Source organism: Arthrobacter sp. JUb119 (assembly GCF_024807995.1).
In the GTDB taxonomy this organism is placed as follows: Bacteria; Actinomycetota; Actinomycetes; order Actinomycetales; family Micrococcaceae; genus Glutamicibacter.
This window is the reverse complement of the sequence record NZ_JANUFE010000005.1, coordinates 285,499-341,009: the sequence shown is the minus strand read 5'-3', so window position 1 is coordinate 341,009 and position 55,511 is coordinate 285,499. Positions and strand designations below refer to the sequence as shown.

Sequence of the window (55,511 nt, the reverse complement as noted above, 5' to 3'; positions counted from 1 at the left end):
TAGCCAAGCCCCGCCTGCCGGCAGATTTCCTCGGTTTGCGCCCGGGACAGTTCCAGCAGGGGGCGCCGGTAGGCTCCGCGCCGGGCAGGGATGCCGGCCAGCGAGCGGGTTCCCGATCCGCGCAGCAGCCCCAGCAGCACCTGCTCGGCCTGGTCGTCGCGGGTGTGGGCGAGCATCAATGCCTGCGCGTTGAACTGCTGCAGGGCTGCTTCAAAGGCCTGGTACCTGGCCGTGCGGGCCGAAGCCTCGTCATCCGAGGTCTCGACCTGGAGCACCGCCACCGGGTCCAATCCCAGCTCGCGGCATTGCCCGGCGGCTCGTTCGGCCGCCTGGGCGCTGCCGGGCTGCAGGCCGTGATCGATAACCACGGCGCCGAAGGAAGCGGGCAGCGTCGCCGCGGCAATGGCCAGGGCTAGCGAGTCGGCACCGCCGGAAACCCCGATCAGGTTCAGCCCGGGCGCGCTGCTGGCACTGATGGCGGCGCGGGCAAGGTGAAGGGCGCGGCTCATCGGGTGCGGGCCAGCCAGCGTTCCGGGTCATCGAGTTCCCCGGCGCTCGGGAACATCTCGCGGGCGGTGAAGATTTCGTTGAAGCCCTCGTAGCCGATCGCGTCGACGATATGCCGCACGAATTTTGCCCCGCGTTTGTACTGCAGCGCCTTGGCATCCAATCCCAGCAGCTTGCCCAGCAAGATCGCCAGGGCCGAACGGTTCTCGCCACGGGCTTCGAAGCGGCGGCGGATGGTCTTGATGCTGCGGATCGAGGTGACATCGTTCATCACGACCATGGCGTGGCCTTCGAGCACCGACATGATGCTGGTCAGTTCGCTGACCTCGGACTTCATGGACTTCAGGCGTTCACCCAGTTCGCCCATGGAGTGGGTGGTGCCGGCCAGCGGCTCGAAAGCCTCGGCCAGGGTCTGCTTCATGACCCCGGGAATCCAGGCAGCGTGCTCGAATTGCAGGCGGTGGGTCTGCTCGTGGGTGGCGATCCACAGGTAGAAGTCGCGGGCGTTCACATTCAGCTCGCCGCGGATCTGGGTGATGGTCGGGGCGTTGAGCAGCAGGCGCGGGCCGACGAACGGGTCGAACTGGCCCAGCACCCGGGTGCCCAGCACCGAGAGCACCGCGCCAAGTTCTGCGCCGGCAATCAAGGGGACCACCCCGGGGACGTCCTGGCGCGCTGCCGGGAGCAGGGCCGCGAAATTCTGGCTGACGGCCTTGGCCCAGCCGGACCGGTCCACCACCAGGGTCTGCGAGGGCGCGGAAGCAGCCAGCTTGGAAACCTTCTCGGCCTCCACCAGGCCTTCGCCGGCGGCGATGCGCAGTTCCTCGATGATCCGCGCGGCATCCTGGGCCTGGATCCCCGGCCCGGCGGGCATCAGGGTTTTCGCGGCCTTGGCCGCCAGCTTCCAATCGACGAACTGGTTCATTTGCTGCTCCTGCGGCGTTCAGCTCCGGCAGCCACAGCCACGGATGGCGGTGACAGCAGAGTCAATGGTTGGCTTGTGGGGTGCGAGTGTTCCGTTGGGCTGATCGGCATAGATCGAGAAGGCGAGCAGGCGCCCGTCTTCGGTCATGGCCATGCCCGTCAGCGTGGCCACGCCGGTCAGCGAGCCGGTCTTGGCGCGGACCAGGCCAAGTGTTCCGGCACCGCCCAGGCGGTTCATCAAGGTGCCGTTGTAGCCGGCGACCGGCAGCGAGTAGACGACCTCGCGCAATTCCGGCTTCTTGCTGGTGGCGGCCGAGCGCAGTACCGCGGTCAGCGCCGCGGGCGAAATCCGGTTCCTGGCAGCCAGGCCGCTGGTGTCCACGAGCGTGTGGCCAGCAGCCCCATGGGCCTGGGCCACAGCAGCGACGGCGGCCCCTGCCTGCTCCCCGGGCATCTGGCGGTCCAGCGCCACCAGGCGGCCCATGGATTCGGCAATGTAGTTATCCGAAACCAGCAGCATGTGCTTGATGACATCGCGCAGCGGTGCCGACTTCACCTCGGTGATCTGCTCGCCCCCCGCATAGGGGCCGCGGCCACCCTCATCCACCTTGACCTGCTCGCCCAGGGCTTGGGCGAAGACCTTGCGGACCTGCGCGGCCGGGTCGGACTGGTAGGCGGTGCTGGTGCTTTCCCCGGCACGCCCGGCGTAGTGCGCAATCGGGTAGACCTGGCCAATGTTATTGGAGGTGAACAGCGACTTGTCCCAGGCGGGGTTGCTGTGCGCATCGCCGAACAGCGAGTCGTCCAGCCACAGCTTGACCTCGCTGATGCCGCGCTTTTCAAGTTCTTCGGCGGTCTGCTTGGCCAGGGTTGCCAGTCCTGCATAGCCCTTGGGGTGCGCCGGGTCCGATTCCCCGTCGCCCAGCAGCACATCTCCCCCGCCGCGCAGGATCAATGTGCCGCCATCGAGCAGCACGCTGGTGGACAGCTGGGTGTCGCCGCCGAGGGCATCGAGGGCCGCGATGGCGGTGACTACCTTCAGGCTGGAGGCCGGGGTGCCATTTATTTCGGAGTTCCTGTCATACAGGACTGTGCCCGTGGCCACGTCGACCACCTGGGCGTTGAAGGACGTCCGGTCGGGCTTGTCCGCCAGGATGCCATCCAGCTTCGCGGCGAGGATCCCGGGGTCCGGTTGCGCGGCGTTGGGGTCCAGGTCCCGCACGGCGACTGGGGATTTATCGGCCAGCTGCGCGCTGGCCGGGGTGTAGAAAGCCTCGGGCTCTCCGGTGAAGAATCGCGGGGCCAGCAGCATCGCGGCAATCACTGCAACCATGGCAACAATCGCCACCCCCAGCGTAATAGCGCGTCGGGCGGCAGTGTTCATATGGTTACATTCCTCTCGCAGTTTTATCCATCAGGCGCAATGGGGCGATACCCTTATTAGCGGATATCCCTAAGACTAGTTTAGGAGTGTGCTTTTCATGAGCCACGACGTGACCATCGAGATCCCCACCGGATCGCGCGTCAAGTACGAGATCGACCACGAGACCCACCGCCTGCGCCTGGATCGCGTGCTGTTCACCTCGATGCAGTACCCAACCCACTACGGCTACTTCGACGATACTCTGGGCGAAGATGGCGATCCATTGGACGCCATGGTCTTCATCCCGGGTGTTGACCTGATCCCAGGTGTTGTTGTCGAAGCACGCCCAATTGGCGTATTCAACATGACCGACGATGGCGGTGGCGATGCCAAGCTGCTGTGCGTTCCTGCCGACAAGCGCTTTGACCACATCAAGGAACTTGAAGACATCGACGAATGGCTGATCAAGGAGATCGAGCACTTCTTCACCCGCTACAAGGACCTGGAACCAGGCAAGTGGGTCAAGGCCGAGGGTTGGGAAGGCCGCGAGGCTGCCGAAGCCGAGCTGGCTCGCTCCATCGAGCGTTTCAAGGCCTAGCCACTAGGCTCAAGCCGAACATGGCGGCGACCCCCGAATCGGGGGTCGCCGCCATTGCTTTTGCTGCCGGTTCACTGCCGGAGACCCGGACCTGCCCGGCGCTAGGCTTCAGGCAGCATTCCGCTGAGCACATCTTCCTGCGCGGAAACTTCCAGGGTCTGCACGTCCTTGAGTTTCCGCTCCACCGCACGGGTCCGGGTACCGGCATCGCGCACCGTGTTCTGCGCTGTGGCCAGCTGCTTACCCAGCTTGTCCCAGACATCTCCGTACTTGCGGAACTCTTCCTTGGCCGCCGAGAGCACCTGCCATACCTCGCTGCTGCGCTTCTCAATGGCCAGTGTCCGGAAACCCATTTGCAAGGAGTTCAGCAGGCTCATCAGGGTGGTCGGCCCCGTGACCAGCACCCGGTGCTCGGCCTGCAGCTTGCTGGCCAGCCCCGGGCTGCGCACAACCTCGGCGAACAGCCCCTCGGTGGGCAGGTACATGATGGCGAAGTCGGTGCTGTAAGGCGGGGCGATGTACTTGCTGGAGATCAGCTTGGCCTGCTCAAGGATCGCCCGGTCCAGCGCCTTGCCCGCAGCGGCGATGACGGCCTTGTCTCCGTGCTCCTGGGCATCGAGCAGGCGCTCGTAGTCCTCTTGCGGCAGCTTGGAGTCGATTGGCAGATAGATCGTTCCGGCATCCCGCCCGGGCAGGATCACCGCGAACTCCACGACCTCGCGGCTGCCGGGCACGACCGCCACGTTCTGCTCGTACTGCTCTGCGGTGAGGATGTCTTCCAGCTGGCGCGAAAGCTGCACTTCGCCCCATGCACCACGGCTCTTCACGTTGGTGAGCACGCGTTTCAGCCCGCCGACATCCTGGGCCAGGCTCTGCATTTCCCCCAGCCCCTTCTGCACCATTTCCAGCCGCTTGCTGACCAGTTCAAAGGATTCGCCCAGCCGCTTCTCCAAGGTCCCCTGGAGCTTCTCGTCCACCGTCTCGCGCATCTTCTCGAGTTTGGCTTCATTGCCCGAGCGCAGTTTCTCCATTTCCTGCTGGAGCAGCCCCTGGACCTGCAGATGGCGGTTCGCATTGGCTTCTGCCATCGCGGTCAGCTTGGCGTCGATCTCGGTACGCACTTCGCCCATCCCCTGGCGCAGTTCGGTGCGCTGGGTCCCCAGTTCCTGCCGGAGCTCCGCATTAGCAGCACGTACCGAGTCCTGGATCTGGGTGCCATCAGAGCCGGATGTCCTGCGCACCAGCAGCAAGGCAATACATGCCGTTGCCAGAATATTCAGGATGACGAGTACAAAAACCGCGATTACCATGAGCACCTAACCAAGAACTGTCGAGCGGACCATTGCCTCAGTCCTATCAGCGGACACCGACAGTTTGGGTCCATAATGGGTCCATGCATATTTTGGTCACCGGTTTCGAGCCGTTCGGCAACGACGAATTCAATGCCAGCCAGGAAGCCGTTTCCAGCCTTCCCAGGCAGCTGGGCGAGCATCAGGTCCTCACCGCCATGCTTCCGGTGTCCTTCGCGGCCTCCGGCAAAGCACTCGAATCGCTCTTGGCGAAGCACCAGCCCGATGCGCTGATTTGCGTCGGCGAAGCCGGCGGCCGGAATGCAATCACGCCGGAGCGATGGGCTTTTAACGAAGATGATGCCCGCATCCCCGACAATGATGGCGCCCAGCCACGGTCAGCGGCCATCAAGGCGAATGCGCCGGGACGCTTGGATGCCACACTTGATCCAGCAGCGGCCGTCCGCGCCCTGCTCGCCGCAGGCCATGAGGCAAGGGTCTCCGAGGATGCCGGGCGTTTCGTGTGCAACCACATTGCGTATTTGGCGTATTCCCAACCGGTCCCGGCATTGTTCATCCATGTTCCCGCACTGCGCCCGCCAGGGGTTCAAGCCACGGTTGGTGCTGAAACCGACGCATCGGCCAGCCAACCTCGGCCCGGGGACCTGAGCCAGCTATCGCCGGCCCTGGGCATTGCGATACTGGGAAGCCTCGCCCCCGGTGGATAGACTGCTTTCATGGAAGCGGTAATGGCACTGGACGGCCTGGAAGTTGGCATTCTGGTGCTGTGGGCGCTGGGCACGCTCTTTGTGCTGGTGCAGTTCCTCCGCGAACGCTGTGTGCGCACCGCCATACCGCTGGCCCTAGCCATGCCTATTCCCCTGTTTGGCGCCGTCTACTCGGTGGCCCGCTTGACCGGGATCATGATGAAACGAAAGCCTGGATCCGATATTGAATAGCAGTCCCACCCGCTGGATGGTTCTTTTTTCGCTTGCCATCGGCTTTCTTTTCATCGGAGCTTTCGCCCTGGTTGTCTCGGGGCTCGCTGCACCATGGCTGGACTGGGACTAGGAATGTGACCATCTGATACTTGCGGGATTACTGCCGGGGTTCAGCGCAGGGCTAGCCTTGAAGCATCATGACCCTGCATAATCTCACTCCGCTCGATCAGCTGCGTGCCGGAAAGCTCCCCCTGCGTCTTGCAAATCTGTTCATCGGCCTCATGCTTTTTGCGCTGGCCATGGCACTGCTGATCCGCGCCCAGCTCGGCGTGGATCCGTGGGATGTGCTTCACCTGGGCCTGGCCAACTACATTCCGCTGTCGCTGGGAACGATAGTGATCATCGTCGGCGTCGTGGTGCTGCTGGCGTGGATTCCGCTCAAGCAGTGGCCAGGATTGGGCACCGTCGCCAATGTGCTGCTCATCGGGCTTGGCCTGGACTTCTTTCTCTGGCTCATCCCTGATGTCCACGGGTTGGGCTGGCAGATCCTGACCCTGGTTGGCGCCATCGCCGTCAATGGCCTTGGCGGCGCCCTGTACATCGGCTGCCATTTCGGCCCCGGCCCGCGCGACGGCCTGATGACCGGGCTGCATTTGCGCACCGGCAAATCGATCCGCCTGCTGCGCACCATTATCGAGGTGTGCGTGCTGGGGATCGGCTGGTTGCTCGGCGGTCCGGTGGGCGTGGGCACGGTGGCTTATGCGCTGCTGATTGGCCCCGCTACGCAGTTCTTCTTCAAGTACACGACCGTTGCGCTGCCCGCCCAGCAGGGCGCGCCCAGCAGCACCCTGTCCTAGTTCCTCCTGATCCCGCCAGCCGGCGGACCAGCATCAGGCTGGAGCAGCACCGTTAGCCGCCAAGTGCCGCACAGTGCGCGACAAACCCGGTTGCACACGCAATACTTGAATCATGTTTGTCGTTGCGCTCAGCCCCCGGCCCCGCTCGGTCACCGATGTTGCCGCCGCCAGCGAGCAGCTCTGGCACCAGCTGGAACAAGTCGACACCCACGCGCCGTTCACCGCGCTCAGCGGGCAGCTGCTGCTCGGAGTGCCCAGTGACCCCGATGCCGCCGTCGACGCGCTGCTGCGCGTGGCACGGCTGAACTTCTGCAATATCGGGCTGGGCATCGGCAGCCTGTACGAGCCGGTGCCCGCAGAGGCCGACCTGGTCGAGGGCAGGGCGGCGCGGCGCGCGCTCGGCGCGCTGGAGGCGGCCAGCCACCGCGGCGAAAGGGTCCCGATCTGCGTTTCCTCGGGCAATGACGAGATGGACGGCGAGCTTGAGGGCCTGCTGCGCATGCTCGGACAGTGGATCCGCACCCGCACCGAGGCCGAATGGTCCGTCGTTGACCTGCTGACTCCCGGTGTGCGCGGGCAGCAAAAAGCGGTCGCCGGGATCCTGGGAATCACTCCCCAGGCAGTATCTGCAGCGATCGTGCGTTCGGGCTACAACGACGAGCTGGGCGCGCGGGCAGCGATCGCCCGGCTGCTGGAACACACCGACCAGCTCTAGACCCTGGTGCTAGCTGCCCAGCAGCCCTTCCAGGACGATGGCCAGGCCATCCTGGTCAACGCCTTCAGTCACGGCGTCGGCCGCTGTCTTGACCTCATCCGGCGCTTGGCCCATGGCCACGCCATGTCCGGCCCACTGCAGCATTTCGACGTCATTGCGGCCATCGCCTACTGCCAGCGAGTCCTTCGAATCGAACTTCAGGATCGCCCGCAGCCGCTCCAGGCCGCTGGCCTTGGTGGTACCCTCGGCGGCAATATCCAGCCAAGCGGTCCAGCCCACCGAGTAGGTCACCCCGGAGAGCCCCAGGCTCTGCACGGCATGCCCGAATTCCTCGGCGGTGTTGTCGGTGGAGAAAACCACCACGCGCACGGCCTTGCTGTTGACCAGCTCGCCGAAATCAACGACCTTGCTCTCGGCGCCAAAGCTCATGTCGCCGAAGGTTTCGCTGGAAAGGAATTCGCCGCGCTCGTTTTCCAAGGCGTACTTGGCTTTGGGAAGCTGGTCGCGCAGCGCCTTGAGCGCTGTCGACGGATCGAAGATCTCGCGGTGCAGGATCTCGACTTCATCCTGGCACACCTTTGCGAGCACGCCGCCGTTGCTGACCACGACATGGCCATGGTCGATGCCCAGTTCCGCCATGATGGGCAGGGCCGCACCCAAGGAGCGGCCGGTGGAGATGATTACCTCATGGCCCTGGGCCACTACAGCCCGCGCGGCATCGCGCACGCGCTGGCTCATTTCCCCCTGGTGGTTGACGATGGTGCCATCCACGTCAAGGCAAATCATCAATTTTTGCTTGGTCAGCCGGTCATCGTTGCCGAGCTTAGTCATAACAGTCATGGCTCAAGTTAACCACCACCGCGGGTTTTTGGCGATGACCCAAGGCACAGCGCCAAGTGAACAACCGGTTAAAAGCATTTGCCGGCTGCCCGCGAGGGGCAGCCGGCAAATGGCCGGTCATTGGCTACTTGAGTACTTCGAGTCCGCCAAGGTAAGGCTGCAGCGCCTTGGGCACGTTGACCGAACCGTCCGGGTTCTGGTGGTTTTCCAGAATCGCCACGAGCCAGCGGGTGGTCGCCAGGGTGCCGTTCAGCGTCGCCACCGAACGGGTCTTGCCGGCCTTGCCGTCGATGATCTCGCGTTCGCGGATATTCAGGCGGCGGGCCTGGAAGGTGGTGCAGTTCGAGGTCGAGGTCAGTTCGCGGAAGGTGCCCTGGGTAGGAACCCAGGCTTCGCAGTCGAACTTGCGCGCGGCGCTCATGCCCAAATCCCCGGCGGCGGTGTCGATCACGCGGTAGGGAAGTTCCATGCGCCCGAGCATGTCCTCTTCCATGGCCAGCAGCTTCTGGTGCTCTGCTTCGGCGTCCTCGACGCTGGCGTAGACGAACATCTCCAGCTTGTTGAACTGGTGCACGCGGATGATGCCGCGGGTGTCCTTGCCGGCCGAACCAGCCTCGCGGCGGTAGCAGGAGGACCAGCCGGCGTAGCGGATCGGGCCGTCGGCCAGATCCATGATCTCGTCCGCGTGGTAGCCGGCCAGGGCCACCTCCGAGGTGCCGACCAGGTACATGTTGTCGCGCTCGAGCTTGTAGATCTCGTCGTCGTGCTCGACATCGAAGCCGGTGCCCTGCATGGTTTCGGGGCGGACCAGGGTCGGGGTGATCATCGGGATGAAGTCGTGCGCCATGGCCACATCCAAGGCCATGTTCATCATCGCGATTTCCAGCCGGGCGCCGATGCCCTTGAGGAAGTAGAAGCGCGAGCCGGAAACCTTGGCGCCGCGTTCCATGTCGATGGCGTCCAGCTTCTCGGCGATCTGCAGGTGGTCCAGCGGCTCGAAGCCCTCGGCCTTGAAGTCGCGGGCGGTGCCCACGTGCTTGACGACGGTGAAGTCATCCTCGCCGCCGGCCGGGATGCCGTCGATGATCAGGTTGGGGATGGAACGCTGCAGTGCGGTGCACTTGGCGGAGGCCGCGTCGGACTCGGCCTGGGCGGACTTCACCGCGGCAGCGAGCTCCTTGACCTCGGCAAGCAGGGCGGCGCGCTCGTCGCCCTTGGCCTTGCCGACCTTCTTGGAGAACGCATTCTGCTCGGCACGCAGGCGCTCGTAGGTGGCGATGGTTTCACGACGTGCCGTGTCAGCTGCCAGCAGCTGGTCAATTAACGACTCGTCGGCACCGCGCGCGCGTTGCGAGGCACGGTACAAATCCGGATTTTCGGTGAGCATTTTCAGGTCGATCACATGTTAAGGGTAGCAATCATGAGTACGATGAGAGCATTATGCAGACAAATCGTGTGATCGTTTTCTCTGCCGTGGCTGCTGCAGCTGCCGCCGCGGCGACCAGTTGGTATTCGGTGCGCAAGCTTTCGAACTACAGCAAACCGCTGATCAAGCAGCCCGAAGCGGCTGAACAGGCAGCGGCTACCAAGGTGGCCCTGGTCATCAATCCTTCCAAGTCAGGTGCTGACGAAGCAAGGGAAGCCGTGGTCCGCGTCTGCGCTGAAGCGGGCCTGGAAGCACCGCTGGTCCTTGAAACGACCAAGGACAACGCCGGCCAGGATGCAGCCCGTGAAGCACTCGATGCGCAATGCGACACAATTATTGCCGCAGGTGGCGACGGAACCATCCGCGCCGTCGCGGAAGTGCTCGAAGGCACCGGCGCATCCCTGGGAATCCTGCCGCTGGGCACTGGCAACCTGCTGGCCCGCAATGTGGATATTCCGCTCGATGACCTGCACACCGCGGCGCTGGTGGCAGTGCGCGGGATGGTTCGCCGGATCGACGTCGGGCACATGAAGCTGCAGCTGCTGGACGGCAAGGAGGCGGATCATGCTTTCCTGGTCATCGCCGGCGTGGGCACCGACGCCGACCTGTTTGACGACACCAACGAAGAGCTGAAATCCAAGGTTGGCTGGCTGGCCTACTCGGAAGCCGGCTTGCGCCAGTTGCCGGGCCAGCGCAAGAAGGTCAGCTTCAAGCTCTCGGGCGACGAGAGCTGGCAGACCCGCAAGGTCCGTTCGGTGCTCTTCGCCAACTGCGGAAAGCTGCAGGGCCTGGATTTCGTGCCCGACGCCAAGATCGACGACGGCGTGCTCGACGCAGTGATCCTTTCTCCCCGCTCGGCCGCCGGCTGGACCTGGATCCTGCTCAAGACCGCATTCCGCGCCAAGAACAAGATTCCGGTGATGAGCTTCTACCAGACCTCTGGCGTATCGCTGCGTTGCGATGAGCCGATGAATACCCAGATCGACGGGGACCCCACCGGCCAGGTCAACGAACTGCAGGTGTCCGTGAACCCGAGCGCCCTGCGCCTGCGCACCCCGTAGCGCATGCCGAAGGCCCGGCCGATTTCCCCTTGCGGGGAGCTAGGCCGGGCCTTCGCGCTGCCTGCTTAAAGCCGGTCGCGCAGCGACTGCACCCAGGCACGGGCTTCACTGAATGCCGCATCTGAATTATGGGTATCCACGGCCGGCTCCAGGCCTTGGGCGGCTGGGTAGGAACCGAGGAAGCGCAGGTGCGGGGACAGCCGGTGCAGCCCCGACAAGGCGGCGGCAACGCGTTCCTCGGCCACGTGGCCTTCGATATCGACGGAGAAGAAGTACTCGCCCAGGCTCTTGCCTGTAGGACGCGATTCGATGCGCGAGAGGTTCACGCCGCGGGCGGTGAATTGCTCGAGAATTTCCATCAGCGCACCGGGACGGTCCTCGGGCAGCGGCAGGATCAGCGTTGACTTGTCCACGCCGGTAGGCTGCGGAATCCTTCCCGGACGAGTCACGAGGATGAAGCGGGTCACCGCGCCGATATTGTCCTCGACCCCGCTGGCCAGCACCTTCAGGCCGCGCTCCTGGGCTACCAGCGGAGAGCAGATCGCCGCATCATGCGGCGGTTCGTCCTCTTCGAGAGCCAGGGCGCCGGCTGCCGTGGAAGAAGCCGGGGTGAATGCGGCCCCGGGAATATTCGCTTCGGCCCATAAGCGGCACTGCGCCCAGGCATGCCCGTGGGTGGAGATCTGCCTTATCTGCTCCAGCGAGTCGATGCCGGGGCGTACCGCCAGCACGAAAGTGATCGGAACCAGGATTTCGGAAACAATCTGCAGGGCTTCGCCCTGCGCAATGGCGTCCAAGGTGGCCGAAACGCCGCCTTCTACCGAGTTCTCGATCGGGACCATCGCCGCGTCCGCGGTCCCCTCGCGCACCATGGTCAGCGCCACGTTGACGTTGGAGGCCGCGATCCGCTGCGCCTCGGCAGCCCCGGGAACCTGCAGCAGGGCCGACTCGGTGAAAGTGCCAGCAGGTCCCAGATAGGCATAGTTCATCGTACGGTTGGCTCCTGGCCGTTATCCGCTTCCATTGGCAAGCCCGCTTCGATCCACGCATCGGAACCGCCGGCGACGTTGAAGGCGGTGTAGCCCATCACGGTGAGCCACGATGCGGCCTGGGCCGAACGGCCACCGGTACGGCAGATGACGTAGGTGTCTACATCCGGGTCAAGCTCGGAAATCTTCTCTGGCAAGGAGCCAAGGGGAATATGGGTTGCTCCGGCAGCACGGCCGGCTTCCCATTCGAAGTCTTCGCGCACGTCAAGGATGAAGGCATCCTTCGGGACATCATTGACCGAAACAGTCTCAAAATCGCTCACGGCTAGCATTCCTCTCACATAGGGTGTTTGCTTATAAGACTAGTCATTTCCTGCGTCGAAAGCCGACATGTTTCCCTCAAGCGCCCTGAAATTGCGAGACGAGCTGGCCCGCGGCGAGCGTTCAAGCCGCGAGGTCACCGAGCACTACCTCAAGCGCATCGAAGAGCAGGCGGACCTAGGTGCTTTCGTCCACGTGGCAGAAAATGCGATGGAGGCCGCGGCAGCGGCGGACCAGGCGCATGCCCGTGGCGACATTGGCCGCCTGCATGGGCTCCCCACCGCGTTCAAGGACCTCAATGACGTGGCCGGGATGCCTACCACCTATGGCACTGCGGCGATGCCTGCGATGGTCGCTGAACGTGATCACTCCTTGGTGGCCAGGCTGCGCGCCGAGGGCGTGGTGGTCCTGGGCAAGACGCAGGTTCCGGAATTCGGGCTGAGCAGCTATTCAGAGAACCTCGTGGCGCCCCCATCACGCAATCCCTTTGATCCCACGCGCTCGTCGGGCGGTTCCTCTGGCGGGCAGGCCGCGGCGATTGCCGCCGGCATGATTCCGTTGGGTCCGGGCTCTGATGGCGGCGGTTCGGTTCGCATCCCCGCGGCCGCCTGCGGGCTGGTAGGCCTGAAGCCTTCTTTGGGCCGCGTTCCCAGCGACATCCTTGATGGCTACACCGATCCCATGGGCGCACCGAAGCTAGCGGTTAGCGGACCGTTGGCCCATGATGCCTTGGATGCGGCTTTGCTGCTTGACGCCATGCGCGGCAAGGACCACTATCTGCCGTTGCTGCAGGGAAGCTACCCCCAGCGCCTGGACGGGCTGAAGATTGGGTACAGCATCCATTCCCCGTTTGAACCGGTCTATGAAATTACCCTGGCGCAAGAAGCCCGGGCTTCATTTGCCCAGGGCCTTGAACGCCTTGGAGAACGGCATCGCGTCCAGCCGGCCAACCTGCACTACGCCACGGACTATCCGGAAACCTTCGCGGCGGTGTGGACCAATGGGCTGAAGGACGTTCCGGTCGCGGATGATTCGCTGCTCGGCGATTTGGCAAGGGATTTCCGCCGACGTGCCGCCGACCGCTCGCTGGAACAGAGCCTGCAGGCAGGTTCGAGGTTGAAGCAGATTGCGGCCGACTTCGTGCGCCAATGGTCCGCCTACGATGTCGTGGCCACCCCTGCCATGGCCTCGATCCCGCCGAAGATCGGGCACTATACACAATCCACAGCCGATGTGGATTATATGTTGCAGTGCCAGTACACCCCCTACACTTCCATGGTGAACGTCGCCTCAGTAGCGGCCATCACCGTTCCGGTAGGCCACTCCAACGAGGGGTTACCAATGAGTATTCAGCTGATTTCCCCGCGCTCGGACGAAGGACTGCTGCTCGCGCTGGCAGCCCAGATGCAGGTGTGACCTTTCCCATATAAGTAGGTACTCGGGTGGGCAAGGGCGAAAAATATTACGTATGTCTACTGCAACAACGAGCACCAAAGCTTCCGGAAAGACCTTCTTCGGTCACCCCGGTGCGCTCGCAAGCCTCTTCAGCGTGGAAATGTGGGAACGATTCTCCTTCTACGGCATGCAGGGCTTGCTGGCTTACTACATGTACTACTCGGTCACCGACGGCGGCCTGGGCATGGACCAGGGTCTGGCTCTGTCGCTGGTCGGCGCCTACGGCGGCGCTGTCTACCTGTCCACCATCCTGGGCGCGTGGCTCTCCGACCGCCTGTTCGGCTCGGAACGCGTCCTGTTCTTCTCGGCTATCGCGATCATGATCGGCCATATTGGCCTGGCGCTCCTGCCCGGCTATGCCGGACTGGTTATCGGCCTGATCTTCGTTGCCGTCGGTTCCGGCGGCCTGAAGGCCAACGCTGTAGCCCTGGTGGGCTCCCTGTACTCCAAGGAAGATCCGCGCATCGATGCCGGCTTCTCCCTGTTCTACATGGGCGTGAACATCGGCGGGCTGCTCGGCCCACTGCTCACCGGTTGGCTGCAGGTCCAGTACGGCTTCCACATCGGCTTCGCCGCTGCCGCGGTCGGCATGGCTATCGGCCTGGGGATCTATGCCCTTGGACGCAAGAAGCTGCCGGACTCCGGCCGCATCCCAAGCAACCCGCTGCCTGCCTCTGAGCGCAACCGCTATGTGGTCATCTTCGCTGCCGTGATCGTTCTGATCATTGCCGCTTTCGCATCCAAGATCGTGACTCCGGAGAATTTGGCAAGCACCATCGCCTACGTGGTGATCGCCGCTTCGATCATCTACTTCGCGTTGATCCTGCGCAGCAAGAAGGTTGACGCCACCGAGCGCAAGCAAGTCTGGGCATTCATTCCGTTCTACATCGGTTCGGCTGCCTTCTGGGCCCTGTTCCAGCAGCAGTTCACCTTCATTGCCGCTTACTCGGATCAGCGCCTGGACCGCCACCTGGGCAGCTGGGAAATGCCACCGAGCTGGGTTACCTCGATCAACCCGGTCTTCATCATCATCTTCGCCGGTATCTTCGCCGCATTGTGGACCAAACTGGGCAAGCGCCAGCCACGCACTTCAATGAAGTTCGGCCTGGCACTGGTGGTTGTGGGTGCGGCCTTCTTGCTGTTCATCCCGCTGGAATCCTTCGTGAAGACCCCGCTGCTGGCGCTGGTCGGCATCCTGCTGCTGTGCACCTTTGCCGAGCTGCTGCTCTCGCCAGTGGGCCAGGCAATTGCCACCAAGCTGGCTCCGGCCGCCTTCGGCACCCAGATGATCGCCTTGTTCTTCCTGTCGGTTTCGCTGGGCACCACCCTGTCGGGTGTGCTGGCCGGCTACTACACCGAGGGCAACGAGATCCCGTACTTCATCGCCATGGGCGGCACCGCTGTTGTCCTGGGTATTGCCATGATGGCAGCTACCCCGGCCTTGAAGAAGCTGATGGGCCCGATCCTCTAGGCGTTCGAGCATGCGAAAAGCGGTTGGTTCATTTGAACCAACCGCTTTTTTCATGCCCGGGGATTATCGAAGAAGCCCTTGTGAGAAGGTCACGTTGTCGTAATACGAGTCGTAGCCGAACCCGGTTGACAATGCCCAGAAGAACCAGATGGCTACCGCATAAATGACTATGGCTAGTGCCAATCCAATCCATGAGGTAATTAGCCCGGCCAGGCTCAGGCCCCGGGAGCTGGGTTCACGCCGGTAGGCCAGGTGCCCGGTAATGACTCCGGCCAGCGGAACAAGGATAATGACAGTGAAGCCTAGCAACGACAAGATGCCAAGCACCAGGGAAGCCACCGAGAGGCCGGCGGATTCAGGCGGTCGTTGGTAGGGGTTCTGCGGATACTGGTAGTAGCTCATTTGCCTACCATTCTTCTACGAAACTGCGATAAGCGCATCAATCTGAAAGGCAATCTGTGGCACACCTCCGAGCTGGCCAGCCAGCCCAAAAATCAGACCTGATCAATTTGCAGGAGGTACTCGATGCCTACAGCACCCTGGTTCCTTCCAGCGGCAACCCCGACCAGGCCGTCGTTTTCGGCACCTCGGGACATCGCGGAAGCTCCCTGAACACCACTTTCAATGAAACGCATATCGCTGCGATCACCCAGGCCGTGGTCGACTACCGCAACGGTGCGGGGATCACCGGCCCGATGTACGTGGGCAAGGACAGCCACGCACTCTCCGCGCCCGCATACCGCACCGCCCTTGAAGTTTTGGCAGGCAACGGCGTCACCGTGCTCGCCGATGACGGACTGACTCCCACTCCAGCGGTCAGCCACGCAATCCTGGTACATAACGCTAGCGGCGGCGAACAGGCCGATGGCCTGATCATCACCCCATCGCACAACCCGCCAACCGACGGCGGCATCAAGTACAACCCGCCGCATGGCGGACCGGCAGAATCCGGAATCACCGGACCCATCGCTGCACGGGCCAACGAATTGCTGGCCAGCGGAGCGGTCAAGCGCGGCGAGCCGAATGCCCGGCCCTTCGACTTCCGCGAACTGTACATCGCCAATTTGGCTGAAGTCATCGACTTCAAGGCCATCGCCGAGTCCGGCATTTCCATTGGCGCAGATCCGCTGGGCGGGGCTTCGGTGCACTACTGGGGCGAAATCGGCCGCCGATACGGCCTGAACCTCGAAGTGGTCAACGAGTCCGTGGATCCGCGCTTCGGCTTCATGACCTTGGACAAGGACGGGAAGATCCGCATGGATTGCTCCTCCGCCCATGCAATGGCCTCCCTCGTGGCCAATCGCGAGAAGTACGACATCGCGACCGGCAACGATGCCGATGCTGACCGCCACGGCATTGTCACCCCGGATGCCGGCCTGATGAATCCGAACCACTTCCTGGCCGTGGCCATCGACTACCTGCTCACCCACCGTCCGCAGTGGCCAGGTGATGCCCAGATCGGCAAGACCCTGGTCTCCTCGGTGCTCATCGACAAGGTGGTGGCTTCCCACAGCCGGACCCTGCGCGAGGTACCGGTGGGCTTCAAGTACTTCGTTGAACCGCTGGCTTCCGGCAGGGTCGCTTTTTGCGGCGAGGAATCGGCCGGGGCGAGCTTCTTGGACTTCTCCGGCAAGGCGTTCAGCACCGACAAGGACGGCCTGATGCTGGCCCTGCTGGCCAGCGAGATCCGCGCAGTAACCGGCAAGAGCCCCAGCCAGCTGCATGCCGAACTGGTAGAGCGCCACGGCCCCAGCTTCTACGACCGCTTTGACGCGCCCGCAAACCGCGAGCAGAAGGCCGTACTGGGCAAGCTGGACCCATCGATGGTCACCGCTACCGAACTGGCATCGGATCCGATTACCGCCAAGGCCACGCAAGCGGCCGGCTTCCCCATTGGCGGCTTGAAGGTTTCCAGCGAGCACGCATGGTTTGCCGCGCGCCCATCGGGCACAGAAGACATCTACAAGATCTATGCAGAATCAACAAAATCACCCGAGCATCTGCAGCAGGTGCTGGCTGAAGCTCGGGTGATTGTTGATGCTGCGCTAGCTGGCTAGTGCAGCTTTGCGGTCCATGGATCGATGGCCACGGCTGGCTGCTTGCGGGTAGCCAGCCAGTGGCCCAGCCAGAGCAGCAGGAAGATCGGCAGGCCAATGTAGCTCGAAGCCATCTGCAGCAAGTTTCCATCCACGATCGCCTGGTAGTTCTGGCCGACGATCACCACGATCAGGATCACGAAAGCCAGGATCGGTCCCAACGGGAACAGTGGCGCCTTGTACGGCAGGTTCGCGAGATCCTGCCCGCTGGCAATATATGCCTTGCGGAATTTGTAGTGGCACACTGCGATACCCACCCAGGCAATGAAGCCGGAGAGACCCGAAACGTTCAGCAACCAGGTATATGCCGAACCCTGGCCGACAATCGCGGTCAGGAAGCCGAAAAGGCCTACCGAGGCGGTTAGCAGCATTGCCGGCATGGGAACGCCGCGCTTGTTCAAGCGGGCGAAGATCTTTGGAGCCTTGCCGTCCAACGCCATCGAATAAAGCATGCGCGCAGAGGCATATAGGCCGGAGTTGCCTGCGGAGAGGATAGCCGACAGGATCACCGCATTCATCAGTGCCGCGGCGAAGGCTACGCCCGCACGTTCGAAGACCAGGGTGAATGGCGAGGTGGTGATATCCGATGCCTCGGAAGAGAGCAGGGATGGATCCATATACGGGATCAGCATGCCAATGACGAAGATCGCGCCGATGTAGAAGAGCATGATGCGCCAGAAGATCGCCTTGATGGCGCGTGGGATGTCGCGCTGGGGGTTCTCGGCTTCACCGGCGGCCACGCCGATCAGTTCGGTTCCCTGGAAGGAGAAACCGGCGATCATGAAGACCGAGACGATGGACAGCCAGCCGCCAACAAATGGCGCTTCGCCATCGGTCCAATTGCTGAAGCCAGGGGTGGAGTCGCCCAGGATGCCGAAGATCATCGCGACACCGCAGATCAAGAAGACCACCACGGTGATGACCTTGATCGCGGCCAACCAGTATTCGCCCTCGCCAAAGGCCTTGGCGGACAGCGCATTCAATCCGGTGAGCAGCACCAGGAAGATGGCCGCCCAGATCCATCCCGGGGCATCAGGGAACCAGTAGGACATGATGATGCCAGCTGCCACCAGTTCGGCAGCCACGGTAATGGCCCAGTTGAACCAGTAGTTCCAGCCGATCGCGAAGCCGAAGTGGCGGTTCACGAAGACCGTTGCGTAAGTCTGGAAGGAGCCGGCGACCGGAAGCCGGGCGCTCATTTCTCCCAACGACTGCATCAAGAGCAGCACCATCATGCCGATCAGCGCGTAGGCCACCAGCGAGCCACCGGGGCCAGCTTGGGCAATGGTGCCGCCGGACGCGACGAATAGTCCGGTACCAATCGAGCCGCCAATGGCAATCATCTGCATATGGCGAGCTTTGAGGCCACGCTTCAGACCGTCCTGGGACGGTGCGGGCTCAGTCATGCGTTACATCTCCTGATGCTTGAAAATTTCCAACCTATCAATCCAAGCACCCTGACAAGCCATAAAGCTATGAACCGCGCTACAGTAAGCGATCAATAATCTTTCGCTTGGCCCATGAATATGGAGGATATATTGCGCTCAAGGTATCAACGACGGTTGTTTTGTTGAATTCCGAGCGCATCTGCGAAAGCCGTTCGAACCCGTGCTTGCCGTGGTAGGCCCCCATTCCGCTCGGTCCCACACCGCCGAAAGGCAGGGTTGGAACGATCATCTGGGCCAACGGAGCATTATGCACAATGGAGCCGGCTCGCACCCGATCAGAGAAAATCGACTGCAGGCGCGGGCTTTCGCTCATCAGGTAAGCGGCCAGCGGCGACGGCCGCCGGGCAATGAATTCGAGGGCTTCCTCGAAGGTTTCCACTTCGATCACCGGCAGGATCGGACCGAAAATCTCTTCGGTCATCAAACTTCCCTCGAGGTCCACATTGCGCATGATGCTCGGCGCTATGCGCAAGGTATCCTCGTCGTACTCGCCGCCGAAAACCACCTCGCCTTGCTCGAACATCGACAGCAGCCGCTCAAAGTGCTTGCGGCTGACGATGCGGCCAAAGTCCGGATGGGTCAGCGGTTCCTTGCCGTAGAAGCTGGTGATGGCCTGGCCCAGGCGCCTGATGAGCTCAGACGAGTCGCCCACGCTCAATACGTAATCCGGCGCCACGCAGGTCTGGCCGGCATTCATGAACTTGGCGTAAGCCAAGCGCTTCGCGGAAGCCAACGAATCGTTCTCCACCACGGCCGGCGATTTTCCGCCCAATTCCAAGGTGGTAGGCGTCAGATGCTTCGCGGCCGCGGCAGCCACGATCTTGGCCACGCGTTCGCCGCCGGTGTAGAAAATGTGGTCCCAGCGGGCGGCAAGCAACTCGGTGGAGGTATCCACGCCGCCTTCAACTACCGCGTAAACCCGTTCGTCGAGGTAGACCGGGAGGAACTTGGCCAAGGCGCCTGAGGTCGCAGGAGCCAGCTCGGATGGCTTGATGACCGCAGCGTTGCCGGCAGCAATGGCCGCGACCAGCGGTGCGAGCACCAGCTGAACCGGATAGTTCCAGGCTCCGATAATCAGCACGACCCCCAGCGGGCGCGGCTCGACCTTGGCCATGGCTGGCTGCAAGGCCAGCGGAACCTTGACACTGGTGGAATCCATCCACTCAACGAGGTGGCGCTGGGCGAAATCTATTTCCGCGCGCACCACGTCGATTTCGGAGAATTTGGCTTCGGTGGCACTCTTGCCCAAGTCCTCGGCCAAGGCCTGGACGAAGTCTTCCAGATGCTCTTCCAGCATCTTCTCCAGTGCCTTGAGCTGCTGAAGGCGGAAGCGTCGCGGATGCGTGATCCGCGTGTCCGCAGAACGCCGCAAATGACTCAGAACTGTTGCTATGCGCGATGGATGCTCGTCCACCGGAGGTGCGGAATCACCGACCGGTTCGGGCAACGGAGTGGAAGTAAACAGACCCATGATTTGAGCGTACGTCACTGGGACTATTTTTCATCGTTTAATTCGCCAGAGGATTCAATATGTATCAAATAGTTGATACATTGATTTCCATGAACCAGTTCTCGGCGAGCGCCATATCCATCGCTTTCGTTGCCGCAATCATCTGCGTTTGGTTGCGTTCGGTGGCGCACAGGCGTGGAACACCAGCTATCGACCGGGCCCGATCCCACTCGTTCTGGTGCGCATTGATCGCATTCTTTGCTTCAACCTCATGGGATTTGTCTGAGACCTGGCGCGTTTCAATGACCGAGCCCAATTCAGGTTCGGCTCTCGCTGAAGCACTCACTCCGGGGATCTGGGTTCTTCTGGTTTACCTCATCGGCTTGTTCACTTGGCCCAAGGAACTCCAGCCAGTGCGCACCGCTTCATTAGAGGCCCGCAGCCTGACAACTCCGTTTCCCAAGGCCCTAGGGGCTTTCGTTGGGCTTTTGCTGCTGATCGCGGTCGGCTCCCTGTGGCCGGCGTCCAAAGTCGAAGGGCTCGTTGGCGTTCCGGCCTCGGAATTCACGACCTTTGATTTTGACGGCATCTATTCATACACGTCGGAGGGTCCGTATGATGGGCGGTTGCCGGGCACACAGATGCTCCCGGTATTCATCGTGGCCCTGGCAGGGATCATCGTGGCCGCGGCTGTGATTACCGTAGTTATCCTGAAAAAACCTGCCTTGGCCGGCATCTCGGTCGAAGACAACCAAGCGTTGCGCACGGTCTGGCTCAACCGCTTGATGCGCAATATCGGCATCGTCTTGCTGGCCTTCACCGTGTCGGTGGTCAATTACTCGCAGGCTAATTCGCCGGATGGACAGTACGAGTTCGTTAGCTATGGCGCCCTTGCGGTAGCCCTCACGTTGCTCTTCTGGGGACCGCGCTCTACATTCTCAGCTCAATCCACCACCAGGGAACGGACCGCCTTCTCGCGTTTGCGTGATCAACTATTCACCTTGCAATACGTCACTGCAGCACTCACCTTGCTCAGCGTTGCAATCGGCTGGTCATTCTTGCCACTGGATGACGAGCTCCAGATGCCTACCAATGAGCGAACTACGTGGATCTTAATGATCTTTGCCGGTGCGGCTTTGAGCTATGCCGTTCTCAATGCGCTTTATCTCAGCTACGTCAGCACGGTGGCCCGGCAGGCGTCTGCAGCACCCAAGTACCACGCGCCCCTGCCCTTGTGGTCCTACATCGCCGCTGGCTTGCTGTTTGCCACCAGCACCTATTTTCTGCTCGATCCGCCGCTGGACTATTTGTGGGGCTTCGTGCCTCCAGGCAAGACAATGGTTGCAGGCTTGATCCTGCTGTTGCTGGCAACCCATCTTGGATTCGTCTGGTTCTCCCGCCGGGCAATTATTCCCTGGGCTGTCTCGTCGGCCGAAGAAATCTGGTACCGCAAGGTCCTGGAACTGCGTTCAATGCGTGTTAACACCAGTGCAGTGGTAGCCATGCTGCTCATTGGCTACGGATTCCCGGCCGGGCTGGGACTCTTTGCATTGCTCATCTTCGTTGTCCCAGCAGTCATTTTCCTAGAGCGCCCCGGTAGCGCCTTCGTGCGGGAACATCAGCCGGCAGCTACTTCATGAGCACGCAGATCAGTGTTGACCTCCAAGCAGCTACCCCGCCCTATGAGCAGATCCGCTCGCAGATTGCTTCACTGATCTCCTTGGGAGATCTGCCCTCGGGGAGCAAGCTGCCTACTGTGCGTGCGCTGGCCACGGACCTCGGCGTCGCTGCCGGTACAGTGGCGCGCGCCTACAAGGAGCTGGAAGCCGAAGAGCTGATCACCTCCCGGCGCCGTGCCGGCACAGTGGTCAACGAGCGGCCGCAGCCGGTGGATACCAGTGAAGATCTCCTGGCCGCCGTGGATCACCTCTGGGCGTTGGCGGCCGCGCAGAAGGTGGATGCGGCCACGCTCAAGGCCTTGGTGGCGCGGCGCGAGCGTAAGTAACTTGTCCTCGGAACCGGTTGTGCGTACGCTCTATGGCAGTGACACGGGGTGTCGGATCAACCGACTGAGATAAGACCCGTAGAACCTGATCTAGTTCACGCTAGCGGAGGGATGTCGCATGGCTTTGCATGCAGTTGCCCAAAAATACCGGCAACAATCACCTTTGGTTTTTTGCCTGACCAATACCGTCGTATCCAATTTCACCGCCAATGTCCTGCTGGCATCCGGGGCTTCCCCGGCCATGACGGATCTGCCCGGAGAGGCCGGCCCATTCGCACAGGCAGCTTCAGCCGTATTGGTGAATTTGGGAACTCCAAGCACTGAACAGCTGACCGCCATGGAAGAAGCTGTGCAGTCGGCGAGCGCTGCAGGCACCCCCTGGGTCCTGGATCCAGTGGCAGTGGGAGCGCTTCCGGTGCGCACGGAGTTTGCCCGGCGCATTGTCCGGCAACGCCCGACCCTGATTCGCGGCAACGCCTCGGAAATCCTGGCCCTGGCCGGCCGGCAATCTGCTTCGCGCGGTGTCGATGCCTTGGATGAGGTTTCTGCCGCCTTGGCGGCGGGACGCGAACTGGCCACGGAAAACGACTGCGTAGTGGCCATTTCCGGCCAGGCTGACGCCATCATCGACGCCACGCGTACCGTCTTGGTGCAAACCAACGGAATTGGCTTGACCCAGATGACAGGTGGCGGCTGCGCCTTGGGCGCGGTCTGCGCCGGAATGGTTGCGGTCCACGATGACCCGTTCGAGGCCACCATCGCAGCCCACGGTTTCTATGGCCTGGCCGCGGAAAAGGCCCTGGCTGGCAGCTCCGGTCCGGGCAGCTTCGCAGTTGCCTTCCTTGATGCGCTGTCGGCTGCCGATCCCGGGGAACTGAAAACTTTGAAGTACGAGGAATTGAACCATGCATAATTACGGCGCTTATCTAGTAGCCAACACTGCCAGCTGCACCCCACGCAGCACCCTGGAAGTTATCGAGGGCGCCGTCGCCGGAGGGATCGGGTGGATCCAGCTGCGCGCCAAGGATGAAAGCGCCCGGGAATTCTTCGAGCTGGCCTGCGCGGCTGCCAAGCTCACCGAGGGCAAAGCCCAGTTGCTGATCAATGACCGCATTGACGTCTACCTCGCGGCACGGGCTGCTGGCGCAGCAGTGAACGGCATCCATATCGGGCAAAAAGATGTGCCGGTACAGCTGGCTCGCCAGATCATTGGCGAGGGCATCATCGGCTTGAGTGCTTCCAGCGATGAGCAATTGGCCCAGGCGAACAAGGACGCCTCGGTGATCGACTACCTCGGTGTAGGAGCCATCCGCGCCACTCCGACGAAAAAAGACCATCCTGTTCCCCTGGGGCTGGACGGCTTTGCGCGAGCCGCTGCCTTGGCCAAGCTGCCCTGCGTAGCGATCGGCGCAATTACCCAAGACGATGCCGCCGCGATCCGCGCCGGCGGCGGCGCAGGCCTGGCCGTGGTCCGCGCCATCTGCAACGCCGAAGATCCGCAACTTGCCAGCGCGCAGCTGGTCGCAGCCTGGGAGGCCTCGAAATGAACATCCTATCCATCGCAGGCTCCGATCCTTCCGGCGGCGCCGGAATCCAAGCGGATCTGAAGGCCATTGCCGCCAACGGCGGCTACGGAATGTGCGTGATCACCGCTTTGACTGTGCAAAACACCCATGGGGTATCCGGAGTTCAGGCGATCAGTGGCGATTTCGTCCTCGCGCAACTCGAAGCCGTGAGCACAGATATCCGCATCGATGCGATCAAGATCGGGATGCTGGCCAACGCCGAGGTGATCCGCGCAGTCACCCGCTGGCTGGAAACTGTTGACGCCCCCGTCGTGCTGGACCCGGTCATGGTGGCGACCAGCGGGGATCGCCTGCTCGACGACGAATCCGCCCTTGATTCGCTGCTGGATCGCGCCACGGTGATTACCCCGAACCTGCTGGAGCTGGCCAGCTTGCTGCGCGAGCCTGTGGCCCCTTTCTGGGACGAAGCCCTGCGCCAGGCCCAGCGGCTGGCTGCCAAGCACGACACGCTGGTGCTGGCCAAGGGCGGGCACCTGGCCGGGGCAGATTGCCCCGATGCCCTGGTGTCGGCGGGCGGGGTGCAACTGGAGCTGCACGGCCCGCGCCATGCCACCAGGAACACCCACGGCACCGGCTGCACCCTTTCCAGCACTCTGGCTACCCGCTTCGCTGCCACTGGAGATTGGATCGCCGCGTTGGAGCAGTCCAAGTCCTACCTCTCCAAGGCCATCGCAGCGGCCGACCAATTGCAGGTGGGCAGCGGCCACGGCCCGGTCAACCACTTCATCGACTTCTTCGGCACGGCAGATCCCATGGGCGACTGGTGGCAGAAGATCCAGCCGATCCGCGAGGAAATCGACCAGCTGGATTTCATCACCCGGCTATCCGAGGGCACCTTGGACCGGGATGACTTCCACTACTACATCGCCCAGGATGCGCTGTATCTGCTGCGCTATGCCAAGGTGCTTTCGCTGGCCAGCTCGATGGCGCCGGATCTCGGTGCCCAGCGTTTCTGGTCGCGTGGCGCCAACGGCATCCTCGATGGCGAGCTGCAGCTGCACGGCAGCTACCTGGACGAGTTCGCTGATACGCCCAGCGCCACCACGCTGAACTACACCAACCACCTGGCCGCCAGCCAGGAGAGCTACGGGGAGCTGATTGCCGCGATCCTGCCTTGCTACTGGCTGTACCAGGACATCGGCAAGCGGTTGTCGGCAGCCAACCATGCCGAGCATCCTTATCGGCAATGGCTGGAAACCTATGCATCCGAGGAATTCGATTCCGCCACCGAGCAGGCCATCGAAATGGTCCGCCAGGCGTTCGAGCAGGCAGATCCGCAGCTGCGGGCCCGCATGGAGGCCGCTTTCATCCGCTCGGCGGAACATGAGCGCTCTTTCTTCGCGCAGGCGCACGAGAACCGAGTAGACTTCTCTACGGCCTAAAACCCGCAGGGCCCGGGAAGAGGAATCATGAGTTGGAGCATTCACGGCAACGGCAGGACCATCACCCCAGGTGAGGTAGTTGCCCCGGATGAGCGGCTGCATTGGCCGCAGACCGTTTCCATCGGAGCCCAGCACATCCTGGCGATGTTCGGCGCCAGCATCCTGGTGCCAACCATCACCGGCTTCCCGGTCACCACGACCTTGCTCTTCACCGGCCTGGCCACCGTCATCTTCTTGCTGATGACCAGGAACAAGGTGCCCAGCTACCTCGGCTCGTCCTTTGCGATGATTGCTCCGGTGCTCTCGACCACCCAGTCGCACAGCATGTCCGGCGCGCTGGGCGGTATCGTGATGACCGGGGCCTTGCTGTTCGTTGTCGGGCTGATCGTGCAGAAGACCGGCACCGGCTGGATCCACGCCCTGATGCCGCCGGTGGTCATGGGCACCATCGTGGCGCTCATCGGCCTGAATTTGGCCAGCGCAACGCTGGTTCCCATGACCGAGTTCCCGCTGACCACTTTCCTCACGGTGATCTTTACCGTGGTCGCGACCGTTGCGTTCAAGGGCCTGCTGGGCCGGCTGTCGATCCTCATGGGACTTCTTTGCGGCTACCTTGTTGCACTGGCCCAGGGGCAGGTGAGCTTCAAGGCGGTTGCTGCCGCGGAGTGGATCGGACTGCCAGAATTCCACACCCCGACCTTCCACTTCGACACTGCGCTGATGTTCCTGCCTGCGGTGTTCGTGCTGATCGCCGAGAACATCGGCCATGTGCGCACCGTGGGCGTGATGACCAATCGCGACCTGTCGAAGTTCAACGGCCGTGCGCTGATGGCCGATGGCGCTGCCAGCGTGCTCGCCGGTTTCGGCGGCGGTTCGGCCACGACCACCTATGCCGAGAACATCGGCGTGATGGCCGCTTCGCGCGTGTACTCGACCGCGGCCTATTGGATCGCTGCGATTGTGGCCGTGGCCCTGGCCTTCCTGCCGAAGTTCGGCGCATTGATCGGCACCATTCCAGAAGGCGTGATTGGCGGCTTGGGCATCGTGCTCTACGGCATGATCGGCATCGTCGGCGCGCGCCTGTGGATCGAGGCGAAGGTCGATTTCGGCAACCCGATCAACTTGATGACCGCCGGCACCGGCCTGATCATCGCCATTGCAGTGACCAAGGAAATCGCCTTCGGCCAGCTCCAGCTGGGCGGCATCGCCCTGGGCTCGATCGCCACCTTGGTGGTCTTCCACCTGATGAGTATCGTCGCCAAGATGCGCGGCAACGATTTGGCGGACTCGCAGAAGCCTGCGGATAGCTAGCAAATAAATTCCCCGCAGGCCGGCATCGCGAGAACTCGCAATGCCGGCCTGCTTTTTTGCCAAGAATTCGGAAGCTGGCCAGTCATGAAGCGGCGACGCGCACTGGGCCTCCCCCGGTCTTGAAGTAAGGACTCCTTCCAATTTGTGATCGATCTCCCATAAAAAATCGGGAAATCGGGATTCTGCGGCTCTCGAATCCGATAGCATGGCTCATTGTGACTGCGACTACATCAGACGGAAAACTCTCCGCGCGACTCATCTTCATCGCCCTCGGGGCGGCATTGGGTGGGTTCGTTTTCGGATATGACTCATCAATCGTTAACGGCACCGTGGACGCTGTCGAGCACGAATTCGGGCTCAACGCGGTAACCATCGGATTCACCGTTTCCTGCGCCCTGCTCGGCGCAGCAGTGGGAGCCTGGATAGCCGGTGTGGTCTCCGAACGCGTGGGACGCGTGCGCACCATGCTCTTCGCCTCCATCCTCCTGGCAGCATCAGCCATCGGCTGCGGCCTGTGCTTCGGCGTAACCGACCTGATCATCTGGCGCATTGTCGGCGGCATCGGCGTGGGCTTCGCCTCGGTGATCGCCCCTGCCTACATTGCCGAGGTCTCCCCGGCCGCGCATCGCGGACGCCTGGGCACCATGCAGCAGATGGCCATCGTGCTGGGCATCTTCGTGGCCTTCCTGGTCAGCGCGCTGCTGGTCTTCGTCATGGGCTCGGCGGATGCCGTCGGCTTGTTCGGCCTGACGGCCTGGCGCTGGATGTACCTGTCGCTGCTGGTTCCAGCAGTGCTCTACGGCCTGCTCTCGCTGCGCCTGCCCGAATCTCCCCGCTACCTGGTCGAGCGCGGCCGCTTCGTTGAAGCAGCTACCGTGCTGACCCGCGATATGGGCATGAACGCCGGCACGGATACCGAAAAGAAGATCGAAGAGATCCGCTCCACCGTGCACATCGAGCGCCGCCAGGTCTTCAAGGACCTGCTGGGCCGCTTCGGCTTCCACCCGCTGGTGTGGGTCGGCATCCTGCTCTCGGTCTTCCAGCAGTTCGTCGGCATCAACGTGATCTTCTACTACTCCACGACGCTGTGGAAGTCCGTCGGCTTTGCCGAATCGGATTCCTTCACGATTTCGCTGATCACCTCGGCGACCAACGTGCTGGCAACGATCGTGGCGGTGCTTCTGATCGACGTGCTGGGACGCAAGCTGCTGCTCACCATCGGCTCAGCCATCATGACCGTGTCGCTGGGCATGATGGCGGTAGCGTTCGCGCAGTCGGTCACCATCGACGGCGCCGTGTCGCTGCCGGGCAGCTGGGGCATCGTCGCCCTGGTCTCGGCCAACCTGTTCGTGGTCGGCTTCGGCGCCACCTGGGGTCCGGCCGTATGGGTATTGCTCGGCGAGATCTTCCCGAACTCGATCCGCGCCATGGCACTCGGAGTGGCAGCCTCGGCCCAGTGGATCGCCAACTTCGCCGTTTCCACCACCTTCCCGGCCCTCGCCGAGGCAGGCTTGGCATTGGCCTACGGCATCTACGCATTCTTCGCGCTGCTTTCCCTGATCTTCGTGATCTTCCTGGTCAAGGAAACCAAGGGGCGCCAACTCGAGGAGATGACCCTCTAGGCACCACCCGCAGGGCATTGCGGATTGCGCAAAGGAGGCAGGAACCAAGATGGTTCCTGCCTCCTTTTGCGTGCCCGGATGCTTACCAGGCCTTGTTGGGCACATCCACTCCTACGTCGCTTTGCAGCGAGAGCACATGCTCCAAGCTTGGCCGCCCTTCCAGCGTCGGGCCCTGGCCGGCGAGCGCCACGCTGACTGTCTGCCCCGGCTGCAGATCGACCTGCTGGCCGCGCACCCAGATCGGACGGGAGAAGGCTCCGTGCAGGGTGAAATCAATGGCTTCAGCCCGCAAGCCCACGGAAATCCTCATGCCCCGCCACCCGAGGTTGAAGCGCAGGGCCCGCCATTTCTCCGGGAGCCGCGGATCAAAGCGCAGCTGGTCGTCATCGTCGCGCAGCCCCGCGAAGCCGTAGATCAGCGCCGACCAGACGCCACCGGTCGATGCCACATGCACGCCGTCAGCGGTATTGCCATGCAGGTTTTCCAGATCCACGTTCAGCGCGTGCTCGAAATACTCCCAGGCAAGATCGCGGTAGCCCACCTCGGCGGCGAGAATCGACTGCACTGTCGCCGACAGTGTCGAGTCGCCCGTAGTCAGCGGGTCATAGTAGTTGAAATCCGCAAGTTTCTGCTCGGCGGTGAAATCGCTGGAACGCAGCCACAAAGCCAGCACCGCGTCGGCTTGCTTGATGACCTGGAAGCGGTAGATCACCAGCGGATGGTAGTGCAGCAGCAACGGCCGCTTATCCGCACCGGTATTGGCCAGGTCCCAGACTTCGCGGTTCAAGAAATGCTCGTCCTGGGGGTGGATTCCGACCGTTTCGGAATACGGGATGTGCATGCAATCAGCGGCCTTGAGCCACAGGGCGATCTCCTCGTTTTCCAATGAGTGCCTGCTGGCCAGTTGCGCGAACTCGCGCGGATGCTCTTGGGCCATTTCGGCCAGCAGCTGGGCGCTGCGGCGCAAATTGAAGCGCGCCATGACATTGGTGTAGAGGTTGTCGTTGACTACCGCGGTGTACTCATCGGGCCCGGTGACCCCATGGATATGGAAACGCTCATTGCCCTGCTCGCCACGCCAGAACCCCAGCGAGGCCCACATGCGCGCAGTTCCCACGAGGATTTCGGCGCCGCCGGCCAGCAGGAACTCGTCATCCTCCATGACCCCGAGGTACCGGTTGAGCGAATACACCACGTCGGCATTGATATGGTACTGCGCAGTGCCAGCCGGATAATAGGCGCTGGCTTCCTCGCCGTTAATCGTGCGCCACGGGAAGAGCAGGCCTTCCTCGTTCATGATCAGCGCCCGCCGGGTCGCTGCAGGAATCATCGAGACCCGGGCGCGGAGCGTGTTGCGCGCCCACTGCTGGTTCGTATAGGTCAAGAACGGCATCACATAGATTTCGGTATCCCAGAAATAGTGCCCGGAATAGCCGTTGCCGCTCACGCCCTTGGCGCTGATGCCCAGGCCGTCGGCACGTCCGGCAGCTTGGGCGAGCTGGAACAGGTTCCAGCGGATCTTGCGCTGCAGCTCGGGCTCATCGCTCTCCACCACCACATCGCTGCGGTCCCAGTAGTCGGCCATGAAACGGCGCTGGGTGCGGAAGTGCTCGTCAATCCCCAACGGCACCAGGTGCTCCAAGGCCCGCTCAGAACGCAAGAGCATCTCCTGGGCAGGATGGCGCCGCGAGGAGTGGTAGACCGCGTACTTGGAGACGCGCACGCCTTGCCCGGCTTCCAGCCTGGTGCTGATCACTTCATCGGCGCGGTCATCGTCCACCTTGCGGACCACGGACAGCTCCGCCTGCGCTCCGCCAGTGGTGGCCACCTCGTGCTCCACCATTGCTGCTACCGACATCCCGGATCCGAAGACCTGGTACGAGATGCCCAGCCGGGCGCCATCGCGGTGGGTGCCCGCCGGATGCAGCGGGTTGGCCCTGGCTTCCTCGCTCTTGCGCGGATCGGCAGGAACCCCGGCATCGGTTTCCTCCGGGGAAGCCACCTTCCGGCTGGAGCGGTACCCGATGACCGAAGACTGGATCAGCACCTGCGCCGGAGCATCGAGCAGGCGCACGTGCACGTCCTGCAGCGCCACGTGGCGATCCGTGAAGGAAATCATTGAGCGGGCAGTGACGGCTACCCGGTGCCCCTCGGCAGTTCGCCACAGGGTGTGCGCGGTCAGCGTCCCGTCAAGGAAATCCAGGCGCAGCTCATCACGCAGCATCTCCGTGCGGCCGACTTCCAGGGCTTCGTCATTGATGAACACGCGCATGGTCCGGAAATCCGGGGCGCTGATCATGGTCTGTCCGGTTTCGGCCAGCCCGAAGGCGCTCTCGGCATGGCGGATTTCCCAGGTCTCATGCAGCCCGTTGATGAATGTGCCACCTCCTTGGTCCCCCAGACCCAGTTGCGCAGCCCGTGCACCCAGAAAACCGTTGCCCAGAGAGAAAACGGTGTCTTCGGCGCCATCGCTGTCTCGCTGGTTCCCGCGCCACAGCGACCAGGAGTCCTCTTCCCAGGCCTTGGCTGCTTGCTCGGAGACCAGTTCGGAAAGGTCATGAACCACAAAATGGGCCCCTGCATCCAGCAAGGCGGCCTCATTGCCTTCGCGGGCCACGCCGATGACGCCGAAGCCCCCGGCACGCGCTGCCCTCACCCCGCTGGTGGCATCCTCGATGACGGCGCATTCTTCCGGACGCCAACCCAGATCGGCGGCGGCAGCCAGGAACGTGTCCGGGGCTGGTTTGCCCGCCAGCCGGCGCGCAGCAGCTTCCTGGCCGCTCATCACCAATGGGAAGTGCTCGGCCAGTCCTGCGGCAGCCAGTACCACGCGGGCATTGCGCGAGGAGGACACCACCGCGACGTCCAGCCCGGCATCCAGCACCTGTTGCAGGTAGGCCACGGAGCCGGCATAGGGGTCGATCCCGTCGCGCTGCAGCACTTGGGTGAACTTTTCGTTCTTCATATTGCCCAGCGCGCAGATGCTGCCCTCCCCCGGCAGATCGCTTTCATCCCCGCGGGGCAAGCTGATGCCGCGGGATTCGAGGGTGGCCGCCACCGCGTCATAACGCGGACGGCCGTCAAGCAGGTTGAAATAGTCCTCGGAAGTGTATGGGGCCACGCCCGGGTGCTTGTCGAAAAAGGTGGTGAAAAGTTCTTCCCACGCCTTGCGATGCAGCAACGCGGTAGGAGTGATCACGCCATCCAGATCAAAGAGGACGGCCTTGTAATCACGATGTCGGTACTCAGGACGAAAAGCGTTCACAATCGAAATCCTTCGAAAGAGGAGCGAATTACTGGCCGTAGTCCTTACCGTAGCAACTGAACGCGCTTGCTTCGACATACTACGATAAGAATGTGGCTCAGTGGATAGATGTATGGAATAGCGAAGACTGGCGTGAGGCAACCGCCGAGTGGATCGATGCTGCGTGCGAGGCATATGGCATTCAACGCACCGCAGGACCGGATTTTTGGCCCGCAGATTTGCACCAGATCCAGGCGGCGGTTCAGACCGGTGCCGCAGATCTGATCTTCAGCGCCAACGCTCCGGGGCTGGCTTCGGAACCAGCGACCACGGTCGCTGCCGGCCAGCTGCTGCCCGATCGCGTGGTGATGCCACTGGCTATCGACCGGATCGCCGGCTACATGCTCAGCCCGGATTTCGGGCACACCCTGGCGGATCTGGGCGATTCGGTGGAGAACTGGGAGCTGGCCATGGCCTCGCTCGGTTCCTTCCAGGTCGCGCTGATGGGCCACGAGGAAGAATTCTTTGATTCCGGGGTCACCGTGGTGGACCCGCAGTTCCTGCCCGAGCAGTACGAGCAGGCGCTGATGATGCATGTGTCCCTGGACCCGGCACACCCGCTGTACCTGGATGGATCCATGGCGGACAAGATGGTTTCGCATCTCGATGAGTTGAGGAGGGCCACCGCTGCCCTTCATGCCGGTGCGGTGCCGTTGAGCATCGAGCACGGCAACTTCGATCTGTCGCAGGTGGTGGTTCCTGCCGAGGCCGGAGACCACGGCCGCATCCTGAATCTGTCCTCCGCGCACTGGGCTCACCCCTTCTCATCCCTGAACACGCCGCTGGCCGCCATGTGCGAAGCGTGGGATTGCGATACCGGTGATGAGCGCGTGATGAAGGTGCTTTTCGCGTACCTGGACCAGTTCTCTGCCTACGGCTCAGCAGATGAGCTGTACGACCTGATTAATCCAGCCTGCCTGGTTGCGCCGCTGTCGCAGCACGAGACCTGGTTGCGCCTGCTCCTGGATGCCAGCGACGAGCAACTGCAGGAGCACGCCGAGACCGTTTTGGGAACCCTGGATATCTCCTAGGGCCGCAGTTCAAGAGCCCAGAACCCTGGCCAGCAAGGCCGCGTCATCGCTCATGATGGCGTCGGCCTTGCGCTCCATCAGCAGCCGCATGGTCGGCTCGTCGTTGATGACCCAGACATGCACCTGGGCGCCGGCTCGGTGGACCGCCTTGATGAATCGACGGGTCGCTACCGGCAGCATGCCCTGGTTCAGCGGCACCTGGACCGCCCAGAAGCCTGCCAGCAGCCGCTTGGGAACCCAGCCCAGCAGGTGGGCGCACAGCCAGATGGCGACAATTTCCCGTTGACCCGGCGAGCGCCGTATCGGAGCGGAAAGCAGGTGGCCGACCGCGGCGCTGCGTGCCGTGGAGAAGGACGCGAGGGCAATTTGCCGATGGGCTTTCCTGCGCTCGATGAGCTCGGCCAGCGGGCCGATCACGTGCTCGTCCTTGACGTCCAGGTTCAGTGTGGCGTGCGGGAACGCATCGAGCAGTGCATCAAGCGTGCACAGCGGTTCCCCTCCGGCCCGCACCATTGCCAGCTGCTCGTCGGTGAAGTCGTTGAAATTCCCGCTCGCGTCGGTCACCCGGTCCAGGCTCTGGTCATGGAACAGGTAGACCGTGCCGTTGGCTGAGGCGTGCACATCCGATTCCAGATGGGTGATGCCCAGGTCTGCGGCGCGCTGGAAGGCTGCCAGCGTGTTTTCCTCGTTGCCCGTGCGTACGCCGCGGTGCGAAAAGGCGTAGGTCATTTCAGCAGGCCTTCAATGACCTGGGCTACGCCGTCATCGGCCAGCGAGGGTGCACGGAAGCGGGCGGAGGCCAGCGCCATGGGGTGTCCGGAGGACATCGCGTAGCCGTGGCCGGCGTATTCGAGCATTTCGATGTCGTTGGGCATGTCGCCGAAGGCCATCACTTCAGCTGCGGCAATTCCCAGGCGCTGGCAGTATTCATGCAGCGTGGTGGCCTTGTGGATATCCACATGCGCCATTTCCAATAGGGAAACGTCGAAGGCGGAGTGGGTCACCGATACCAGTTCTGCCAGCTGCGGCTCAACCGAGGAATAGAACTTGTCTATCGGCAGGTGCTGGGAGCGGGCAAGGAATTTCACGATGCCCTCGGAATCAATTGACTCGCTAGCCAGATCCAGGACTGCCTGCACCCCGAAGTTGTGGTGGCGGTCGGCAAAGCCTTCACCCAGGTGCAGCCCCTTGGTGGTCTCGGCAGCGAAGGACGCGCGCGGTTCCAGCTCCAGGATGATTTCGCTCGCCCGCCGCGCGGTAGCCGCGCTGAGCGTGCGCGACCAGATCACTTCGTCTTGTTCCAGGTCGTAGAGCACCGCGCCATTGGAGCAGATGACCGTGCCCATCCCGCCGAAGGCTTCAATGATCGGGCTCAGCCAGCGGAAGGGGCGTCCGGTGACAAAGACGATCTGGATGCCAGCGTCGCGGGCTTGGATGAAAGCACGTTGGGTGCGTTCGGAGATGGTGCCGTCCTTGGCGACAATGGTGCCGTCGAGGTCCGAGGCGATCAGCTTGATCATCTACAGCTCCTGGCGGCGTGGCGGGTTCGCCCCGGCACGCTGCACGGTCACCGCGGCGGCCAGGGCCGCGAATTCCAGGGCTCGCGAAAGCTCCGCAATCTGCAGCTGGTTCAGCTTTTCGCGGTTGGCCGCGCCAATCAGTCCATGTTCGGCCAGCCAGCACAGCAGCGCGGCGGTGAAGGTATCGCCGGCACCCACGGTATCGGTGACTTCCACCGACGGCGCAGTGAATTCGGCGTCGCCGGCGCGAACGACGCCCCAGGACCCGCGCGAGCCTGCGGTGGACACCACGATCGCCGGACCCATGTCCAGCCAGGCACGGGCCGAGTCCTGGACCGAGCGCATCGGGTACAGCCACTTCAGGTCGATGCCGGAGACCCGCACCACGTCGGCCTGGCCGACGAATCGCTCGACCTCGGCCACGGTCTGCGAATGGTTGGTGACCAGCGACGGGCGCAGGTTCGGGTCGTAGCTGATGGTGGCATGGGTGCGCGCGGCCGAAAGCAGCGGCAGCAGTTCTCCGGGGCTGAACAGGGTGGCGATGGAGCCGGTGTGCACCAGCTCGGCATCCTGGGCCAGCTCCGGCCCGATGGTCGGCATCTGCCAGTAGGCGTTGAACGCGAAGGCCGCGCCGCCGGCCGGGTCGAGGATGCCATGGGCAATGACGGTGGCCTGGTCATCGGCTCCGCCCAGGTATGCCACGTTGTTGTCCTTGAGGTAATCCTCGATCTTGCGGCCCTTGTCATCGGCGCCCCAGCGGGAAATCAAGGTTCCCGGGTACCCCAGGCGGGAGAGCGCAACCGCGACGTTCAACGGGCTGCCGCCAACGAACTCCTGGGCTGGGGCGATGCCGGAGGCCAGGACGTCAACGAGGGCCTCGCCGATCACGGTCGGGTTCATGCTGCTCCTTCAGTAGTGCAGTGGTGACAGGGCACGCACGCAGGCAGCCCATTGGCTGCTGTGCGGATCGATCCAGGTGTAGTGGTCGCCCGCGAACAGCGAGAAGCTGTGCTCCTGTCCGAGCGCAGCCGCTTTCTGGGCTGCGATACGGGCAATTCTTACCGGAACATCGCCATCGTCCCGTCCATGAAAGATTACGACACGGGCATGCATTGGCCATAATTCCACCGGATTGCAGGCGCCCAATGGCGCGCCTGCGAGCATCTCGTCCACTGCGCTGCCGCTGAGCTTCAGGCGCTGCGCCGTTTCAAGGTCCAGGACCCCGGCCTGGCTGATCACCTGGGAGACCCGTGCATCATGGGCGGCCAGCACGCAGGCCAATTGCGCTCCGGCTGAATGGCCGATCAGCGTGATCGGCCCTTCTTCCTTGACCAGGCCCAGCGCGAGCCGGGCATCGGCCAGCATTTTCGCCGCGCTGCCCGGCCCACGCCGGTATTCGAGGTTGTAGGCAGGGATCCCGCGGGCGGCGAGATCCTCTGCCAGGGGCACGCCGAGGCTAGCGGTGTACTTTTCACGCCAGTATCCGCCGTGGATGATCATCACCGCTCCGCGAGCGGTGGTGCGTTCCGGCTCGTAGAACTGGACCTGCTGGTCCGGGTGCGCCCCGTAGTGCATGGTCGGCGCCCCGGCTAGTTGCCCGGGAAGACCGCGGCGCGCTTTTCGACGAAGGCGGCACGGCCTTCCACCGAGTCGGCGGTTCCGAAGGCCTGCTGGAAGGACTGTGCTTCAACCAGCAGGGCGTCATGGGTGTTCAGCGCGTCCATGTCCACCATCGCGGCCTTGGCATTGCCAACGGCCGTCGGTGCCACCTTCGCGATCTCCTCGATGGTGGCCACGGCCTGGTCAATCAGTTCCCCGGCCGGGACAACGCGGTTGGCCAGGCCAATGCGCAATGCTTCCTCGGACTTGATGCGGCGGCCGGTGAAAACCAATTCACGGGCCATCGCGTTGCCGACACGTCGCGGCAGGCGCACCATGCCGCCAAAGCCGGGCACCAGCCCGAGGTTGACCTCCGGCTGCCCAAAGCTGGCCGTCTCGGAAGCGTAGATGAAATCGCAAGCCAGGGCGAGTTCGCAGCCGCCGCCCAGGGCGAAGCCGTTGACTGCGGCGATCACTGGAACCTGCAGCTTCTCCAGGCGTTCGGTGACCGCGTGCATCTGGCGCCCGTAGGCCAGCGCCGCCGCCGGGTCCATTTCGCGCAGCTGCACGATATTGGCGCCGGCGACAAAGGACTTCTCGCCGGCACCGGTGAGGATCACGCCGCGGTATTCATAGCCGGTGGCCTCGAACCAGTCCAGGAAGGCTTCAAGGTCGTTGACGACCTCTTTTGCCAACGCGTTCAGCGACTTCGGCTGGTTGACGGTCAGGATGAGGGCCGAGCCCTGGGTGCTCAGGCTGAGGGTATCGAATTGCTTCATACCCCTAACTCTCTCACGTAACGCCCGTCACGTATTGGATTGTCAGCGGTGCTTGCGTGGCTTTGCCTTGGCACCCTGCGGCTTCTTGGATGAGCTCTTGGCCTGCTGTTTTGCCTTGGCTTGGGCTTTCGCCTTGGCCTTCTTCTGCTCATTGACGCGCTTGGCCTTCTGCTCCTGCTTGCGCACCGAAGTCTGGCGCGATGAGCTGGCGGTACGTCCGCGCACAATGCCGATGAATTCTTCGAGCAAGGCGGTGTCTTCGGTGGCGGTAGGCCAGGCGATGCCCACCTGGGTTGGCGAACCGTCTTCAATGAAGCGCACCACCACGTCCTTGCGGGCGAAGAGCCGGGCAATGGACTGCGTGGTGCGCAGCACCTGGGCGCCGGAAGCGACAACTTCCATCGCTACCGGAATGCCGCCCACGGATTCCGGGTAGTCGGCCAAGTCGAGTTGCGGGAAGGACTCTACGGTCTCCAGCGGAACGGATTCTTCGAAGTACTCCACGTCGTGGTCTTTGCCCGCGCAGACCACTTCGAGTTCCTCGTAAAGCGGGATGACGTGGCGCGTTGCGTCCTTGGGCGAGTCGCCGCGATAGCGCACGAATACTGCGTCAGCCTCGCCATTGGCCAACAGATCCAGGATTTCCCCCTCATCCAGGCGCCAGGCTTTCAGCTCGATGGCAGGATAGCGTTCCTGGAAGCGGTCCATCCATTTGCCGGGGGTGACGCCGGTTGCGTAGGCGATTCGAAGTTTCTGCACGGGTTAAGCCTACGCTCTGCCGGGTTAAATGGCGCAGGCGGGCACCGGTGAACCGGTGCCCGCCTGCGTCCGCGCAAGCCGGGGAGGCCTACTTGTCGGTCTTGACGACCAGAACGTCGCATGGTGCCGAGTGGGCCACCGAGGAAGCTACCGAACCGAGCACGCGGCCCAGGCCCTTCATGCCCACGTTGCCGACAACGATCATCGAAGCCTTGCGGTCCTCGGCGTCGGAGATCAGCACGTCACCTGGCTTGCCGTGGCCGGCAGCAGCGGTGATCTTGACGCCTGGCACAGCGTTCTTCACGTCGTTGGCTACGCGCTGGGCGAGCTTGCGGGCCTGCTCTGCGTCATCCAGGATCCAGGTATCGGAACCGATGGAAACGACCTCGGTGTTATCCGAAGCGTGAGCGGTGATGACCACCAGGTCAGCGTCGAGCTTGACGGCGAGTTCTGCAGCGCGGCGGGCTGCGCGCTGTGCGGTTTCGGAACCGTCTACGCCTACGATGATGGTTTCAGACATATTGTTCTCCTTATATGAGTGATGCATTAAGTGATGGGTAACACTTTATGGCCTTCAGGCCACTTTAGCCTGCAAAAAGTCCACGGCGCGCTGCCATGCGATGGCAGCCTGTTCGGGATCGTAGTTGCCGGCAGGGTTCTCGTCGTTGTGGAATGCGTGATCGGCGTCGTAGTAGAAGTACTGGACTTCCGCGCCTGATTCCTGGCGAATCTGCTCTTCCTGAGCCTTCGCCTGAGCCGGCGAGTACATCTGGTCCAGGTTCGCGTAGTGGCCCTGGATGGCCGCGCGGACTCCGGAAAAATCGTTGGGCACACCCTGGCCGACGCCATAGAAAGGCACGGCCGCGGCAATTTTCCCGCCTTGCTGGGCAGCCATCTGCAGCACGAAACCACCACCCATGCAGAAGCCGATGACGCCCAGCTTCTCGCTGGTGACGTGCTCATTGGCCAGCAGGTAGTCCACGGCACCGCTCAATAGCTGGGCCCCGGCGGCTTCCGGGAGCTGGGACATCATCTGCCCGGCTTCTTCACCGTCGTGGGTGATCCAGCCTCCATAGAGGTCCGGAGCCAGAGCCACGAAGCCCTGCGCGGCCAGCCGGTCGGCAACGTCGCGGATATGGTCGGTCAGACCCCACCATTCCTGGATCACGATGACCCCAGGGCCCTTGCCGGACTCCGGCAAGGCGAGATAGCCATGCGCTTGCGCGCCTGAAGAAGGGAAAGTCACGTTCTGGTGCGGGGTTTTGTCCGCCATGGTGCCTCCTGCTCTGCGTGTGCCTCCAGTTTATGCAGGTCTGGACGCCATTGGCATTGACCTGCCCCACATTGCGCCAAAGTTGTTCTATTTTCCGAGCGTGACCTCGCCGATACGTTCCAGCGCATCGACCACCAGATTCCAGAAGCCTTCGTGATCCAGGTCCACCGCCACGGAAGTATTGCAGTCGGCGGAAGCCGGCGCGCGGAAGTCCGTGACGGTCATCCCCAAGGTCAGCTCGCCACGCAGCTCAACACTGACCGGGGCCTTGACAGTGCGCACGATATCCGGGTCGATCACGTAGGCCACGGCGCATGGGTCATGCACCGGCGGTGCATCGAAGCCCTGGTGGTCTCGGTAGGCCCGGGCGAAGAAGTCCATCAGCTCGCGCACGAAGGTCGATGGGCCGGTGCCGATCTTCTCGATGCGTTCAACCACCTCGGAGGTGGCCAACGCCTGGTGGGTTAGGTCCAATCCGACCATCACCACCGGCCAGGCCTCGTTGAAGACGATGTGCGCAGCTTCAGGATCGATCTTGATATTGAATTCTGCCACCGCCGACCAGTTGCCGGTGTGGTAGCCGCCGCCCATCAGCACCACTTCGCGCACGCGTTCAACGATGCGCGGTTCCTTCCGGGCCGCCAAGGCGATATTGGTCAATGCGCCGGTGGGCACCAAGGTGATTTCACCGGGTTCATGGCTCATCACCAGGTCGATGATGACGTCCACGGCGTGGCGCCCATCGAGTTCGATGCCCGGCTCCGGCTGGGCCGGCCCGTCCATCCCGGAATCCCCGTGGACGTCTCCCGCGGTTTCCACTTCGCGCACCAGCGGACGGGCGCAGCCGGCCGCGAAGGGAATGCCGGTAATGCCGGCGATGGTACCCACGGCCAGCGCGTTGGCAGTGACCTTATCCAGGGTCTGGTTGCCGGCCACGGTGGTCACGGCCAGCAGGTCGATCTTGGGATTGCCATGGGCAAGAATCATTGCCACGGCGTCATCATGACCCGGGTCGCAGTCCAAAATGATCTTGCGCGGGGCATTGCTGTCCTGGGTCATGGCTTCTTCCTTCGCTCTGCCAGCTGGTGGCCGGTAGCTAAGTCGTGGGGGCGGATAGGCATCCTTTGATAATTCTTTCGCGTCCCCATGCTATCGTCAAGCGCTTAACGCAAAGCTGTCGCGTGTCACAACTCCGACTACGATGGAGCCATGAAGAATGGTGAGAAGTCCGGCAACTCGCGCGCTCCACGCCGCGTGACCGCAGCGATGGTAGCCGAACACGCCGGCGTTTCCACCGCAACGGTCTCTCTTGTTGCCAACGGGAAGTCGGCGGGCCGGGTCTCGGCCGCGAATGAGCAGCGCGTGCGTGAATCAATTCGCGAATTGGGCTACTTCGTCGACAGCATCGGCAGCTCGCTGGCCAAGGGCGTCAGTTCGCTGGTGGTCCTGGTGGCCCCGGATATCTCCAACCCCTTCTTTGCCAAGGTGATCGCTGGCGTGCGCTCGGTATTGGCTAGCGACTACCAGCTCCTGCTCTCGGTCACGGATGCCGGCGTCTCCCCCAGCGCCAGCGAAACGAGGAAGATCATGGGCCTCCGTCCGGCCGGGCTGCTGGTCCATGCCCCAAGCCAGGATTTCCTCGAGGAAATTTCGAGCAACCTCCCGCTGGTGGCCCTGGATGCCCCGGGCATCGATCCATCGATTCCTGCCGTGAATATGGATGTCGCCCAGGGAGCGCGGGAAGTCGTAGCCCATTTCGCTGCGCAGGGACACACCAGGGCCGCCTACATGGATGCCAGCACCGGCACCGAGACCCTGGCAGTGCGCCGCGAGGCCTTCCTGGCGGCGGCAAGGGAGTACGGCATCGAAGTGCTGCCATCTTCTGTTGCCAGCTCGATGATCGACGTCACTGAGGCTTCAGCGGCCTTTGGCCAGCATTGGCCCAAGTGGCATGAATCGGGCGTGACCGCACTGGGCTGCGCAACCGATAACCACGCTTTCGGCGTGCTGCATGCTTCGCGCCTGCTTGGTATCCGCATTCCGCAGCAGCTTGCGGTGGCCGGATTCGACGACCTTCCCTACTCGGCGACGTCCAGCCCTTCCATCACTTCCGTGCAGCTCAACGCCCAGGAAGGCGGGCGCCAGGCCGCATTGAAGCTGCGCGCGCTGCTCGATGGAAAAACCCCTGACCCACTGCAGACAATGCTGCCCAGTTCGTTGATTGTCCGCGGATCGACGCTGGGCAACTAAGGAGACTAGCCGGTGAACATGCATAAATGGCCTGCCAAGGTCACTGCCGCCATCGCCCTGCTGATTGCTTTGGGCCTGATCGTCATGTCCAGCGGAGTGCTGGGCCTCATTACCGGCCCGGCAACCCCACCGGGCACCGGCATCGAATCCGCCGCGCGCAGCTGGGTGCTACTGGATTAGCTTTCCGCTCTTCGAAACTTCGGGATCGGTGCATGAGGACAAATCGAAGCAGCACGGCCGGCGCTTGCCATCACGCAGCTTGGAAATACTGGCCTCCACTCGGCGTTCGCGCGTGGAAGGGTTCTTGGTCGCACCGATCCAGCGTACCCATTCCCAGCGGGCCATGGCAGTGAGCCCTGCCCACATCTCATCCAGATCCCCAGCCTCGCCCAGGGCACTGGCCAGGTCTTGCGGAATCCCTGTTTCCGGCCAGGTTCTAGCGACCCGGGCGGTCAATTCCACTTGATCCCCCGCCTCGGCCAACAGCTGGGGCGCGCCCTGTCCATCGAGGGCCAACCAGTGGCCTCGGCGCCCGTCGGGATCTATTACGACCACGTGGCCTTCATGCGCCTGGAGAAGTTCCACCGCAACCTGTCCGCGGCTTGGCAACTTGTCGCTGGATTCCTGGTCGAGCCTGATTATCTTCCGATCGTTGACCAGATCTGCAGTCCCATTCAGTTCGAATATCTCATTGGATACCGCCATGGGAATTCCCCTTCTCCGTTGTCCAAGGGCAGTCTATGGCACGGCGGCATTGCGCTTCCACGTGGCTAGACTGCTGTTATGACCCAACCTCCGCTGCTCGTTAGTTCCTGCCTGGCCGGCATCCCTTGCCGCTACAACGGCAAGGCGAAGGCAAACCCTGCCATCGTCGAGGCCGTGGCACGAGGAGAAGCCGTTGCGGCCTGCGCTGAGGAATTGGGCGAGCTCCCTACTCCGCGTCCGCCAGCGGAGATTGTCGGTGGCGATGGCCACGACGTGCTGGAAGGCCGGGCCTGCGTGATCGACATCAACGGCGAGGACATCAGCGGGCAGTTCATAGCTGGTGCCCAGAAGGTTTCGGATCTAGTCCAGCACCAGAGAATCACCGAGGCGATCCTGCAGGATCGCAGCCCCTCGTGCGGCTGCGGCACCATCTACGATGGCTCGCACACCGGAAAACTCGTTGCAGGCGATGGCGTACTGGCCGCCCTGCTCAAGCGCCGGGGCGTCAATGTCAGCGCGCCACCGGCAAACTGACACACCCTGCAAGATAACGATTCAGTTGCTCTTTTAAACAAAAAAATAACCCTCGATCCGAAGATCAAGGGTTATTTTCCATTTGTGCGCGAGGGGGGACTTGAACCCCCACGACCTTGCGATCACTGGCACCTGAAGCCAGCGCGTCTACCAATTCCGCCACTCGCGCATATTCTGTTTTCGTTGCCATCGTTCTTTGCAACAAGAAATAGCTTACACACTCATTTTCCGTTCACCTAATCGAAACCCTGATTTGTGGTTAGGGACACATGGGAAACCTTTTTGGGGCATTTATCGTTGATATTGACGCACTTGAGCCGCTCAAGGATTTTTCGGCATTTGCACAGCTGAAAACAGTAAGATCGAATATGAAGTTCTGTGTTCACAGCTTGGACGGCGTGAATGCAGGCTCGCAATAACCAGCCATGGACCCTAAGGAAGGAGCACGAATAATGGGCTTTCTCGACAATGTCGAACGCGGCTTAGAGAAGGTCGTCACTAGCTTCTTTCGTGGCACCAGCACCGCAGATCTCAAGCCAGTCGAACTGACTACCGCGCTACGCAATGACATGGACCGCGGAATCATGCCAATCAGCGAGGGCCGCAGCCTTGCAGCCAATGACTTCGTTGTCTCGCTGAGCACCAAGGACTACAACACCGCGCAGGGTTGGGGGCGGGGCGTCGTCAACGAAATGGCAAAGGTCACCGCTGAGCATGCGGCAGCCCAGGACTACTCGGTCCACGGCGACATCACGATCCATTTTGTTTCCAAGGACGATTTCAAGCCCGGAGAAATGGAGATTGCCAGCTCGGTCAAGGAGTCCAGCTCGCGCCCAGCAGCCTCGGCTCCGGTAAAAGAGCGAGCAGCAGCGCCCGCAGCGCCATCCGCCACCCCGCCGACAACCGCACAGCCACGTCCATCGGTCCGTCCGATTGCAGAGATCCCCAAGAAGCCCATGCAGAAGCAGGCAATTCTTGAGGTCGCTGGACAGCGCTACGCCCTGCATCACCACTCCATCGTGCTGGGCCGTTCGGCCAGCACCGATATTCCCGTGGATGATTCCGGCGTTTCCCGCCAGCATGTGCGTGTCGAAACCCGTGGCAAAACCAGTTTCGTCGTCACCGATCTGGGTTCAACCAATGGAACCTACGTGGACGGCAAGAAGATTTCGGAAGAAACCCGTATATTTGACGGTTCGATCATTACTATCGGACAGACAAAAATCGTCTTTCGGCTGATTACCTCGAACAACGGAGGCCGCGCGTGAACGACCTGGTTCTAAGCTTGTTCCGATTGGGCTTTTTGGTCCTCATCTGGCTGCTCGTATTAAGCGTTGTCGGATCGATGCGCCGCGACTTGGCCATCGGATCGCGGGCCCGCACCGGCAAGCCCAGCGCTCGGGAACTGAAGAAGAATCCAGAGCTGGCGGAACCAGAAGTGCCTGCGCGCAAGGCCGCCACGTCATTGGAAGTTGTTGAGGGCCCACTGGCCGGCAGCAGCATTCCCCTCCGCGGCCAACCGATCATGTTCGGGCGAGCTCAGGATGCCACCGTCGTTCTCGATGATGACTACGCTTCGGGACGCCATGCCCGCCTGTTCCCGCAGGGATCGCGCTGGTTCATTGAAGATCTCGGCTCAACCAACGGTACCTTCGTGGGTGACAACCAGCTCTCACGCGCCCAGGCAGTGGAGCCCGGCCAGCGAATCCGCATCGGAAAGACTGTCCTGGAATTGAAGCCCTAGCCTATGGCCCTCAAACTAAAATTTGCTGCGAAATCCGACGTGGGGCGGGTTCGCAAGAAGAATGACGACTCCGCCTACGCCGGCGCGTACCTCGCGGTGCTTGCCGATGGCATGGGCGGACACGTCGGCGGTGACGTGGCGTCAGCCTCCACCGTGCTTGATTTGGTGCATCTGGACCACGATGGCACCGCAGATCCGCAAAATGCCCTGCCGGATGAGATCCAGGCCGCCAATTTGGTGCTGAATGAACTCGTCGGCGCCAACCCGAAGCTTTCGGGGATGGGTACCACCGTCACTTCCCTGCTGCTCTCGGGAAGTACCCTGCACATGGCGCACATCGGCGACTCCCGCGCCTACCGCTTGAAGCACGGGGTCTTCGAGCAGATCAGCAAGGACCATACCTTCGTGCAGCGGCTGGTCGACGAAGGCCGCATCAAGCCGGCCGAGGCCGAGGTCCACCCGCATAAGAACGTGCTCTTGCGCGTGCTGGGCGACTCGGATGCCTCCCCGGAACTCGATGTCGACCAATTCGAGGCAGAACCCGGCGAACGCTGGATGCTGTGCTCTGACGGACTCACCGACGCGGTGCCGGTTCCGGTAATCGAGCAGATCATCCGCACTACCGCCGATATGGATGAAGCGGTCAACGACCTGGTTGCCATCACCTTGAAGAATGGTGCGCCGGATAACGTCACCGTGGTGATGTTCGAGGTTGTCGAAAACGCTGTCGTCGAAGGCGAAGCGCCCGCCGAACCAGAACCCGCACCGGATACCGGCCAGCTCACCATTGCCGCCGAAGGCGATGTCGAAGCCAGCGCTTCGCTGCTCCGCCATGAGATTTCCCAGCGTCCCCACCTGCTGGTGGGCGCCGCCCAGCTTGCGACGCAAACCGGCCAGATCCCGGTGGTGACCCAGCACACCGGCGAACGCCGTGCAGCTGCCTTGCTGACCCACCGTTCCCCGGCGGCCGGCGAGGTGCTGGATCCACTGGATGCTCCGGTGCAGCAGCGCCGTTGGATGATGCCGATCCTGCTGACCTTGACGGCTTTCTTCGTCATTGCCCTGGGCGTCTGGGGCTACATGTGGACCCAGACCCAGTACTTTGTTGGCACTGTCGATGGAAAGGTCGCAATCTACAAGGGCGTTCCCCAGGAGCTCGGACCGATTTCGCTCTCCGAGGTCGACACAGTCAGCAAGGTGCCGCTCGAAGCCCTGCCGGAGTATTCACGCCACCGCGTTGAATCGACCATCTCGGCAGAGAACCAGCAGCATGCCCAGATGATCATCCAGGAACTCCTGGTCACCGCGAAGCAGAACTGCCCGGTCACCGTTCCCGGATCCTCGGATTCCGCCAACCAGCTCGAACTGCCCGCCTACTGCCAGGAGATAATGCAATGACCGAAGTGCAAACCGCACCGGTGCCTCGGCGCAATCTCGAGCTGCTGCTGGTGCTGCTGGCCCTCTGCGTGGGCGGTGCCGCGTTCTATCTGGTGGGCAGCTCCACCGAGGATGTCGACAACACCGACTTCTACGTGCAGATGGGCATCCTGGCGGCACTATCCCTGACGGTTCATGTGCTGCTGCGCATCTTCGCCAAATATGCCGATCCAGTAATACTTCCGATTACGATTGCGTTGAACTCCCTTGGCTTAGCCATGATTCACCGCATTGACCTGGCTAAAGGAACGTCCCAGTCGGCGCGCCAGCTGCTCTGGACTGCCATTGCCATCGTCATTGCTTCGGTCGTTCTCTGGGCAATCAAGGACCACCGCCTGCTGCGTCGGTTTACCTATATCGCCCTGCTGCTATCGGTCGTATTGCTCCTGCTTCCGTTGATTCCCAAACTGGGTGTCACGATCAACGGTGCCCGCATTTGGATCCGCATGGGCATGTTCTCGCTGCAGCCAGGCGAACTCGCGAAGATCACCTTGTCGATCTTCTTCGCCGGTTATCTCTCGTCGAACCGCGACTTGATCCTGATGGCTGGCCGCAAGTTCGGACCGCTGCAGCTGCCCCGCCTGCGGGATATGGCTCCGATGGTTATCGCTTGGCTGCTCTCCATCGGCGTGCTCGTGGTGCAGCGAGACCTCGGTTCCGCGATCCTCTTCTTCGGCCTGTTCATCGTGATGATCTACGTGGCAACCGCGCGTATTTCCTGGGTGCTCATCGGTGCCTTGATGGTTGTCGCCGGCGGCATCGTCGCGGGCCTGACCATGGGCCACGTGACCCGCCGCCTGGACGTCTGGCTCAACGCCTTTGACCCTGCGATCTACCAGGCCAAGGGTGGCAGCATGCAGATCGTAGAAGGCTTATTCGGCATGGCTGACGGCGGCTTGTTCGGCACCGGCCTGGGCGCGGGTTCCCCCTACCGTGTTCCGCTGGCCAACTCCGACATGATCATTGCCTCCTTCGGCGAAGAAATTGGCCTGATCGGCGTGGCCGCGATCATCCTGCTCTACATGCTGCTGGTCTCCCGTGGCTTGCGGGCCGCCTTGGGCTCGGCCGATACCTTCGGCAAGCTACTGGCTGCAGGCCTGTCCTTCACCCTGGGCCTGCAATGCATCGTGATCATCGGAGGCGTCACCCGGCTGATCCCGCTGACCGGCCTGGCAACGCCATTTATGGCCGCCGGCGGCTCATCGCTGCTGGCGAACTGGATCATCATCGCGTTGCTGCTCCTGATCTCCCACAACTCGCGCCGCCCGAAGACTGGCGGCGTAGGACCAACCGATGAATTTGCAAGTGCCAGCACGGCCCTTACCTCCAGCACCAAGGCGGTGACGAAAAAGTGAATCATGCAATCAAGCGCGTTTGGGTTGCGCTAACCGTCCTGTTCGTCATCTGCCTGGGTGGACTGAGCTACATCCAGTTCTTCGACGCCAAGCCGCTCTCGGAGAATGCGCTGAACAAGCGCGAACTCTACCGCGAGTTCGACCTGCCCCGCGGCGCGATCCTGGTCGACGGCAAGCCGATTGCCGAATCCGTTCCGACCGATGATGGCCAGTTCGAATTCCAGCGTGTTTACCACGACGCGAAAACCTACGCCCACCTGACTGGCTACTATTCGCTCGCGAATGGCACCACCCAGCTCGAATCGCAGCTGAACGACTGGCTGACCGGCACGAGCTCGGATCTGCTCTTTGACCGCTTGTCGGCCATGTTCACCGGTACCCGTTCCGAAGGCGCCTCGGTTGAGCTGACCATTGACGGGCAGTTGCAGAAGACTGCCTTCGAAGCGATTCCTGACGACTTGAAGGCCACGATCATCGTGACCAATCCGAAGACCGGTGACATCCTGGCGATGGCTTCCAAGCCAAGCTACAACACCAACCTGCTGGCGGTGCACTCGACCTCCCAGGCGGCCCAGAACCTGAAGGACATCAGCAACACCGACGGCTTGAGCCCCTACCGGAACCCGGCCATCAGCAACCCGGTGACCCCAGGTTCCTCGTTCAAGATCCTCAGCACCGTTGCGGCCCTGGAATCAGGCAAGTTCGATATGGAAACCCCCATCGACAATCCGGTGTCGGTGAATTATCCGCATTCGACCGCTAAGATGAACAACTTCAATGAGGGCATCTGCGCGCGGGATACCCGGGCAAGGCTCGAGTTCATCTTTGCCCAGAGCTGCAACACCCCGTTCATGGAAATCAGCCAGACCGTCGGCAAGGATGCCTTCACCGAGGTTGCCGAGCGCTTCGGCTACGGGCAGCAGCTGAGCATCCCGCAGAATGTTGTTCCAAGCGAGTTCCCTTCTGCTGAGGCCAATGAAGCGCAGATGGCGCAGATGGCAATCGGCGAATGGGAAAACAAGGCTACTCCGCTGCAGATGAACATGGCCGCCATGGCCATCGCCAATGACGGCGTGATCATGAAGCCGAATTTGATCGGCAAGGTCATCGCGCCGGATCTTCGAGTTATCGAGGACCCGAAGCCGGAGAAGTTCTCCACGGCCACCACCCCGGAAGTTGCCGAACAGCTCACCGAGCTGATGGAAGGCCCGGTTGTGAGCGGTACGGCCATGAATGCCCGCGTTCCCGGCGTGGATTTCCGAGCCAAGACCGGCACCTCGCAGCGACCGTCAGAGAACGGAGTCCGCATGGTGAACTCCTGGATGACCGGTTTCGCACCGGCCGATGATCCGCAGGTTGCCATCACGGTCAATATTCAAGACGTAGATTACAACACCGGCCACAACACGGCAGGTGCACTTATGAAGACGATGTTAGAGGCGGTGTTCAACAAGTGAGGCCAGTAACCGGCACCACCTTGGGCGGTCGTTACAAGCTGACCGACCGCATTGCGATCGGTGGCATGGGCGAAGTTTGGAAGGCACGAGACCAGGTCCTAGGACGTCTGGTAGCGATCAAGATCCTCAAAGAGGAATACACCGATAATGAGAGCTTCCTGACGCGTTTCCGCGTGGAAGCACGCCACACCGCGCTGCTGAACCACCCTGGCATCGCTGGCGTCTTCGACTACGGCGAGGAACAGGGCTCCGCCTATCTGGTGATGGAACTGGTTCCCGGCCCGCCGCTGTCCACCATTATCGAGCGCGAGCGCAAGCTCGACGTGGACCGTACGCTCTCGCTGATCGCGCAGACCGCCCGCGCGCTGGCAGCAGCCCACGAGCACGGCCTGGTGCACCGCGATGTGAAGCCGGGTAACATCCTGGTGATGCCTTCGGGCGTCGTGAAGATCACCGACTTCGGCATTGCCCGGCTTGCTGACCAGGTTCCGCTGACCGCCACCGGGCAGGTAATGGGAACCGCCCAGTACTTGGCCCCGGAACAGGCCACCGGGCAGATCGCCACCGGCAGCTCTGACATCTACGCCTTGGGCGTGATCGGCTACGAGTGCCTGGCAGGACGCCGCCCGTTCACCGGCGAATCGCAGATCGCCATCGCCCTGGCACAGGTCAACGATGCTCCCCCGGCGCTGCCGGACACCATCCCGGCACCGGTACGCCAGCTGATCATGTCGATGCTGGCCAAGAACCCGTCGGATCGCCCGAAGGACGCAACGGCGCTGGCGAAGGCCGCCGATGCGCTGCGCTCCGGTGATACCAATACCGCGACCTTGGCCGTTCCCGGCATGCTGGCCACCGGTATCGCCACCGACGCAACCCAAGTGGTCAACATGGGTAACGACGCCACCCAGGTGGTGCCGCGTGCTGATTCCGCGCCGACAATGACCAATGCGATGCCAACCGTGGTGGAACCTGCCGGCGCTACCAGCGGTTTCTCCGGGTCCAGTGCCGCAGCCGGCGGATTCGATGACGAGGACGTGGATACCCAGGATCCGGCTGGCGAGGCCGGGGCCAAACGCAGCCCTTGGCTGATCCCGCTGATCGTGATCATCGCGCTGGCCGCCGTGATTGCCTTGCTGGCGTGGCTGATCCCTGCCATGAGCAGCGACAAGGACAACCAGCCGACGGCTTCGGTCACGCAGAGCACCGATGTTTCCCAATCCCCTTCTCCGACCGAGGAATCCACCGATCCTTCGGAGGAAACCACCGAAGCATCGGAGACCTCCGAGTCCTCTTCCCCGACCCCGAGTGAAACCGTGACCTACGTAGAGGTTCCGGCCTCGCTGGTGGGCCAGGATATCGACACCGTGACGGCAGAGCTTGAGGGCAAGGGCCTGGTCGTTGACGCGACCCCGCAGGAAACCAATGAGTACGACCCACGCGAAGTCATTTCGCTGAACCCGACCGGCAGCGTCGAAAAGGGCGAAACCATTTCGATTACCTACGCCATGGCTCCCGAAACCGTTGGCGTTCCTTCGGTAACCGGCATGGGCTACGAAGCTGCGCAGAAGCGCATCCAGGACGCTGGGCTGGCCGTGGCCAAGGGCGAGGAACGCCATGACTCTTCGGTCGCTGGCACGGTGCTTGCGCAGGACGTTCCAGCCGGCAGCGAAGTAGAGCCGGGCACCACGGTGACCCTGGATATTTCCATGGGCCCAGAAGAACCCGAAGCATCCGAGTCCGCTACCCCGTCGGCATCTGAATCCCCAGAAGCTGCAGAGCCGGACCAAAGCGAAGCGCCATGAGTGAAGTCGAAGCCTTGCCCCCCGGCTTGCCACGGTTGATCAACGATCGCTACGAGATCGAATCGCTGGTAGGCCGCGGCGGCATGGCGGATGTCTATCTTGCCACCGACCATGTGCTTTCGCGCAAGGTCGCGGTCAAGGTGCTGCGCCCGGATACCGCAAGCAACCCCATGGTGGTCAATCGATTCCGCCGTGAAGCCAAGGCCGTCGCGGGCCTGAGCCATCCGAATATCGTTGCCGTCTACGACACCGGCGAGCTGCCTGCTACCGATCATAGCCGTGAGCGCTTGCCCTTCATGGTCATGGAATACGTGACCGGCCGGACTCTGAAGCAGGTGATCGCTTCGGGCGATGTCGACGCTTCCTTCGCTGTGCACGTCACCCGCGGCGTATGCAATGCCCTGGATCATTCGCACAATAACAATGTCGTCCACCGCGACATCAAGCCGGCCAACGTGATGGTGACCGATGCCGGCCACGTGAAGCTGATGGACTTCGGCATAGCCCGTGCCTTGGACACTTCGGCGACAATGACGCAGACCGCCGCTGTGGTGGGAACCGCCCAGTACTTCTCTCCTGAGCAGGCACGCGGCGAACAGGTCGATTTCCGTTCGGATATCTACTCTGTTGGCTGCCTGTTCTACGAGCTGATGACCCAGCGCCCCCCGTTCACCGGTGATTCGCCGGTTTCGGTCGCGTACCAGCACGTTGGCGAGATTCCGTCAGCGCCCAGCGAGGTCAAGCACGACGTTGACCCGATCTTCGACCCGATCGTTTCCAAGGTTCTGTCCAAGGAACGCGATGACCGTTTCCAGAGCGCAGGCGCTTTCGCGGCTGCGTTGGAAGATGCACTGAACGGCATTGAATTCCATGATGACGAACCGGCACCATCAACCTACACCTTGCCGATATACGGCATGCACGGCGAGACTGAAACCGGGTTCATCGCGCAGTCAGCGCCAGGCACCAGCCAGCACCCGGTCTTCGTCGAAGATGAGGCTCCCGAAGCTCCTGCACGGCACAAGTCCAACCGCGGCCTGATCATCCTGCTGACCATCATTGCCCTGATTGCTGTGGGTATCGCCAGTTTCCTGGTGATCCGCTCGATCCAGGCCGAGGCTGAAAAGCGTGCCCCAGTTGCTGTGCCCAAGGTCCTGGAGATGTCCGAAGACGACGCACGTGAATTGCTGCGCGATTCCACCTTCCAGGTGCGTGTAGAGCGGGAATTCAGTGATGAAGTAGAGCAGGGCAAGGCGACCCGAACCGACCCGGCAGAAGGGTCCATGGTTTCCAAGGAATCCACGGTTGCGCTATTCATTTCCGATGGTTCGGAACAGCGCACGATTCCCAAGGATCTGGCGAACCAGTCCGAGACGGCTGCCCGCGATGCCCTGCGTGAAGCTGGCCTCGAAGTGGGTGAAGTCAGCCGGGAGAACTCTGCAACCATTCCAACCGACTGGGTTATTGGCACCAGCCCGGAGCTGGGCTCCAAGGTGAAGGCCGGCAGCGAAGTCGACCTGATCCTTTCTACCGGCATGGTGACCGTTCCGGTCGTTACCGAGATGAGCCGTGAGGAAGCTGAAGAGAAGCTCTCTGCGGACGACATCGGGTTGGAAGTTCAGTTCGATGAGGTGGCAACCGACGACTACCCTGAGGGAACCCTGTTCAAGCAGTCCCCCGAGGCCTCCGAGGACGTGGCTCAGGGAAGCCTGGTGAAGATTTCTGTGGCCAAGGCTCCGCCGGCACCAGAACCAAGTGAAGAACCATCGCCCAGCGGGACCGAATCTCCAGATTCAGAAGAATCCGATGATCCGTCCGACAGTGCTTCGCCTACCAGTGACGCTCCGGCTCCTTCCAATGGGAACGGCCCGCCAGATCGGACTAACCCGCCACGGGAAAACGGGCGCGACCGATAGGCTGCTAGGCTACTCTCCGCTGAAGAGCGGGCTCAGGGTCGTGGCCTTCTTGGCTGCCCCCTGAAGTCCTACGAATTCCAGCCAATTGCCCAGCATCTGGTATCCCTGCTCGGTCAGCACCGACTCTGGGTGGTACTGCAGGCCCCATAGTGGTGCTTCCCGGTGCGCCAGCCCCATGATGACTCCCCCGGCGGTAGCAGCGATGATTTCAAGCTCAGCAGGGATGCTCTCGCGTACGGCTGCCAGGGAGTGGTAGCGCGTTGCGGTGAAGGGGTTGGCTACCTGGTTGAAGACCGGGTGGTTTTCGTGGCTCACCAGCGAGGTCTTGCCGTGCATTAGTTCTTCGGCGTGCGTGACCGTGCCGCCATAGGCTTCAGCGAGCGCCTGATGCCCAAGGCAGACACCGAGCATTGGCTTGCGCTGCTGCCCGCACCACTTGATCAGATCGATGCTGACACCCGCTCCTGCAGGCTCGCCCGGGCCCGGGGAGATCAGCACACCGTCGTATTCCGCAGCCAACTTGGTTGCTTCCCCAACGCTCAAATCGTCGTTGCGGTATACGGTGGTTTCCGCGCCCAGCTCCTGCAGGTAACCCACGAGGGTGTACACAAAGCTGTCGTAATTATCGATCACGAGGATCCTGGTGCTGCTCACGGGGTGCTCTGGCCAATCGTTGAATCGGTGAATGGGCTGATGTACTGGTTCAGCCATGGGAAAACGTACATCATCAGTAATAGCACGATCGCGGCAATGAGAATCAATGCTTCAAAAATACGAAGCCACAAAGGGCCGGGCAGATTTCTAAATATCCAGGCGTACATCTCTTCTCCTAGCTCGTTGCGTCGATGACCATGTCACGGATTTCCTTCGGCGGACCTGCATCCAGAGGACGCCAATCGGTGAGTTCCGAATACGCGATCATGCGTTGCTGGGTCGAGTACTTCGGATGGCAGGTGGTCATGGTCAAGATGGACTTCGTTGGTTCCACTCCCCACTGGTGCGGGGTAGGCAACAGGACATCGCCATTGGATGGAGCCACAATCTCGGTGGCGTACCAGGTGTAGGTGTAATACCCCTGTGCAGTCTGCAGATAGATCTTGTCGCCGTCTTGCAGCTTGTCAATATCCCAGAAGACCTGGCCATGGGTCTGGCGGTGGGCCGCTACGGCGAAGTTGCCCAGCTCCCCCGGTTGCTGCGTGGTCGGGTAATAGCCAATGCCGAGGTTATCGATCACGTGGTCTTCCACTCCGTAGGTCACCGGGTGGTGCGATCCGCTAGCGCCAAAGCGCGGGAAATACATGATCCCGAAAGTTTCTCCGGGAGCCAATTCCGTGACCGGAGCCGGACCGTAGTCCTTCTCCTCTTCCTCCTCGTTGCCTTCCGGCACCACGACCTCGCCAAGTTCTTGCACGAGGTTTGCGGTGACTTCCTTCTGGGCCTGGGCCGAGTCGATATTCGTCCACCACAGTTCCCACACCACGTAGAGCATCAGCAAGATGCCAAGGGTGATCAGCAGTTCGCCAAAGAATCCGGCAATACGGTTTCCTGCCGACGGTCGTCGGTGCTGCATGCGACGTCCCTGCGCAGTGGCTGATCGGTTCACGGCGGTCTGGCTCCTTAAGGGAAAGAAATGCGCGAAATAGGTCAACTAAGATGGGTCGATACTGGCCAAAACCCAGAGTTCCAGCGGGTAACGGCTAGTATGGAAGCTACGTAGGAATGCACTAAGCAGTTCTCAGCATTCTTGCACCCAAGCCTACCGGGAAGACCTGAAGGTCACCCACATTTACTACATTAAGCAGATGAAGCCGAGGGAGCATTCGAGTGCCGGAGTCAAAGCCACGACGCAAGAAGAATTCACAGCCGCAGGAGACGCGCCAGAGCGCCCATGCCATCGATAAGCCGATGCCGGGCTGGTACAAGCCAGTCATGTTCGGACTGATGCTTCTGGGCTTGCTGTGGATCATCGTTTATTACGTTTCGCAGACCCTGTACCCGATTCCGAATATCGGCGGTTGGAACATCGTTGTCGGCTTCGGTATTGCGATGGTCGGCTTTTTCATGACAACGGGCTGGAAATAGCCGTATCGCCGGCCCCCTGCTGAGGGGGCCGGCGAAGTTGTTTAATGGCGGCTTTTGATATTAGTGGCTGACGGCTTTCAAGCCGATGATGCAACCAACCAATCCGAGAATGAAGACCATCTTCAGTACGCTGAAGGCTTCCTGTCCGGTGGCCATCGAGTAAATGACGGCAAGCGAGGCTCCGATGCCTACCCAGATGGCATATGCAGTGCCGACGGGAATTTCCTTCATGGCGTAGGCCAGTCCACCCATGGACACAACCAGCGCCGCGAAGAAGACGATGGTCGGAACGAGTTTGGAGAACCCCTCGCTCATGCCAAGAGCGATGGCCCATACCGCTTCGAATAGTCCGGAAACGATCAAAATTACCCAATGCATGCCAGATACTTTCTGGCCGTCTTGTCGCGCTCCGGGTACGGCTCCCTCGTCCGGGTCCAAGCAATGATTGCTGGTGACCACCTCAGGCTAGCAAATGCAGGCCTTGCTGTCTCGCGGCTGTGACCAAAATGCCACCTATCCTCGCGAGGATCTGCGAGTCCACAGCCCAGCGCTGAAAATACAGTGGCACATCGATAAACCATTGCTCGTTGAGTACATGCAGCCCGCTGGCTTTCTGCAGCTGCGTTTCTGGAATCATCCCCCACCCCATCCCCGCTTCTATGGCCGCAACGAACTGCATGGAATCTGGAACATGGTGGACTTGGCCTTCCGGTCGCGCTTTAGCCCCGGCAACCCGCTGGAGCATCTCATGCTGCAAGGGATCCTCACGATCGAAGACCACCATCGGAGTGCGAATGAGCTCTTCCACGGCCCCAGTAGGTACATGGCGTTGGACCACCGAAGCTTGCGCGGCTGCGCGATAGCGCAGTGCACCCAGTTTGTCACTGATGCAACCCTGGATATTCTCCTCCGCATTGGTGACCACGGCGCTGACGCGACCGGTTCGAAGTAGCTCCAGTCCCCTGTTTTCATCGGTACGCACTATTTCACAGGAGAGGTCTTCGAACTTCGCGAGCTCGTAGAATACCGGACCGAACCAAGTGGAGAGCGAATCCGCGTTGACTCCAATGGCGATCGGGATCGGATTTTCGGAGGCTATCTCTTTGGAGAACTCTGCACTGAGCAGCGTCATCTGTCGCGCATAGCGCAGAACTTTCAGTCCATGCTCGGTAGGCCTAACCGGGCGACTGCGGACGAGCAGGACTGCGCCCAGGCGGTTCTCCAAGGCCTTGATGCGCTGGCTGACGGCCGAAGCGGTCACTCCCAGATCAATCGAGGCATCATCGAAGCTTCCCGCATCAACTACCGCAAGCAGGGTTTCGAGGTGTTCCACATCCATGTTCACATTAGGAACTCTAATCTAGAATCAGAAACTTAAGTTCGACGCAGATCAGCTAATCTCTTACAGTTTCTACATGCTCTCTGGATCCTTGTTCTTCGGCTTTACCACTGGCCTGTCCCTCATCGTCGCCATCGGTGCGCAAAATGCGTTTGTGCTGCGCCAGGGAATCAGGAAAGAGCATGTTTTCATCACCGCTTTGGTGTGCTCATTATCAGATGCGATCCTGATTGCCGCCGGAGCCAGCGGCATGGGAGCGCTTGTCGACCGAGCGCCCTGGATATTGGTGATTGCGCGAATAGGCGGTTTCATCTTCCTGGCAAGCTACGCGATTTTCGCTTTCCGCCGAGCACTGAAGCCCGAGGCGCTGAAAGTCTCAGGGCTCCCCGGTGCAACAACAGCCGTCTCGATCATCGGAACGACGTTGGCCCTCACCTGGCTGAATCCACATGTCTATATCGACACGGTACTGCTTCTTGGTTCAATTGCTACTTCCCAAGCCGCAGGCGCACCCTATTTCGCCACTGGTGCGATCATTGCCAGCTTCACTTGGTTCTTCGCACTTGCCTACGCCGCACGTTTCCTTGCCCCGCTCTTTGCCAACCCCAAGGCGTGGCAGGTACTTGATGTACTTATCGGAATCGTCATGCTCATCTTTGCCAGCATGCTGATCCTGCCAGTTCTCACCAAGTAATCCACAGGCAAACACGCTTATCCACAGTGACTGTGAACAACTTTTATAAACAGTTGTTCACAAAGTTATCCACAGCTGGGGAGAACTTGGGTAGAGTTCACGATTTTTCGGATAAAGTACAGGTCAACGGGGATATTGGAAACTGAAATGACATGCTTGTAAGTTATTAACATTGTGGATTCCGGCTGTGGATAAGGCGTGATTCCGCTTATTGAACCGTGATTCTCATGATTCGTTTAAACTTTCGAACCCGAAGTTATTAACAGTCGGT

57 protein-coding genes, 1 tRNA gene and 2 riboswitches (1 of these 60 running past the window's edge) are annotated in these 55,511 nt (G+C 61.8%); of the genes, 29 read left to right on the top strand and 29 right to left on the bottom strand.

Annotation, left to right across the window (positions count from 1 at the left end):
- The 3 genes in view from tilS to dacB are tightly spaced (at most 18 nt apart) and all read right to left on the bottom strand, a layout consistent with a single transcriptional unit that may run on beyond the window.
- On the bottom strand, positions 1-509 hold the 5' portion of the coding sequence (tilS, locus tag M2368_RS14820; protein WP_498724620.1) for a tRNA lysidine(34) synthetase TilS. It extends 418 nt beyond the left edge of the window; 509 of the gene's 927 nt are visible here — the first part of the coding sequence; its start codon is at positions 507-509; its stop codon lies beyond the left edge, outside the window.
- Positions 506-1,432, bottom strand: coding sequence for a zinc-dependent metalloprotease (locus M2368_RS14815; protein WP_105662169.1), 927 nt, complete (start codon positions 1,430-1,432; stop codon positions 506-508). The genes tilS and M2368_RS14815 overlap by 4 nt, the downstream gene beginning before the upstream one ends.
- Positions 1,433-1,450: 18 nt before the next feature.
- The gene (gene dacB / locus M2368_RS14810) at positions 1,451-2,815 is read right to left on the bottom strand and encodes a D-alanyl-D-alanine carboxypeptidase/D-alanyl-D-alanine endopeptidase (protein WP_332498966.1); all 1,365 of its coding nucleotides are present in this window, start codon (positions 2,813-2,815) and stop codon (positions 1,451-1,453) included.
- A gap of 97 nt (positions 2,816-2,912) precedes the next feature.
- Here dacB and M2368_RS14805 point away from each other — a divergent pair, with 97 nt between their 5' ends.
- Positions 2,913-3,392, top strand: coding sequence for an inorganic diphosphatase (locus tag M2368_RS14805; protein WP_105658632.1), 480 nt, complete (start codon positions 2,913-2,915; stop codon positions 3,390-3,392).
- Positions 3,393-3,493: 101 nt separating this feature from the next.
- On the opposite strand, the gene M2368_RS14800 is transcribed toward M2368_RS14805, so the two are convergent.
- Positions 3,494-4,702, bottom strand: coding sequence for a DNA recombination protein RmuC (locus M2368_RS14800; protein WP_332487020.1), 1,209 nt, complete (start codon positions 4,700-4,702; stop codon positions 3,494-3,496).
- Positions 4,703-4,785: 83 nt separating this feature from the next.
- On the opposite strand from M2368_RS14800, the gene M2368_RS14795 reads away from it, so the two are divergent.
- From M2368_RS14795 to M2368_RS14780, 4 genes are all read left to right on the top strand, one after another.
- Entirely contained in the window at positions 4,786-5,409 is a 624-nt protein-coding gene (locus M2368_RS14795) for a pyroglutamyl-peptidase I (protein WP_498724619.1), read from the top strand.
- Between the two features lie 9 nt (positions 5,410-5,418).
- Positions 5,419-5,640, top strand: coding sequence for a hypothetical protein (locus tag M2368_RS14790; protein WP_498724618.1), 222 nt, complete (start codon positions 5,419-5,421; stop codon positions 5,638-5,640).
- Between the two features lie 179 nt (positions 5,641-5,819).
- On the top strand, positions 5,820-6,479 hold the full coding sequence (gene yczE / locus M2368_RS14785; protein ID WP_105658636.1) for a membrane protein YczE: 660 nt from the start codon (positions 5,820-5,822) through the stop codon (positions 6,477-6,479).
- Positions 6,480-6,591: 112 nt separating this feature from the next.
- A complete protein-coding gene (locus M2368_RS14780; protein WP_332487014.1) occupies positions 6,592-7,194 on the top strand; it encodes a hypothetical protein in 603 nt (200 codons plus the stop codon).
- Between the two features lie 9 nt (positions 7,195-7,203).
- Here M2368_RS14780 and M2368_RS14775 read toward each other — a convergent pair whose 3' ends face one another.
- The gene (locus tag M2368_RS14775; protein ID WP_498724617.1) at positions 7,204-8,034 is read right to left on the bottom strand and encodes an HAD family hydrolase; all 831 of its coding nucleotides are present in this window, start codon (positions 8,032-8,034) and stop codon (positions 7,204-7,206) included.
- A 124-nt stretch (positions 8,035-8,158) separates the two neighbouring features.
- Positions 8,159-9,436 (bottom strand): serine--tRNA ligase, encoded by a 1,278-nt coding sequence (serS, locus tag M2368_RS14770; protein WP_105658639.1) that lies wholly within the window; start codon positions 9,434-9,436, stop codon positions 8,159-8,161.
- Between the two features lie 38 nt (positions 9,437-9,474).
- Between serS and M2368_RS14765 the strand changes: the two genes are divergently transcribed.
- Positions 9,475-10,521, top strand: a complete 1,047-nt coding sequence (locus M2368_RS14765) for a diacylglycerol/lipid kinase family protein (RefSeq protein ID WP_105658640.1) — start codon at positions 9,475-9,477, stop codon at positions 10,519-10,521.
- Positions 10,522-10,586: 65 nt separating this feature from the next.
- Here M2368_RS14765 and pheA read toward each other — a convergent pair whose 3' ends face one another.
- Positions 10,587-11,510: a prephenate dehydratase gene (gene pheA, locus M2368_RS14760; RefSeq protein WP_105658641.1), complete on the bottom strand. Its 924-nt coding sequence runs from the start codon at positions 11,508-11,510 to the stop codon at positions 10,587-10,589.
- Positions 11,507-11,833: a rhodanese-like domain-containing protein gene (locus M2368_RS14755; RefSeq protein ID WP_105658642.1), complete on the bottom strand. Its 327-nt coding sequence runs from the start codon at positions 11,831-11,833 to the stop codon at positions 11,507-11,509. The genes pheA and M2368_RS14755 overlap by 4 nt, the downstream gene beginning before the upstream one ends.
- Before the next feature lie 67 nt (positions 11,834-11,900).
- On the opposite strand from M2368_RS14755, the gene M2368_RS14750 reads away from it, so the two are divergent.
- Entirely contained in the window at positions 11,901-13,247 is a 1,347-nt protein-coding gene (locus M2368_RS14750) for an amidase (protein ID WP_105658643.1), read from the top strand.
- Between the two features lie 52 nt (positions 13,248-13,299).
- The gene (locus M2368_RS14745; protein ID WP_105658644.1) at positions 13,300-14,757 is read left to right on the top strand and encodes a peptide MFS transporter; all 1,458 of its coding nucleotides are present in this window, start codon (positions 13,300-13,302) and stop codon (positions 14,755-14,757) included.
- 63 nt (positions 14,758-14,820) lie between these two features.
- Here the strand turns inward: M2368_RS14745 and M2368_RS14740 are convergent, their stop codons facing one another.
- The gene (locus tag M2368_RS14740) at positions 14,821-15,159 is read right to left on the bottom strand and encodes a DUF4190 domain-containing protein (RefSeq protein WP_105658645.1); all 339 of its coding nucleotides are present in this window, start codon (positions 15,157-15,159) and stop codon (positions 14,821-14,823) included.
- Positions 15,160-15,215: 56 nt separating this feature from the next.
- Between M2368_RS14740 and pgm the strand changes: the two genes are divergently transcribed.
- Positions 15,216-16,814, top strand: a complete 1,599-nt coding sequence (gene pgm / locus M2368_RS14735) for a phosphoglucomutase (alpha-D-glucose-1,6-bisphosphate-dependent) (protein ID WP_498724616.1) — start codon at positions 15,216-15,218, stop codon at positions 16,812-16,814.
- On the opposite strand, the gene M2368_RS14730 is transcribed toward pgm, so the two are convergent.
- From M2368_RS14730 to M2368_RS14720, 3 genes are all read right to left on the bottom strand, one after another.
- Positions 16,811-18,259 carry an amino acid permease gene (locus M2368_RS14730; protein WP_105658647.1) on the bottom strand — a complete coding sequence of 483 codons (1,449 nt, stop codon included), beginning with the start codon at positions 18,257-18,259 and terminating at the stop codon, positions 16,811-16,813. The two genes, pgm and M2368_RS14730, sit on opposite strands and share 4 nt — an antisense overlap.
- A 79-nt stretch (positions 18,260-18,338) precedes the next feature.
- Positions 18,339-19,772: an aldehyde dehydrogenase family protein gene (locus M2368_RS14725; protein WP_105658648.1), complete on the bottom strand. Its 1,434-nt coding sequence runs from the start codon at positions 19,770-19,772 to the stop codon at positions 18,339-18,341.
- A 64-nt stretch (positions 19,773-19,836) separates the two neighbouring features.
- On the bottom strand, positions 19,837-20,067 hold the full coding sequence (locus tag M2368_RS14720; protein WP_041648259.1) for a hypothetical protein: 231 nt from the start codon (positions 20,065-20,067) through the stop codon (positions 19,837-19,839).
- Here M2368_RS14720 and M2368_RS14715 point away from each other — a divergent pair.
- From M2368_RS14715 to M2368_RS14685, 7 genes are all read left to right on the top strand, one after another.
- Entirely contained in the window at positions 20,054-21,391 is a 1,338-nt protein-coding gene (locus tag M2368_RS14715) for a hypothetical protein (protein WP_105658649.1), read from the top strand. The two genes, M2368_RS14720 and M2368_RS14715, sit on opposite strands and share 14 nt — an antisense overlap.
- Positions 21,388-21,756, top strand: coding sequence for a GntR family transcriptional regulator (locus M2368_RS14710; protein ID WP_105658650.1), 369 nt, complete (start codon positions 21,388-21,390; stop codon positions 21,754-21,756). The genes M2368_RS14715 and M2368_RS14710 overlap by 4 nt, the downstream gene beginning before the upstream one ends.
- 34 nt (positions 21,757-21,790) lie before the next feature.
- Positions 21,791-21,885: riboswitch (TPP riboswitch) on the top strand.
- Complete coding sequence (gene thiM / locus M2368_RS14705; RefSeq protein WP_105658651.1) at positions 21,875-22,669, top strand: hydroxyethylthiazole kinase; 795 nt, start codon at positions 21,875-21,877, stop codon at positions 22,667-22,669. Its footprint overlaps the riboswitch before it by 11 nt.
- Positions 22,662-23,303, top strand: coding sequence for a thiamine phosphate synthase (gene thiE, locus M2368_RS14700; RefSeq protein WP_105658652.1), 642 nt, complete (start codon positions 22,662-22,664; stop codon positions 23,301-23,303). Before thiM ends, thiE begins: the two co-directional genes overlap by 8 nt.
- Entirely contained in the window at positions 23,300-24,724 is a 1,425-nt protein-coding gene (thiD, locus tag M2368_RS14695; RefSeq protein WP_105658653.1) for a bifunctional hydroxymethylpyrimidine kinase/phosphomethylpyrimidine kinase, read from the top strand. Before thiE ends, thiD begins: the two co-directional genes overlap by 4 nt.
- A 27-nt stretch (positions 24,725-24,751) precedes the next feature.
- Complete coding sequence (locus M2368_RS14690; protein WP_105658654.1) at positions 24,752-26,035, top strand: uracil-xanthine permease family protein; 1,284 nt, start codon at positions 24,752-24,754, stop codon at positions 26,033-26,035.
- A gap of 215 nt (positions 26,036-26,250) precedes the next feature.
- A complete protein-coding gene (locus M2368_RS14685) occupies positions 26,251-27,657 on the top strand; it encodes a sugar porter family MFS transporter (protein WP_105658655.1) in 1,407 nt (468 codons plus the stop codon).
- Positions 27,658-27,739: 82 nt separating this feature from the next.
- Here the strand turns inward: M2368_RS14685 and M2368_RS14680 are convergent, their stop codons facing one another.
- Positions 27,740-30,922 (bottom strand): HAD-IA family hydrolase, encoded by a 3,183-nt coding sequence (locus M2368_RS14680; protein WP_105658656.1) that lies wholly within the window; start codon positions 30,920-30,922, stop codon positions 27,740-27,742.
- 92 nt (positions 30,923-31,014) lie between these two features.
- Here M2368_RS14680 and M2368_RS14675 point away from each other — a divergent pair, with 92 nt between their 5' ends.
- A complete protein-coding gene (locus M2368_RS14675) occupies positions 31,015-31,992 on the top strand; it encodes a hypothetical protein (RefSeq protein ID WP_105658657.1) in 978 nt (325 codons plus the stop codon).
- A gap of 9 nt (positions 31,993-32,001) precedes the next feature.
- Here M2368_RS14675 and M2368_RS14670 read toward each other — a convergent pair whose 3' ends face one another.
- The 9 genes from M2368_RS14670 to uriH form a co-directional block, all read right to left on the bottom strand.
- A complete protein-coding gene (locus M2368_RS14670) occupies positions 32,002-32,721 on the bottom strand; it encodes a glycerophosphodiester phosphodiesterase family protein (protein ID WP_105658658.1) in 720 nt (239 codons plus the stop codon).
- Positions 32,718-33,512, bottom strand: coding sequence for an HAD family hydrolase (locus M2368_RS14665; RefSeq protein WP_105658659.1), 795 nt, complete (start codon positions 33,510-33,512; stop codon positions 32,718-32,720). The genes M2368_RS14670 and M2368_RS14665 overlap by 4 nt, the downstream gene beginning before the upstream one ends.
- Positions 33,513-34,412, bottom strand: coding sequence for a PfkB family carbohydrate kinase (locus M2368_RS14660; protein ID WP_133833739.1), 900 nt, complete (start codon positions 34,410-34,412; stop codon positions 33,513-33,515).
- A 9-nt stretch (positions 34,413-34,421) separates the two neighbouring features.
- The gene (locus tag M2368_RS14655) at positions 34,422-35,087 is read right to left on the bottom strand and encodes an alpha/beta hydrolase (protein WP_332503170.1); all 666 of its coding nucleotides are present in this window, start codon (positions 35,085-35,087) and stop codon (positions 34,422-34,424) included.
- A gap of 14 nt (positions 35,088-35,101) precedes the next feature.
- Entirely contained in the window at positions 35,102-35,890 is a 789-nt protein-coding gene (locus M2368_RS14650) for an enoyl-CoA hydratase/isomerase family protein (protein WP_105662190.1), read from the bottom strand.
- 42 nt (positions 35,891-35,932) lie between these two features.
- On the bottom strand, positions 35,933-36,649 hold the full coding sequence (locus tag M2368_RS14645) for a LysR family transcriptional regulator substrate-binding protein (RefSeq protein WP_359189300.1): 717 nt from the start codon (positions 36,647-36,649) through the stop codon (positions 35,933-35,935).
- An 88-nt stretch (positions 36,650-36,737) separates the two neighbouring features.
- A complete protein-coding gene (locus M2368_RS14640) occupies positions 36,738-37,169 on the bottom strand; it encodes a universal stress protein (protein WP_038992696.1) in 432 nt (143 codons plus the stop codon).
- Positions 37,170-37,223: 54 nt separating this feature from the next.
- A complete protein-coding gene (locus M2368_RS14635; RefSeq protein ID WP_105658664.1) occupies positions 37,224-37,922 on the bottom strand; it encodes a dienelactone hydrolase family protein in 699 nt (232 codons plus the stop codon).
- A gap of 87 nt (positions 37,923-38,009) precedes the next feature.
- Complete coding sequence (gene uriH / locus M2368_RS14630) at positions 38,010-38,981, bottom strand: uridine-preferring nucleoside hydrolase UriH (RefSeq protein WP_105662192.1); 972 nt, start codon at positions 38,979-38,981, stop codon at positions 38,010-38,012.
- Between the two features lie 150 nt (positions 38,982-39,131).
- On the opposite strand from uriH, the gene M2368_RS14625 reads away from it, so the two are divergent.
- Both M2368_RS14625 and M2368_RS14620 read left to right on the top strand, forming a co-directional pair.
- On the top strand, positions 39,132-40,172 hold the full coding sequence (locus tag M2368_RS14625) for a LacI family DNA-binding transcriptional regulator (protein WP_498724615.1): 1,041 nt from the start codon (positions 39,132-39,134) through the stop codon (positions 40,170-40,172).
- Positions 40,173-40,184: 12 nt separating this feature from the next.
- Positions 40,185-40,352 (top strand): hypothetical protein, encoded by a 168-nt coding sequence (locus M2368_RS14620; RefSeq protein ID WP_166650740.1) that lies wholly within the window; start codon positions 40,185-40,187, stop codon positions 40,350-40,352.
- Here the strand turns inward: M2368_RS14620 and M2368_RS14615 are convergent.
- Complete coding sequence (locus M2368_RS14615; RefSeq protein WP_105658667.1) at positions 40,341-40,877, bottom strand: YdeI/OmpD-associated family protein; 537 nt, start codon at positions 40,875-40,877, stop codon at positions 40,341-40,343. The genes M2368_RS14620 and M2368_RS14615 overlap by 12 nt on opposite strands.
- Positions 40,878-40,955: 78 nt before the next feature.
- On the opposite strand from M2368_RS14615, the gene M2368_RS14610 reads away from it, so the two are divergent.
- Positions 40,956-41,411, top strand: coding sequence for a 2-thiouracil desulfurase family protein (locus tag M2368_RS14610; RefSeq protein WP_105658668.1), 456 nt, complete (start codon positions 40,956-40,958; stop codon positions 41,409-41,411).
- 85 nt (positions 41,412-41,496) lie between these two features.
- On the opposite strand, the gene M2368_RS14605 is transcribed toward M2368_RS14610, so the two are convergent.
- A tRNA-Leu gene (locus M2368_RS14605) sits at positions 41,497-41,580 on the bottom strand.
- Between the two features lie 283 nt (positions 41,581-41,863).
- Between M2368_RS14605 and M2368_RS14600 the strand changes: the two genes are divergently transcribed.
- The 7 genes from M2368_RS14600 to pknB are packed head-to-tail and all read left to right on the top strand — an operon-like array spanning position 41,864 to position 51,125.
- Positions 41,864-42,679, top strand: coding sequence for an FHA domain-containing protein (locus M2368_RS14600; RefSeq protein ID WP_181148929.1), 816 nt, complete (start codon positions 41,864-41,866; stop codon positions 42,677-42,679).
- Positions 42,676-43,155 carry an FHA domain-containing protein FhaB/FipA gene (locus M2368_RS14595; protein ID WP_105658670.1) on the top strand — a complete coding sequence of 160 codons (480 nt, stop codon included), beginning with the start codon at positions 42,676-42,678 and terminating at the stop codon, positions 43,153-43,155. The genes M2368_RS14600 and M2368_RS14595 overlap by 4 nt, the downstream gene beginning before the upstream one ends.
- A 3-nt stretch (positions 43,156-43,158) precedes the next feature.
- Positions 43,159-44,553, top strand: coding sequence for a PP2C family protein-serine/threonine phosphatase (locus tag M2368_RS14590; protein WP_105658671.1), 1,395 nt, complete (start codon positions 43,159-43,161; stop codon positions 44,551-44,553).
- Complete coding sequence (locus M2368_RS14585; protein ID WP_105658672.1) at positions 44,550-45,947, top strand: FtsW/RodA/SpoVE family cell cycle protein; 1,398 nt, start codon at positions 44,550-44,552, stop codon at positions 45,945-45,947. Before M2368_RS14590 ends, M2368_RS14585 begins: the two co-directional genes overlap by 4 nt.
- Complete coding sequence (locus tag M2368_RS14580; RefSeq protein ID WP_105662196.1) at positions 45,944-47,404, top strand: peptidoglycan D,D-transpeptidase FtsI family protein; 1,461 nt, start codon at positions 45,944-45,946, stop codon at positions 47,402-47,404. The genes M2368_RS14585 and M2368_RS14580 overlap by 4 nt, the downstream gene beginning before the upstream one ends.
- Positions 47,401-49,209, top strand: a complete 1,809-nt coding sequence (locus tag M2368_RS14575) for a protein kinase domain-containing protein (protein ID WP_105658674.1) — start codon at positions 47,401-47,403, stop codon at positions 49,207-49,209. Before M2368_RS14580 ends, M2368_RS14575 begins: the two co-directional genes overlap by 4 nt.
- A complete protein-coding gene (pknB, locus tag M2368_RS14570) occupies positions 49,206-51,125 on the top strand; it encodes a Stk1 family PASTA domain-containing Ser/Thr kinase (RefSeq protein WP_332726977.1) in 1,920 nt (639 codons plus the stop codon). Before M2368_RS14575 ends, pknB begins: the two co-directional genes overlap by 4 nt.
- A gap of 9 nt (positions 51,126-51,134) precedes the next feature.
- On the opposite strand, the gene M2368_RS14565 is transcribed toward pknB, so the two are convergent.
- The 3 genes from M2368_RS14565 to M2368_RS14555 are packed head-to-tail and all read right to left on the bottom strand — an operon-like array spanning position 51,135 to position 52,728.
- Positions 51,135-51,779, bottom strand: coding sequence for an anthranilate synthase component II (locus M2368_RS14565; RefSeq protein ID WP_105658676.1), 645 nt, complete (start codon positions 51,777-51,779; stop codon positions 51,135-51,137).
- Positions 51,776-51,946, bottom strand: coding sequence for a hypothetical protein (locus M2368_RS14560; protein ID WP_013347422.1), 171 nt, complete (start codon positions 51,944-51,946; stop codon positions 51,776-51,778). The genes M2368_RS14565 and M2368_RS14560 overlap by 4 nt, the downstream gene beginning before the upstream one ends.
- An 8-nt stretch (positions 51,947-51,954) precedes the next feature.
- On the bottom strand, positions 51,955-52,728 hold the full coding sequence (locus tag M2368_RS14555) for a class E sortase (RefSeq protein ID WP_105658677.1): 774 nt from the start codon (positions 52,726-52,728) through the stop codon (positions 51,955-51,957).
- 221 nt (positions 52,729-52,949) lie between these two features.
- Between M2368_RS14555 and M2368_RS14550 the strand changes: the two genes are divergently transcribed.
- Positions 52,950-53,207, top strand: a complete 258-nt coding sequence (locus M2368_RS14550; protein WP_105658678.1) for a cell division protein CrgA — start codon at positions 52,950-52,952, stop codon at positions 53,205-53,207.
- A gap of 60 nt (positions 53,208-53,267) precedes the next feature.
- Here M2368_RS14550 and M2368_RS14545 read toward each other — a convergent pair whose 3' ends face one another.
- The gene (locus M2368_RS14545; protein WP_105658679.1) at positions 53,268-53,585 is read right to left on the bottom strand and encodes a DMT family transporter; all 318 of its coding nucleotides are present in this window, start codon (positions 53,583-53,585) and stop codon (positions 53,268-53,270) included.
- Between the two features lie 11 nt (positions 53,586-53,596).
- Positions 53,597-53,662, bottom strand: a riboswitch (guanidine-III (ykkC-III) riboswitch).
- 5 nt (positions 53,663-53,667) lie between these two features.
- Complete coding sequence (locus tag M2368_RS14540; RefSeq protein ID WP_498724625.1) at positions 53,668-54,546, bottom strand: ArgP/LysG family DNA-binding transcriptional regulator; 879 nt, start codon at positions 54,544-54,546, stop codon at positions 53,668-53,670.
- A gap of 76 nt (positions 54,547-54,622) precedes the next feature.
- Here M2368_RS14540 and M2368_RS14535 point away from each other — a divergent pair, with 76 nt between their 5' ends.
- Entirely contained in the window at positions 54,623-55,240 is a 618-nt protein-coding gene (locus M2368_RS14535; RefSeq protein WP_105658681.1) for a LysE/ArgO family amino acid transporter, read from the top strand.
- Positions 55,241-55,511: the final 271 nt, after the last annotated feature.

What these genes read in the sequence shown, in the direction of transcription:
- M2368_RS14815 (WP_105662169.1), bottom strand. Translation starts at nt 1,432, where the DNA reads ATGAACCAGTTCGTCGATTGGAAGCTGGCGGCCAAGGCCGCGAAAACC.
- dacB (WP_332498966.1), bottom strand. Translation starts at nt 2,815, where the DNA reads ATGAACACTGCCGCCCGACGCGCTATTACGCTGGGGGTGGCGATTGTT.
- M2368_RS14805 (WP_105658632.1), top strand. Translation starts at nt 2,913, where the DNA reads ATGAGCCACGACGTGACCATCGAGATCCCCACCGGATCGCGCGTCAAG.
- M2368_RS14800 (WP_332487020.1), bottom strand. Translation starts at nt 4,702, where the DNA reads ATGGTAATCGCGGTTTTTGTACTCGTCATCCTGAATATTCTGGCAACG.
- M2368_RS14795 (WP_498724619.1), top strand. Translation starts at nt 4,786, where the DNA reads ATGCATATTTTGGTCACCGGTTTCGAGCCGTTCGGCAACGACGAATTC.
- M2368_RS14790 (WP_498724618.1), top strand. Translation starts at nt 5,419, where the DNA reads ATGGAAGCGGTAATGGCACTGGACGGCCTGGAAGTTGGCATTCTGGTG.
- yczE (WP_105658636.1), top strand. Translation starts at nt 5,820, where the DNA reads ATGACCCTGCATAATCTCACTCCGCTCGATCAGCTGCGTGCCGGAAAG.
- M2368_RS14780 (WP_332487014.1), top strand. Translation starts at nt 6,592, where the DNA reads ATGTTTGTCGTTGCGCTCAGCCCCCGGCCCCGCTCGGTCACCGATGTT.
- M2368_RS14775 (WP_498724617.1), bottom strand. Translation starts at nt 8,034, where the DNA reads ATGACTGTTATGACTAAGCTCGGCAACGATGACCGGCTGACCAAGCAA.
- M2368_RS14765 (WP_105658640.1), top strand. Translation starts at nt 9,475, where the DNA reads ATGCAGACAAATCGTGTGATCGTTTTCTCTGCCGTGGCTGCTGCAGCT.
- pheA (WP_105658641.1), bottom strand. Translation starts at nt 11,510, where the DNA reads ATGAACTATGCCTATCTGGGACCTGCTGGCACTTTCACCGAGTCGGCC.
- M2368_RS14750 (WP_105658643.1), top strand. Translation starts at nt 11,901, where the DNA reads ATGTTTCCCTCAAGCGCCCTGAAATTGCGAGACGAGCTGGCCCGCGGC.
- M2368_RS14745 (WP_105658644.1), top strand. Translation starts at nt 13,300, where the DNA reads ATGTCTACTGCAACAACGAGCACCAAAGCTTCCGGAAAGACCTTCTTC.
- M2368_RS14740 (WP_105658645.1), bottom strand. Translation starts at nt 15,159, where the DNA reads ATGAGCTACTACCAGTATCCGCAGAACCCCTACCAACGACCGCCTGAA.
- M2368_RS14730 (WP_105658647.1), bottom strand. Translation starts at nt 18,259, where the DNA reads ATGACTGAGCCCGCACCGTCCCAGGACGGTCTGAAGCGTGGCCTCAAA.
- M2368_RS14725 (WP_105658648.1), bottom strand. Translation starts at nt 19,772, where the DNA reads ATGGGTCTGTTTACTTCCACTCCGTTGCCCGAACCGGTCGGTGATTCC.
- M2368_RS14715 (WP_105658649.1), top strand. Translation starts at nt 20,054, where the DNA reads ATGACCGAGCCCAATTCAGGTTCGGCTCTCGCTGAAGCACTCACTCCG.
- M2368_RS14710 (WP_105658650.1), top strand. Translation starts at nt 21,388, where the DNA reads ATGAGCACGCAGATCAGTGTTGACCTCCAAGCAGCTACCCCGCCCTAT.
- thiM (WP_105658651.1), top strand. Translation starts at nt 21,875, where the DNA reads ATGGCTTTGCATGCAGTTGCCCAAAAATACCGGCAACAATCACCTTTG.
- thiE (WP_105658652.1), top strand. Translation starts at nt 22,662, where the DNA reads ATGCATAATTACGGCGCTTATCTAGTAGCCAACACTGCCAGCTGCACC.
- thiD (WP_105658653.1), top strand. Translation starts at nt 23,300, where the DNA reads ATGAACATCCTATCCATCGCAGGCTCCGATCCTTCCGGCGGCGCCGGA.
- M2368_RS14690 (WP_105658654.1), top strand. Translation starts at nt 24,752, where the DNA reads ATGAGTTGGAGCATTCACGGCAACGGCAGGACCATCACCCCAGGTGAG.
- M2368_RS14670 (WP_105658658.1), bottom strand. Translation starts at nt 32,721, where the DNA reads ATGACCTACGCCTTTTCGCACCGCGGCGTACGCACGGGCAACGAGGAA.
- M2368_RS14665 (WP_105658659.1), bottom strand. Translation starts at nt 33,512, where the DNA reads ATGATCAAGCTGATCGCCTCGGACCTCGACGGCACCATTGTCGCCAAG.
- M2368_RS14660 (WP_133833739.1), bottom strand. Translation starts at nt 34,412, where the DNA reads ATGAACCCGACCGTGATCGGCGAGGCCCTCGTTGACGTCCTGGCCTCC.
- M2368_RS14655 (WP_332503170.1), bottom strand. Translation starts at nt 35,087, where the DNA reads ATGCACTACGGGGCGCACCCGGACCAGCAGGTCCAGTTCTACGAGCCG.
- M2368_RS14650 (WP_105662190.1), bottom strand. Translation starts at nt 35,890, where the DNA reads ATGAAGCAATTCGATACCCTCAGCCTGAGCACCCAGGGCTCGGCCCTC.
- M2368_RS14640 (WP_038992696.1), bottom strand. Translation starts at nt 37,169, where the DNA reads ATGTCTGAAACCATCATCGTAGGCGTAGACGGTTCCGAAACCGCACAG.
- M2368_RS14635 (WP_105658664.1), bottom strand. Translation starts at nt 37,922, where the DNA reads ATGGCGGACAAAACCCCGCACCAGAACGTGACTTTCCCTTCTTCAGGC.
- uriH (WP_105662192.1), bottom strand. Translation starts at nt 38,981, where the DNA reads ATGACCCAGGACAGCAATGCCCCGCGCAAGATCATTTTGGACTGCGAC.
- M2368_RS14625 (WP_498724615.1), top strand. Translation starts at nt 39,132, where the DNA reads ATGAAGAATGGTGAGAAGTCCGGCAACTCGCGCGCTCCACGCCGCGTG.
- M2368_RS14615 (WP_105658667.1), bottom strand. Translation starts at nt 40,877, where the DNA reads ATGGCGGTATCCAATGAGATATTCGAACTGAATGGGACTGCAGATCTG.
- M2368_RS14610 (WP_105658668.1), top strand. Translation starts at nt 40,956, where the DNA reads ATGACCCAACCTCCGCTGCTCGTTAGTTCCTGCCTGGCCGGCATCCCT.
- M2368_RS14600 (WP_181148929.1), top strand. Translation starts at nt 41,864, where the DNA reads ATGGGCTTTCTCGACAATGTCGAACGCGGCTTAGAGAAGGTCGTCACT.
- M2368_RS14590 (WP_105658671.1), top strand. Translation starts at nt 43,159, where the DNA reads ATGGCCCTCAAACTAAAATTTGCTGCGAAATCCGACGTGGGGCGGGTT.
- M2368_RS14585 (WP_105658672.1), top strand. Translation starts at nt 44,550, where the DNA reads ATGACCGAAGTGCAAACCGCACCGGTGCCTCGGCGCAATCTCGAGCTG.
- pknB (WP_332726977.1), top strand. Translation starts at nt 49,206, where the DNA reads ATGAGTGAAGTCGAAGCCTTGCCCCCCGGCTTGCCACGGTTGATCAAC.
- M2368_RS14560 (WP_013347422.1), bottom strand. Translation starts at nt 51,946, where the DNA reads ATGTACGCCTGGATATTTAGAAATCTGCCCGGCCCTTTGTGGCTTCGT.
- M2368_RS14545 (WP_105658679.1), bottom strand. Translation starts at nt 53,585, where the DNA reads ATGCATTGGGTAATTTTGATCGTTTCCGGACTATTCGAAGCGGTATGG.
- M2368_RS14540 (WP_498724625.1), bottom strand. Translation starts at nt 54,546, where the DNA reads ATGGATGTGGAACACCTCGAAACCCTGCTTGCGGTAGTTGATGCGGGA.
- M2368_RS14535 (WP_105658681.1), top strand. Translation starts at nt 54,623, where the DNA reads ATGCTCTCTGGATCCTTGTTCTTCGGCTTTACCACTGGCCTGTCCCTC.